We start from the raw sequence: 57,671 nt of genomic DNA, 5'->3' as shown, positions 1-57,671 counted from the left end.
ATGCCTCGCCCGTCCAGGCTCTCGGCGTCCTGCTCCAGATGGATCAGGGCGTTGTACTCGTCCGCGTCCGCGATCGGGTCCATCTGCAGCACCGCCGCTTTCGAGGCCGCCGAGAGATCGACGAACCGCGCGTGCAGTCGTTCCCCCTCCCCTGCCCCGGAACGGAACACGCGGATGTCCGATGCCGCGACTCTGGCCGCATCCGCCTCGTTCGCCGTGAGGCGCGTCTCCTGCAACCGGGTGAAGTCCCCGTTCGGGTCGAAGACGACCATCGGCAGCTCGGTCTCCAGAAGGAGCTGCTCGAGCACCACGCCGAGCGCGTAGGTCTTGCCGCTTCCGCTCTGACCGACCCAGAACGTGTGGCGGTTGAAACGCCTCGCGTCCAGCGCGACTTTGGCGTCGGGATCGCCGAGAGCAGTTCCGATCGTGAGGGTGGTCATCGTTCCGGTGGGCCTTTCGTTCGAGATGCTGTGGCGATCCGATCGGATGCGATCGCTTCACCGAGGCGGTGATCGACATCTTCCTTGATCGAGCGCCCGTTCACCAGTGCAGAGGTGCTCTCACGCCATCGCGAAGCCCGGCGCCCAGGCCACCACCGCGTATGACACGAACGGCGCGGACGCGAGGAGGACCACTCCGACGACGAGCACACCCCGCGCGCGACGGAACAGCGCCGGGAGGAGGGCGAGGAGGTAGACGGCGATGACGATCACGGTCATCACCAGCGCGCTCCCTTGACGGTGAGACAGGAAGCAGTTGCTCGTCGGCGGATCCACCGCAGCGCAGACGAGGGGCCCCACGGGCACGGCCACGAGCCAGATGAACGCGACGGTTCCGAGCGCGAGCACCGTCGCGAGAAGCATCAGCACCCACGGAAGCCGCTGGCGCACCGGGCGCTGCACAACGGAGGCGGAGGTCGTCATGAGCCCAGCGTACGGAAATCGCCGCGGTGCCGTGCAGCTCGCCGGGAGCTACAGGGATCGGAGGCCGCGGCGGATGATCCTCGCGGTGCTCGTCTCCACGCTCTCGGCCGTCCAGCGCTCTCCGAGGGCGGTCGCCCAGTCCGGTCGGGTCTTGGCGGCGTCGTTGATCCAGTTCGCGACCGAGTCCTGCACGTAGCGCGAGGGATCGGCTCGCAACGGTTCGAGAATCGCCTCTCCGAGTTGCGGATCGGCTTTCAACGCGGGGATGTGCTTCGCCCACACGCCTCGGGGCCGCAACGTCTCGCAGGCGAACCTCCGAACCCGCTCCGACGGATGGTCGGTGAGCGCCGCGAGTGCCGGGATACTCGCGGCGAGATCTGCCGCGAGCGGGACGCGTACCGTCATCCAGGCCCACTCGCGCACACCGAAATGCGGGTCGTCGGCGGCCGGCAGCACGAGTCCGATCAGGTCCGCCGGTGCCTGCGCGCTCGGTGCGGCGGTGAGCGCGAACCAGCCCCAGCCGCGCACGGTGTCAGAGACGTGCTCGGTCAGTGCGGTGCACGCCTCCGCGCCGAGCTGCACATGAAGGGCCACGCCGATGGCCTGCATCCGGGCGAGGATGCCGAGCGGTTGCGCCTCTCGCACCGCCGCGCGCAACGCCTCGGGCGCAGCGGGCAGCACATGATCGAGCAGCTCGCCGTGATCGAGGGCGAGGATCTCGGCGAGCGTGCGCGACTCCGCACGGCCGGACTGCACGGCGTGGGCGTTCGCGGCCCCGCGGCTGGCGACGGTCACGGGGTTTCGTCCAGGCGCCGCTGGATCGCGGCGAGAGCAGCCGACGTCGCACGCTCCTGATCCGCAGAGACATCCACCGCGATGACCGTCAGCCAGTCACGGTAGATCGGGCTGAGTTCGGCCACGAGCGCTTCGCCGGCCGAGGTGGTCCGGAGGCTGAGGGAGCGGCGGTCCCCGCTCACGGCCGACCGTTCCAGCAGGGCGGATTTCTCCAGGGCATCGGTGAGGCCGGTGACGGTGGCCCTGGTCACCCCCAGTTGTTCCGCCACCTGCCCGGGCGCGATGCCGGGAGTATCGCTCACTGCCAGGAGCACCGCGAGGCGCCCCTCCGACAGCCCGTACCGGGCAAGGATCTCCGCACAGGCGGCGTCGATCTTGCGTGCGGTGGTCAACAGCCCCAAGATGAGCTCCGCGCCAGGCCCGCTGCCCGCCCGTGATCGCAGAAGCTCGTGTTTCAGATCGAGAATCTCATTCATTAGCTGCCATATTATCAGGCGGCTACATCGTGACGGCCGGCCCCCACCGAACGAGGGCCGGCCGGGACCCGATCAGGCGCCGCGTGCGGGCTGCACGTCGATCACCCAGGTCACGCCGAAACGATCGGTGAGCATTCCGAAGCCCGGGCTCCACGGCGACGCGGCGAGGGGCTCGACGACGTCCGCGTCGGCTGCGAGCGCGTTCCAGATCGCGGTGACCTCGTCGAGCGTCTCGCCGCGCACAGACTGGAAGAACGTACGATCGGTCACCGTGACGCCGTTCTCACGACGTGTGCTCCCGGCGGTGCGCGACGTGTCGGTGGCGTCCTGCCCAGGGATGTCGTAGGCCATGACGCGGAATCCGTGGTCGTTCTCGACCTGGCCGAAGACGATCTTGTCCGCACCGGGGGCATCTGCCGGCATGCCGAGGTCACCGTAGGTCGCCGCGACGACGGTGCCCCCGAACACGGACTGATAGAAGTCGAGCGCCTGCCGCGCCGTACCGGGGAAGTTGAGGTGGGTGGTCGTGGTGATGCTCATCTGCGTGTCCTTCTTCTGCGTTGGTCACGGCGGGATGCCGTGACCCCACACTGCAAGACGTAGAGGACAGGATGAGTCCTCTACTTCGCGGATACTGGAATCATGTCGGGAACGTCTTCACGCATGCTCGCGCTGCTCTCGTTGCTGCAGTCGCGCCGGGACTGGCCGGGACACGTGCTCGCGGAGCGGCTGGAGGTGACGACGCGCACGGTCCGCCGAGACGTCGACCGGCTACGGGAACTCGGATATTCGATCGCCGCGATCAAGGGGCCTGACGGTGGCTACCGGCTCGCGGCAGGAGCAGAACTTCCACCGTTGCTGTTCGACGATGAGCAAGCGGTGGCGATCGCCGTGGCTCTGCAGAGCTCCCCGTCCACCGGAATCGATCTCGACGCGGCCGCGGCGCGGGCCCTGGCCACCGTGCGACAGGTGATGCCGTCGAGGTTGCGTCACCGGATCGACGGCATCCGCTTCACCGACACCGCAGCCGAGTCGCGGGTCGACCCGCAGGTGCTCGAAGCGGTCAGCGCTGCTGTCCAGGAGCAGAGGACTCTCCGCTTCGACTACGGTGAGTCGACCGATCGCCCGCCTCGTCGTGTGGAGCCTCACTCGGTCCTGGCGCGGAACGGTCGCTGGTATCTCATCGCCTGGGACCTCGATGTGTCCGACTGGCGCATCTTCCGGCTCGACAGGATGGTCCCGAAGTTCGCCGGAGGCACACCCTTCGCACCGCGCGCTCTGCCGACTGGAGACGCTCGCACCTTCCTCGCAGCGCGCTCCAAAGGCTCGGTCAGCGAGGACGTCTGGCCCTGCCAGGGAGAGTTCCTCCTGCACCTCCCCGCTGCCGACGTCGCGCCCTGGCTCGGCGACGCCGAGATGGAACAGGTCTCCTCCTCCGAGTGCCGTATCCGGGTCGGATCCTGGTCCTGGGCAGGACTGCTGTCGTGGATCCTGCGATTCGACGCCCCTTTCACCATCCTCGGACCCGACGAGTTCCTCGATGCCGCCGGCGGACTCGCCGCCCGCATCACCGGCTCGATACCGCCAGTGCGGCGCTGACCCTCAGTCGATGCCGAGGATCCCCGCGACCCGCGGGACTCCGCCCTCGAGGCGCACGGCCGAGCGCAAGCGCTACGAAGCCACGGCCTTCAGACTCATCGACACGTAGGCGGAGAACCCGGCACGTCCGGCGAACCGCACTCGACGGCTGCTCGACTCCGTGAAGCCGAACTTTCGATCGAGCCCGAGCGCGGGCGCATTCGTGTCTTTGATGTCGCGGAGCACGAACTCGTCGTAGGGCAACTGCAGCAGGTGCCTCATCAGGGCCGTGGCGACTCCCTTGCCCTGGTGCTGCGGCGCGGTGGTCACGAAGCCGATCTCCGCCAGGCCGGGGCGTGCCCCCTCGTACGCGCCGAGGAACTGGCTCCGGACGATGAAGGAGCACACGACGCCGCGCAGTCCACCGAGCGTGCGCTGGATCTCTCGACGGTCAGGGTCGAAGCACTCCTGCTGCCCCTCGGTGACCGAAGCGATCGCGGCGGGCTCTCCGTCGACCAGCGCCACTAAGAAGCGGTCGAGCAGGATCATGTGCGCGAACGCATCCGCGAGGACCCGTGGATCCTTCGAGAAGAACTCGAAGTCCTCGGCGAACCCCTGGACGAGGACCTCGGTGATGCGCGGGCGATACCCCTCCCCCAGTGTGTCACCGCGTTCGACTGTGATCGTCATGAAGCGTCCTTTCTCATCAGCAGGCGGAGCACCAGGTCGATGCCCGCCTCGGTCATCGCAGTCGGGATGACCGTTCGCATGCCGGCGATGCCCGAGAGCATCGCGAAGTAGTAGGCGGTCAGCTGCGCCGGATCGCCGTCATCGAACTGTCCAGCCGCCTGCCCCCGACGTACGACGGCTTCGAAGGCATCCCAGAGCGGCCGCTGGGTGCGTGCCAGTCGTTCCGCAGTACCGGCCGGGGTGTCGGAGATGAATCCCTGGTTGATGACCAGGAAGAACTCGGCCTCGCCGTTCCCGTTCATCAGATCGGTCACGAACACGCGGGTGAACTCACGTACCAGGACAACGGGGTCGGCCTCGGCGGAGAGCATCGCGGACGCTGCGACCAGACCGGATGACGCCTGCTCGAGCAAGGCGTCGAACAGCGCCTCTTTGCTGGCGTAGTGGCGATAGATCGAGCCGGCGCTGAGGCCGGCCTCGTCGGCGATGTCCTTGATACTCGATGCGGCGAACCCGCGCCTCGCGAAGACGCGCACGGCTGCGGTCTCAATCCGCTCGCGCGTGGCCACGCGCAGCGCGGCGTTCTGTTCCGGAGATCTCACCATGGTCACCCCTTTGAAATGAATTTATCTTCATTATATGGGATGCGGTAAGGAGATCACGCTCGATCCGGTATCGAGCGTGCCGCGACTGGCTCGGCGACGGAGATCTACCCCGGCCAGCGCCAGTCGGCGATCGCCGGCTCGTCCTCGCCGTGTTCGCGGGTGTAGGCGCGCGCCTCGATCCGCCGGTCATGCAGCTCCTGGCGGAGTGTCGCGTGGCGCTCGGCCGCGCCCGGCACCCGGTCGAGTACGTCGATCACCAGCTGGAAGCGATCGAGATCGTTGAGTAGCACCATGTCGAAAGGTGTCGTCGTGGTGCCCTTCTCCTTGTAGCCACGCACGTGAAGGTTCGCCTGGCTGTTCCGCTTGTAGGTCAGCCTGTGGATGAGCCACGGATAGCCGTGGAAGGCGAAGATGATCGGCCGGTCAGTCGTGAACAGCCCGTCGAAGTCGGCTTCCGAGAGCCCGTGCGGGTGAGCGTCCTCGGACTGCAGCCGCATCAGGTCGACGACGTTGATGACGCGGGTCGCGATCTCGGGCGCCCGCTCGCGCAGGATCGCCGTGGCGGCGAGCATCTCCTCGGTCGGCACGTCCCCCGCCGCCGCGAGGACGACGTCGGGCTCCTCACCGTCCGATTCGGTGCCTGCCCACGGGAGGGTGCCGAGTCCGCGGGAACAGTGCAGGATCGCTTCGTCCATCGTCATCCACTGCGGGCTGTCCTGCTTGCCTGCCACGACGACATTGACGTAGTCGACGCTGCGCAGACAGTGGTCGTAAGTGCTCAACAGGGTGTTCGCGTCGAAGGGAAGGTATACCCGGACGATGTCGGAACTCTTGTTGACGACGAGGTCCAGGAATCCGGGGTCCTGGTGCGTGAAGCCATTGTGGTCCTGTCGCCACACGTGGCTCGACAGCAGATAGTTGAGCGAGGCGATCGACGCGCGCCACGGCACCTGCGCCGACGCCTCGAGCCACTTCGCGTGTTGATTGAACATCGAGTCGATGATGTGGATGAACGCCTCATAGCTGTTGAACAGGCCGTGTCTTCCCGTGAGCAGGTAGCCCTCCAGCCAACCCTGGCACTGATGCTCGCTGAGCACCTCCATGACCCGGCCCGCACGCGCAAGGTGCTCGTCGAGGTCGAGGATCTGCGCGTTCCACTGCTTGTCGGTCGCTTCGTAGACCGCGGGTGCCAGCCGATTGGACGCGGTCTCGTCCGGACCGAACAGCCGGAACGTCAGCGGGTTGCGCCGGATCACCTCGGCCAGGTAGCGGCCGAGAACCGCGGTGGCCTGCGCGTCCGCTGCGCCGGGCGACTCGACCTCGACCGCGAACCCGCGGAAGTCTGGGAGGTCGAGGTCCTGCCGCAGCAGACCACCGTTCGCATGAGGGGTCGCTGACATCCGGCGGTCACCCGCCGGCGCGAGCGCGACGGTGTCGGGCAGCGGTGCACCCGAGTCGTCGAACAGCTCGTCGGGCCGATACGACCGCAGCCAATCCTCGAGTTGCCGCAGGTGCTCCTCGCTGTCCCGCGCGGAGGGTATCGGAACCTGGTGCGCACGCCACGTGCCCTCGACGGGCAGCCCGTCGACCTCCACCGGACCGGTCCACCCCTTGGGGGATCGCAGGACGAGCATCGGCCAGACGGGGCGGTCGGCCGTAGCCCCTTCGCGAGCTGTCCGTTGAATCGCGGCGATGCGATCCAACGCGGTCTCGAGTGCGTCGCCGAACCGACGGTGCACATCCTCTGCCGCATCCGTCGCCTCGAAGGACACGATGATCGGGTCATGGCCGTATCCGCGCATCAGATTGACGAGTTCCTCTTCGGGGATGCGCGCCAGCAGCGTGGGATTGGCGATCTTCCAACCGTTCAGGTGCAGGATCGGTAGCACCGCACCGTCCGAAACCGGGTTGAGGAATTTGTTCCCGTGCCACCCGGTGGCGAGCGGACCCGTCTCGGCTTCACCGTCGCCGACGACGCAGAACACCGTCAGGTCGGGGTTGTCGAAGGCAGCGCCGTACGCGTGGCTGAGCGAGTAGCCGAGCTCGCCGCCCTCATGGATCGACCCGGGCGTCTCGGGTGCCGCGTGGCTCGGGATGCCTCCGGGCGCGGAGAACTGGCGGAAGAGTCGGGTCATCCCGGTCAGGTCACGGGTCACGGCGGGATAGCGCTCGGTGTAGGTCCCGTCGAGCCAGGCGTTGGCGACCATCCCCGGGCCTCCGTGGCCCGGTCCTGCGATGTACAGGGCGGAGAGATCGCGTTCGCGGATCAGCCGATTCGCGTGGGCATAGATCAGATTGAGCCCGGGAACGGTCCCGAAATGGCCGAGCAGGCGCGGCTTGACATCGTCGACCGCAAGCTCGCGGCGGAGCAGCGGATTGTCACGAAGATAGATCTGTCCCACGCTGAGATAGTTGGCGGCGCGCCACCACGCGTCGAGCTGCCGGATCTGTTGTTCTCGCATACGGGCATCTTCCCTTCCTCGGGACTCGCGTCTGATCGGGTGCGGACGGGGACCTCCACCAGCAGTTTGTCGTCGACGAGCTCGCGAAGCGACCTCAGCACGAACTCAGGGGCGTGGGCAGAGCAGATTGTTCGGTTCGATCGCCGAAACGCCACGGTACGAGGCGTGCCCTCGCGCCACGAAGGGGGTTGACAGTGATCCCGCGGCGATGCCGAGACCCGTATCGGCCCGCCCGACCAACGGATGCGGTCTGACACGTCCGAAGAATGAGCGCAGAGAATCAGCTAGGCGGTACCCGATCGCTCGCGCTCCGCGAGATACGCCGCGGTGAGGTCGTCGAGCGCGCCAGCGGCACCGTCGGCGCGCGGGAGCCCCAGGTGCAGTTCACGGAGCTCATCCATGAACGTGTCCCAGAGCGCGGGACCCCCGTTCTCGAGCAGTTCTGCTCGGATGGCGAGCTCGGGAGAGGCAGGAAGGTGTCGTCGACCCCACGCGCCAAGGTGGGCGAACACCGGCACGAGCTGGATCGACGGCTCGGTCAGGCTGTAGAGGACCTTCTGCTTGTGGGACGGATCCGCGGCACGCGAGAGCATCCCCAGGTCGACGAGTCGAGCGAGCCGGTTCGCGAGGATGTTACTGGCGATGCGCTCTTCCGAGTTCGCCAGCAGTTCGCCGTAGTGGCGGCGATTGCCGAACATGACGTCGCGCAGCACGAGAAGCGACCACTTGTCGCCGAAGACCTCGAGCGAGAGGTTGATCGGGCATCCGGATCGGTGCGTGTCCACTTTGCGTCCCCTCACGAAACCACTTGCAATCTACCAGTGGTCATGCATACGCTCAAACCAATTGCGATACACAAGTGGTTGGAGCTCACATGACTTTCGTGCTCAGTGACATGGCGAATGCCGCCGACGGATTCGCACCGACGCATCTCGACGACCGGAACGGATGAAGCCATGGGCAAAGTCGCGTGGGGGTTCACCAGCTCGATCGACGGCTTCATCGCCGGTCCGGGGCACGACATGAGCTGGATGTCAGCCGCAGAGCCGGCCCCCGAGGGGATGACAGCGGGCATGGCCGGCGACGTCGGAGTGATCATCTCGGGGAGAGCCGGCTATGACGCCGCGAAGGCTCAGCGAGACGAGCGCGACGAAATGACCGCCGAAGCATACGGTGGCGCATGGTCAGGAACAGAATTCGTCCTCACGCACCGACCCGACGCGATCGCCGACGATCCGACGATCATCCCGCTCAACGTCGACTTCGTCGAGGCCGTCCGCCGCGCCAAAGTCATCGCCGATGGCAAGGACGTGCAGATCATCAGCGCGGACATCGCCCGCCAAGCGCTCGAGCACGACCTCATCGATGAGCTGCAGGTCTTCGTCGCCCCGGTGTTCCTCGGCGACGGCATCCGGATCTTCGACGTCCCCGGCGGCCGACGCTACGACTGGGAACTCGTCGAGACGTACGAGGGTGCCGAGCGGAGCTTCGGACGGAGATATCGACCCCGGCGCAACTAGGGCGTTTCTCGACGCCCCCTCCGTTCCCTCCGAATCGCCTCACGCTCGGAAGCGCGCGAACTTCGCGATCGCGTCGGGCGTCGCGGGCGTGAAGAGATTCACGAGGTTCCCGTCCGGGTCGCGCAACAGCAACGACCGGTTGCCCCACGGCATGAGCGTAGGCTCGTTGACCCACGAGTCCACGACCCCCTTCAATCGCGCGTAGTCGGCGTCCACGTCAAGGGTGAGGAACTCGATGATCGCCGAGCGAATCTGCGCTGGCTCCGCAGCACCCGGGGCGAAGGCGGGAACCGTGCGGGTATCGCCGATCGCGAGCGTCGCGAATGGCGTGGTCAGCTCGGCGAACACGTCGCCCGTGCGCACCGTGGTGCCGCCCGTGATCAGCTCGTAGAAGTCGGCGAGGCGAGCGACGTCGTTAGTGATGACGCGCACGGAGACGAAGTTCATGGGGTAGCCCCTCAGATCAGGTGTCGAGACCATCTCGACCTGACCAGCATGAGCGAGCCGCGCGACAGCGTCCTGTCGGTGTTTCTGGAGCTCTCAGAGACTCAGCGGCTCGAGTCTTCCGTAGACGATGTCGATGTCGTCGGCTGTCAGATTCCGCTGTTCCGGCGTCTCGGCGGTGACCGTAACGTCGAGGATGCGGTCGATCCGAAAGGCGCGGATGCCTCTTCGCAGCCGGCACCACGCGATCAGATACCAGATGCCGCTCGACTCGACGTAGCCGAGGGGCTCGATGTCGCGGTGGGTCTGCGCCCCCGCACGGTCGCTGTACACGACTCGCAGCACTCGCGGGTGTGCAAGGGCGTCCGCGATGAGGCGCGGAACCCGGTTCAGGACGAACTCGTCGCGCAGGAAGTGCACCCGTCCCGCCAGGTCGCGAGCCGCCTGCGTGTCATCGCTGCTCATCGCGAACACCAGCTTTCGCATCGCCGCCTCCGCAGCGGGACGAAACGGCGCGGCCCCCATCGTTTGCAGTGCGACGGCCATCGCCATCGCCTCCTCGGGTGTGAAGTTGACAGGCGGCAACGTGTGCTCACGAGCGATGCAGTACCCACCTGTGCGTCCTGCCTCGGCCCAGATCGGCACGCCGGACTGTTGCAGCGCGCTAATGTCGCGCTCCACCGTGCGAACGCTCACTTCGAACCGCTCGGCCAACCATCGCGCACTCCGCGGACGCGGCGCCACGACCCGTAGCTCCTCTACCAGGGCGTAGAGCCGATCAGTCCTGTTCACGATCCGACGATAGCCAATGTCGGGCGTCACGACATCAGTGATGAATCGAGCGGATCCCGGGGCGGGCCTCGCGGCGCACCGGCAGGAGCGCTCCGAAATCAGCAGCGGCAGCCAGCGCCTACCGAATGCCCGGTCGGACACGACGAAGCCCAGGTGAGAAACTACTCCCACCTGGGCTTTTCGGTCGATCTTATTTGCCTCTGTTCCACAAATTCAACAACAGGGGTGACGGCGGCAAGCCTACGCGCGATTTTCGCTGCGACCGGGGATTCTCAAACAACTCCAGTTGTCTCAGCCGGACGGAGAAAGTGGACTCGCTTGAGTGACGCCGCACGAACTGAAGTGGTCGCGCGTTACGAAGGTGGCGAGACCTCGACGGTCTTGGCCGACGAGTACGGCGTTGCGAAGTCCACGATCCTCGGGATTCTTCGAGCGAATGCGGTGGTTGTGCGGCGACAGCCACTGACATCGGAACAAACGAGTGAGGCCAGGCGACTCTACGAGTCCGGACTATCACTCTCGCAGGTAGCGGGACGACTAAACGTAAACCAGGAAACGATGCGGGTAGCGATCCTTGGAGAAGGGGTGAGACTCCGACCTCCAAGTGGGTTCTAGACTGCGGTGCTCGCGAAGTAGATGATTGCTGCACCACCGACAATCAAGAAGACTGTCTGTAACGTGAGGCACGCAAGCATGGCGCGAACGGTGTACCGAAGTTGTCGGTAGTGAAGCTCTGTCTTGATGCGCGCTGCGGCTAGCTGGAGCTCCTCCTCTATGTCCTCGGGCTCCGCCGGCAGAGGGGGTTGAGCATTTTCCCAAGCTTCATAGTGGCGCTGTCTATCGCTACCAGCAACGACGGCCATCATCAGCAAATGAGTTCCTAGCTGTGTGAGCGTGCTGGCGCCAAGCGCGATCCACGATACTTTGAGCCAGAACAGATCGGGAAAGTTGACTACGTCAAACAAGCCGATGAACGTCAATGAACCGGCGGCAAGTAGTCCGGTAATGGCCGCGGTTGTTCGCGAGAAGTCCTTTACGAGTGGAAGTGCCTTCTCGAAGCTATCCTTATCATGCAGGGCGAGGATCGGATCCGTTTGATAGCCCGACGCGCGTCTTATCCAAGTGAGTAACCTGTAGTCCTTGATACGTCGCAAAGGACTACGAAACGGTTCCTTCTCCTTCGGTTTCCGCAGTGGTTCGGATAGTGGCGCCCTCATATGCCGTTCAATATGAAGAAGTAGGCCCACGATGTCAACACTCAATTACTTCTTCAGCGTCTTGAGCAGCTCTCCGCCGCTCTTCTCGTCTTCACGTACGAGCGACACGATTAGCTGTGCGAGTCGCTTTGCGTCAGGCTCGGGCCGGGCGACCCCGCGCACCGTCACGACGCGTTGTGGGCGGGGCGAACCTTTCAGCCGCACGGTCTTGACCGGCGGGTTGGCGCGACGTTCCGCGTCTTCGGCAACGACGCGTTCGAAGTGCGCATACGCTCGGCCGGCTTGGTTGGGAAGACTCGGATGAAGCTTGGTCATCTCGCGCCGGTAGGCGAGGGTATCGTCGTCGTAGAGCTCCTTGCTCGGCGCAAAGAACCGATGTAGGTCGCGCTGCTCGAAGTATTCCAGTTCGGCGAACAGCCCCATACGAAACTCCCATGCCGTCATCAGGCGGTGACGTTGGGCTAGGTAAGTGGCATCAGTGAGTCGGGGCACGGTACGCATTCCTCCGTATTGAGTTATGCGCCGAGTATGCGCTTCTCCCCCGGAAAATGCATCCATAAGCACCATGTATGAAAGCGCGATATGAACGCCCCGGTACATCCGACAGAGGTCAGAAACTCCCGGGAAGTACGTACCGAGCCAAGACACCTTGCAGGACTCGAACCTTTCTACAGGGGTGATGTCTGCGAGCATCATTCGCCAAACATGTACCGGGACATGAAAAAAGACGCCTGAATCAGCGCCTTCTACCTCTGTTATTTTCTCACTTGAGAACGATAACCATAATCATTTTGGTCGACCTTATTAACCTCTGTTCCACAAATTCAGAAACCGGGGTAACGGTGGCCAGATTGCGAGCGATTTCAGCCATGACCGGAGATTCCGTGAGAAAGGAGTCAGCCTCCACTGGACGCCGGAAGTGGACTCGGTTGAGCGACGCCGATCGCGCAGCGGTCGTCACTCGCTATGAAGCGGGCGAGACCTCCACGGCTCTGGCGAGCGAGTATGGGGTTGCGAAGTCTACGATCCTCGGAATTCTTCGTGCGAACGCGGTGGTCGTGCGGCGCCAGCCACTGACACCGGAGCAGGTGAGCGAAGCCGCCCGGCTCTACGGGTCTGGACTTTCGCTATCACAAGTGGCTACGCAGCTCGACGTGAACCAGGAGACGACGCGAGTTGCGATCCTTGGGGCCGGTGTCACACTGCGTCCGCCGACGACAGCCAAGTCCGAATAAAGGAAGTCAGGGCGTCGCGGCCGGGGCTTTCGGTCTGATGCTTACATCCTTCGATAGATTCCAATCGTGTGAAAACCTTGGGACGCAAGCACGCTGAGTTGGCGGTGCCGCTCCCTGTCGTGAGGGAGCACGGCGGGCGTGTTTGCGGTCCCGTCAACTCGGCTTGCTCCCGCCGATAAGCTCAAGCCAACCAGAGGAGGTCGTTCAGAGTCATGGCGCGTTTTCATGTTGTGGACTCAGCTCGTGCACCTGAGGGGGCAGCCGCCGGTGACGTTGTTCTGACCAAGGTCATCTGGAACGACTGGTACCGTTGGCGGACCCTGTACATGCTGTACGTTGTCGACGCCGACAAGGATCTGACACGGGTCGGCCACGTCAAGATCGCCGATGTCACGTTCGAGAGCTATGCGAACGACGAGGAGTTCAGAACTCCACTCCAAGCGACGTTCTCACGTCTGGGCAAGTCCTACGCATCGCTCGGGCAGGACCAGAGCTACTACGAGAAGCTCCTTGCAGAATTGGGCGCGCAGCGCACGGGAGTAGTGCTTCGTGGTCTACAAGACCTCGCATACTCGCCAGAGCGGATCGATGGGTTGTGGGAACACGGCGTCATTCATGACTCTCTGTTCCGAGAGGTCGGCGCAGAGACCGCAAAGACCCAATTCCATCGCATTGCTCACGGTGGCAGCGATCTCGTGCCCTACAAATTCACGTTCGTGCAGCCACCAGAGGATGACCGCGATCCGACACTGCGGCTTCCGTTCTCGGTCGAACCCGACTCAGAGCCACCCACCAACGTCCACGTCCTAATCGGCCGGAATGGCTCCGGGAAGACACGCCTGCTTCATTCGATGGCGCGCGAGCTCCTTGGCGTCGACAGCGTGGAGGTTCCCTCCGGGAGCTTCGACTCCACCGAGGTGGGCGGACCGGGGTTCACGAACCTCGTCTTCGTCTCATTTAGCGCCTTTGATCAGTCGGACCTGCCACAGGAAGGTGCCGAAGGGCTTAACGTCACCTACTCCCGGATCGGGCTGCAGGAGGCAGACGGGACACTCAGCCCAGAAGAGCTTGCTAAAGCATTCGCGGGGAGCGCGCAACGCATCTTCCAGAGGGGCCTTAACTCGCTTTGGAAGGAGGCCCTCCGAACACTCGAGAGTGACAAGAACTTCCGGGACGCGGCGGTCGCGGACCTGGTCGAGGAACAGATGAACCTTGGCCCTGATGGACAGCCTCGCACCGAAGCGGAGGAGACCTTTAGGCGCCTGAGCTCGGGACACAAGATCGTCCTGCTCACAGTGACGCGCTTGGTTGAAACGGTCGTCTCACGTTCACTCGTGCTGCTCGACGAGCCGGAAGCGCATCTGCACCCGCCACTACTCAGCGCGTTTGTTCGCGCGCTGTCGAGCCTGATGCAAGAGCGGAACGGCGTCGCCATCGCCGCCACCCACTCTCCCGTGCTCCTGCAAGAGGTACCCCGAGAGTGCGTGCTCGTTGTCCGCCGCAGCGGAGGAACCAGCAAGGTGGACCGTCCGGTGCGCGAGACCTTCGGCGAGAACGTGGGCGTACTGACCCACGATGTCTTCTCCCTGGAGGTGACCCGCGCCGGCTTCTACAAGCTGCTTGAGGAGGCGGCCGAAGAAGCTGACAGCTACGAGGAAGTTCTCAAACGGTTCAGATACCAACTTGGCGGCGAGGCACGCGCACTTGTTCGCGCCTGGTTCGCCTCTCGGGGTAACCAGTGATCATCGTCGATCGGCCCGACTTCAACGTCGCCGACATCATCGCTACGTTCGGCGAGACCATGAATGAGAATCGCATCGTCCATCACGCAGAGGACTTGGAGCAGGCCGAGGCCAGCTTCCATCTGCTGGCGGATGACGAGCGGCTCTATGAGTTCCGAAGCCACAACGCCGCTGTCGAGATACCGTTGCGAACCGCCGTCAAATGGGCCTACAAGAACCGGCTACTAAGGGGATCGGCGCGTGGCTATTACAACCGGCTCCGCGAAGCATCACGGCTTGGTCGCTGTCCTCTGTGCCTCGTTCGAGAGGCCTCCGAACTAGACCATTACCTCCCGAAACGGAAGTTTCCCGAGTTGGCGATCGTTCCCATCAATCTCGTGCCGATCTGCGATGAGTGCAACGGGACAAAGCTGGAGTACGCAGGCGAGAACCCGGGCGACCAGATCCTTCACGGCTACTACGACGACTTCGCGACCCGCCCCTGGCTTACCTGCATCGTCGACGAATCACCAGGTGCGCCACTACACTTCAGCGTCGTACCCGAGACGAACTGGACAGCTCATCAAGCCGCGCGAGTCCAATTCCACTTCGAGAAGTTCGGTCTTGACACCCTCTACGCGGATCAGGCGGCCGTGGAGCTCACGGGCATTCGGGGCTATCTGGTGGGCCTCCTTGACACCGGAGGCCCGAGCGAAGTCTCGGCCTACCTGGCGGAAATGGCGCAGAGCCTCTCTGCGGAGCCGGCACTGGTCTGGAAAGAGGTCGCGTATCGCGGATGGAGCGAGAGCGAGTGGTTCTGTGCAGGGGGTGTGTCGGCGGTTGCCTAGGCGCATCTACCCAGTTCCGAACTGATCAGCCGCTACGGTTCCAGCCACGCAAATTCAGGAACCACGAAGCGCTGGTTGCCCAGGCACGCGGTGCAGAGAAAGGTCCGATGAGCCGGTGTCTTCGTAGACTTCGTTCTATGTCGCCAGCGCTCTATGAGGACACCTGCGGGCCCAGTAGCCCCGACCTCGTGGCTAATGTTGCCAACTTTCTCGAGCGAGCGGAACGCATCGCGCGCCATCCGCTCGCAGGGAAGGACGCACAGTTCAGCGTGCAAATGCGCCTCGATCTCAAGACCGGCGAACTCGGCGCAACAGGCTTCGATCCTCAAGTGCTCCCTGATGACGACTGGCTCGCGATGGCAGTAAGGATGCGCCCCATCGTCTTCCTTGAAGACGACCCTGTGAGCATCAATAGACTCACCGCGCAGATCGAACGAGAACATCCAGAACTGCGGGGTCGGCTGAAGCAGGCGCGACGCGGCCTGGGCGACTGGAAACGGAATGCCTTCGTGTACGCCGGCAATCTGGGCGGTTCGCCGGGACCGTTGAGACCAGGTGAAACCCACGATCAAGTCGTCAGAATCGGGCCTCCCGGCGTGTCCCCCTCAGGTGTGCCACTTGAAGGCCTTTCTACCGACTACCACTACGCAAACCTCTACCTGAACGCTATGGTCTGGCATTCCGACACCGACAAGGCGATCGAGTACCAGTCCGCACCGGAGCACATGAAGCTTCACTACCGAAAATGTGCAGAGATACGAGTGCTGAGTGCAGCGAAGGACATCATCCCGCCGCTTAGACAGTGGATCCTGGATGCCATCGAGGATGGTCACGACCTGGGAAGTGGTGACGGCTGCCGGCGAGACCGGGGCCATCCGCACCTCTAGTTGCGGTTGAGTCCGTGCTTACGGCTGTCGAGCGCGACCTTGAAGTGGCTCTCCGACGCATCGATCGCCGAGGTGGGTGTGGACGGATCGAACACGCGCAGCAGGGAATAGCGGAAGGTCGAAGGATCGAGACCACGGAGCTCCACGTTGCCTCCGTGGCCGTTGGTCGCGTAGGCGGTCCAGCGTTGACGGATATTTTCCTCACCGTCGGCCTTGCCGACGTACTGACGGCCGTCACGGGTGTCAGTGATCAAATAGATGCCAACAACTGAAGAAAGCGCAGTTCGCCAAGAGGCGTAGCGATGCTCGCGCATGACGGCCTGGAGTTGCGCGTAGTCAAGGACGAGCCTGTCAAAACCCGGGAATGGCACGGGCTCGGCATCGGCGATGCCCATCACCGGGTAGCTGGCTGCCGTACTGGCACGCATCCACCAGGTCCGCGGCGAACGCCACCCGATGACCAGCCGTCCGCGCAGGTCCGTCATGTGCTCGGACTCGACCATGTCAAACACCCGACGTACGCCATCGTTCGAGATCTCACCGCGGCTCTCGATCACGGCCCATAGCCGTGCTTGATCGCCACCCTCGCGGATAAAGACGACCCAATAGCGAGGTGGCACCCCGGGGAACCGCCTCGTGTTTGCAGACTGGTTGCGTGTGTATTCGAGGATCTCGGCGTCGGTCGAGTCCGCGTGGATTCCCGAGATGCCGCTGTCCTCGTGCTCCCGAACGTAGGCATGGCGAATCACTAACGCCTCAGAAGCATCAATGCCTGCGTCAAGCAAGATCGCTCCAAGGGCAAGCGTCACTTTGCGACCTGCTCGCGACTCACCAAGATGCTCGACAGAGCGGCGTCTACTTCTGCCCCTTCGCGGGCAATGCGGACATCAGCCACAAGGGTGGACTGGATCGTTCGCGTTGCCTCGTGATAGTGATCGTCAAAGTCGCCGTAGGACACACTCCACTCGCCATCGAGAACACTCGCGTCGCCTCGGTAGACCATGCCCTCGAGGGTGAGCGTCGCACCAACTCGAACGTCCCAAATTCCGACACCGTCGATCGTGTCGACAAGGGTCGCTTCGAGCGACTCTCGCGCGATGTCGACCGCCACAACCATTACAGTTTCGATGGAAGAGAACGTGAATGGGAAGCCCCCGAGGTCTTCCCACGCCTGGCCCGCTAGCCCCTCGAACACCGCGAGCCCGGCTGCACCCGCAGCACTCGGCGCTGCAGGCTCATCCTCGCTCGCAGGAGGATTCACACTGGGCGTTCGAATCTCGCGCACGCGCGCCACGATCGAACTCAGCTGATGCGTGAATTGCACCACAATGTCAGCTGGGACGTCCACCGCGAGGTCAGGGTGGAGTGCGCCCTCGAACGCGAAATCTCTTACGTTTCTGCTCACGAAGTAGATCTCGCTTGCGCCTACCGCAGCCAAGGACTGCCGCGCCCAGCAGACGAAGGTTTGCCAGATCAGGGCATCGCGGTAGCCCTTCCCGTCCTTGTCGAACGGCTTGCGGATAGCCAAGTCTCGACCAATGAGTTCGTCGTGGCTGACCTCGGGCAACGGCAGCACCTGAACCTTGCGCCGTGCAAGACGACCTCGAAGGGCGCCTTCGATGTCGTCGGCCAGCCGAGAGTTCAGTGTTGCCTCGATTGAGTGCGCGGCAAGTGCTGCGATCGACTTTTCGATGGCAGCACGCTCGTCGTCCGCCTTCTTCATGATTTGACGGGTGAGTTCGCGCACTGTCACTTCGGAGACAGCTACAACTACGAGTCCAGATGTGATCGCCGCCTGGAGAGAATCCCAGCCGGCAGATTCGAGCGAGGAGTTCGCGGAGAACTCAGTGGTGTCAAGAAAGACGGCGATCTGGCCGGCAGCAGCTACCACGAGACGTCAGCCTGCTTCGTTGTCCGACACGGCCGCTGGGGGTGCAAGCCGTTCCAGCGCTTCGACGAGGCTATTCACGTACTCAGGCGCGGCAGCGCGACTCTTCCGCGGGCGGACGAGCGTGTATCCGTCCGTGTCGGAGAGCTGGTGGAAGTCGTTGCTGACCTTGCCCTTGGTGAGGAGCGCGATCTTCGGTCGATCTATCGTGAGTAGCTTGCCGCGGACCTTCTCTTCGAGGATGTGCTTGCCTGTGGGGTCGATGGCGAAGCACTCTCCATCAACCCACCAGAGGAAGTCGGGATAGAAGGTGTTCGAGGAACCGACTTTGATCGGCAGCAAAACTCCGTACCCATCTCCTCGGGTGGGGTTGCGCATCCAGATGCCGCGGTTGAGGGAGTCGAGTGCTTTTGCGAACTCGAGTTCCTCACTATTGAACTGGTTCTGGGCGTACCGGGCATGCACGGCGTTGTTGAAAGAGTGGAACTTGTCGACCGTGGGCGAGTGCGCCGACGGGGACCACCTCTCCTCGCCATGGATCTCATTGGGGACGAGTTCGACCGTCGCCTCGAAGGCTTCCGCAATTGCGTTGGCGCGCTCTGACAGCATTGCCTGCGCTGTCGACCCCGAGCATGCCCATTGCTCGAACGCAGGTCCCGTGAAGAGTTCCGGCTCAAGCAGGTGAGCGCAGTGACGAGCGCGCAGCTGTACTCGACGACGTAGATACTCACCGTTCTTGCGCCGCATGCTCGCCGCGATCTGCTCATAACGGGTCGAGTCTTCTTCACCACGCAGCGAGATCTTCTGGATGGACTTGCGTCCCTTGGCGAGCAGATCCTCCGGCGCGAACGGCTGCCGAGACATAGCCTGCGCTTTCTTCTTCTCGTCCTCCAGTTCCGCCTCCCCCAGGACGTATTGCGGCAGCCAGACGTCGTCGGGGAGATCCGCTTTCGATGGAACGTCAGGAAGCGCGTCCTTACGAGTCTTCAGCCGGATGGAGGGGCTGGCCGATGGGTTCGTCTCATCGACCGCGTACAGCGCCAGCTCATCCTTCAGACCGTTGACGATCCCTTCAAAGGTCTGATTCGGGACGCGGACCAGGAGCGTCGAGGTGTTCAGCCGGTCATCCACGTAGTGGTGGGCACCGGGCTGGCGCAGCGCGCGGCCGATAACCTGGGCGATCCGAACGTAAGAGTTTGACTCGTCATCGAAGTACTCGATGTATGCCTCGGGATCGTCCCAGCCCTCCTGAAGCGCACGGTTACAGATGATGTGCGTGTGGTGGGGCTGGAGCTCAGAAAGCGACGAGACGCGAACAGCTTCGTCCGGAACGACCTTGGTCTGCGTGTAGATCGCGATCTCTTGCGCGGGCACCCCACGGGCGCGGAGATGCTCCCAGATCGCGACCGGACGCGAGATGATCTCATCCTTCCGAGGATTGGAACGCTCCACGATATACAACGCCTTCGGCGTAATCGTCGCACCTTCCGCCAAGGCTGCTTCGGAGAGCTCCCTGTGGAGACCAACCGCGGCGTCAAGAAGCTGGTCAGGGTCAGAATCGTAGTTCTCGACCATGATGGTGTGCTTCAGAAGCTCATTCTCGACGACGTCTTTCGTCTCCACCTTGTGACGGCCACGGGCAGCGATCTCCCGTGCGCGATCATCGCCGTCGACTACCTCAGCGAACCGATCAAACAGCCCGCCGCTCGGCGGGGTGGCAGAGGCCAACAGGAATCCCACGGGGCGAAGCCCAATCAGTTGCTCGAGCTGCGTTGTGGTCTGGTTGTGGCTCTCGTCGTAGACCACCCAGAGCGGACGCTGCAGCAACGAGCGAAGCTGATCCCAGGGCGACCTATCCCCACCCCAGTCCTTGTGGATGCGGTGCATGTTGAGGCGAGCCGACTCGCTGCCTTCGGAGTCCGCGAACTCCGCCTCGTTCCATGAACCGACGGTGGTGACCCAAATCGTCAGGCCGGTTGTCGACTCAATGAGCTCTTCCCACTCCGCCTTGCTCGGGCGCTCGCGAACGACGCGTGTCCCCGCCGGGAGCAGGTGAGCATACTTCCCGTTCAGGTTCCGATAGGTCTGATCCGCCACCGCACTCGATTTAGAGGTCCAGAGGACAATAGCTGGAGTGAGGTCGGACACAATCTTCGCAAGGATCGGAGTCTTACCGGCGCCCGTCACCGCCTTCAAGTGGCCAATGAACGGGATTGGCGTCTTGCCGAAGTAAAGTGCACCGTCCTCCGCGTAGTACTGCACCCACTCAGCTGCAGCTTCAGCGATCTGGTTCGCCGCGATCTCCTGAAACTCGAACAGGCGAAGCACGTTGCTCACGAATTTACCTCCGCCAACTCGGCCTCCACTTCCTCCGGCATCTGGTCCTCAATCTGCAGTGCCGCCAGAATCTCGTCAGGAATCTGGCAGAAGACAAACGACTTGGTCTCGCTGATCGTGCAGGTGGTGCCGTAGATGCGCATAGGGGTCTTCAGCCCGATTCCCTTCGCTTCCGCCAGCGCCTCGTTGATGACCGAGGCATTCACTTGGCTGTTCGTTGATCCGAACCAGACCAGCGCGAGCGCCTCACCACGCTGATTCGAGCCGATCACCCACTTCTTGCCACCGATCGGTTTGATTCCGGATCGCGTGCCGGATCGATCTGTCTGGCAAATGACGGCAGCGATCTTGTCCTTCTCAAGGCTCAGGATCGCTTCCCGGTCAAGCTGCGCCCCAGTCGTGAGGAACGCGAAGCCGGAGTCAAAGCCATCGTGTTCGATAGCAGAACGCAGTCGCGGCGCAACGAGTGTGCGGGCGTACGGATCATCCTCGTTGCCCTCTTCGATCAGAACGAAACGACGCCGTCCACCGTCACGAGCGTTAAGGCTCATGACAGCGTCGCCAGTCGTGCCGCTGCCCGCGAAGGCGTCGAGTACGAGGGCATCCTTGGAGCCGGCAGCGCCAACCAGGAGCTCAATCAGCTCCACCGGTTTGGCATAACGGAAGCCATCGAACTCTTCGCCGAAGAGTTGCTTCAGCCGATAGCTGCCCGCGCGTGCGTCGAGATCGATAACACTTCTCAGAGTGCCCCGGAAATCCTTCAGGTAGTCCTTCATCTGGACGATCTGCTCATGGCGACGGGGGAAGACGACCTTGCCCTCGTCGATGTATCGCTGCATCGTCTGCGGCGGGAAGCGATAGCCGTTTGCCGGCATCCGATAGGTCCCACGAGCCCTTGGGTTGTCAACGACTCCCGATTTCGTGACCCCGTACTCGTACCCGCCCTTCTTCGGGTTATGCACTCGATAGGCGACCTGGTACGGTCCGTTCTCATCGAGGTGCGTGTAGCGGGCGAGGCGCCCGAGCGAGTCTCTTCCGTTTGCGCGAACCAGCGAGCCCCATTCCTTCGCCAATGCCGCACCGTCAAGCCCTGACTGCACCAGTTCTTCGTACCGTTCAAGGAGCACATCGCGCATCTCGTCGGCGACCGAGCTCCACACCTTCGGGACGAAGTTGATGTCTTTCGCGTAGCAGACGATGTACTCGTGTTCCGTCTGGATACGCGACGGGTTGTTGTCGGCGGATCCTCGCCAGGTGATGACACCGATGCGGTTCTTCTCGTCGAAGATCTCGTCCATCAGCATCAGAAGTCTTCCGAGCTCGATGTCGTTGATCGATACGAAAATCACTCCACTATCCGCCATGAGGGTCTTCATCCCGACGAGCCTGGGCGCCATGTAGTTCAACCACTTGGTGTGGCGTCCACCATCGACGTTCGAAACGTACGTCGCATCGCTGGCATCTGCATCAGGGTCGTGGTAGCGGGCGTCGCTATACCGGAAGTCGTTGCCGCCCCGGTTATACGGAGGATCGATGTAGACCACGTCGATCGCATCGGCGTACTGCGTCCGCAGCGAGACCATCACCTGCAGGTTGTCGCCCTCGATCACCAAGTTGCGACCCTGCTCTGGCTGGAACGAGAGCTCGTCGTTCTGTTCGAGCACACGCGGGACGGGAACCAGCGACCTGTAGGACCGGCGTCCCTGCCAGTGAAGGTGCAGCCCCGCTTCCTCGCGCACACTTTCGAGGTCTGGCCAGTCGTTGTCCGTCATGCCGTCCAGTTTGGCAGGGGGTACCGACGTTGGGCGATTTGATGGTGCGAATCTAGCGTGGCGGTGTCGTGCAGCACACCGCTTTCTGGAGATGAACCCGTCGCCGGACGGCGGGGAGCAGGCGGGAGGCCGCTCACTGAACTGGCCGGGCCGGAGGCCTCCAGTATCGACGCAGGTCGCGTTCCATCTCGGACTTCAGCTCGTTGAGTGCTGCGAGCACTGCTTGATCACCCTCGCTGAGTGGAGACGTTGAACTGTAGCTCGCGAGGATTCGATCATTACGCGCTTTCAGAACGTGCAGGCAAATCTCGGATGCAGCCTCGAACCCCTCAACGTGTGCGGCCTCGACATGATCGCTGGCGGTGGCGCGCATGCGCTCCTTCAGCTCTGCAAGGAATTCTTCGATCACCGATACCTCCTGGACGCCCAACACCTGATCGGCACACGATATCGCGTCGGAACGCTACTCAACGCAGCTCCGCAGTCTGATCGTCGGACAACGCCAGGGTCTCCCAGTCGGAGTGGTCTTCAGCGCTGAGAACGAAGGGCCCTCGCCGCGCGGCCCAGCGCTTGAGTGTCGGGCCCTCGTTGCATCTTTCCCGGTGTACGACGGTTCGTCGGATGTACCCGCCGCCGGGCCTCTTTCGTCGCAGCCCAAAGCCCGCCGTGTCGCTTCCAGAACGGGTCGTTGTGAAGATCGTGAATGAAGGCGTGGCAATCAGGGCACACTGGCACGAGGTCCATGAGGCGTTCCGCACCGAGGTTCTTGTACGTCCGGTGGTGGAGGTGCATGCCGGCGACGCGAGGGCTGTCGCAGACGAAGCAGTTCTTCGGGAGCTTGGACGACCAATACCGCTCGCGGACAGTGCGCCATTCGGCCGACTGGATGTAGGCGCGGTACTGGTTGGGGCCGTACTTTGCGCGGCCAGGTGCGGACATGTCACTGATGATGCCGTATGCCGCCGACACTGGCATTCGGGCAGAGTGAGGCGCGATGCTGGTTCCATGTCTACGACGACAGCCGATGCCGAGCAGAAGGTCTACGAACACGAAGGAACGCTCTGGAGGCCGAAGTCCGGTTGCACGTCCACGTTCGATGACCTCCTGACGGCGCAGCGACGTTGGTTTGAGATTTTCCATGAGACGGACTGGAACCCGTGGCGAGAGAAGGAGCTCCAGCCCGAGGTGGAGTGGGCAGAGAAGGTGATGGGTGAGTGGGAACGCGCGGAGCCCGACCACCGCCCGATGACCAAGCGCCGTGTCGGCGCGATCAACGCCGCAATCACCCGCAGGGTCCGGGCTGCACGGCGGGCCGACGAAGCCCGCTGGGAGGAAGCTAAGGCCAGCTATGACCCAGAACGTGAGCGCGCTCGCTACGCGCTCCTTGAGCAGCAATGCATCGCCGTCTGCCAACGAAAGGAAACGGTGGAGCTCAAAGGTGGAACCCGTTTCCCCGGGATGGCTCCGGATCGTCGCGCCCAGCAGGTGGCGGAGCTCGAGGCGAAGGTCGCGAACCGCACCCGCGAGATCGCCCGGCTCGAGTGCATCGTCGGAGACCCAGAGACGGTCATTGACGAGGGCGGCAAACTCCCCCGTGACCGCCGTAAATGGAACATTATCTGCTACGGCATCCTCCGGCGCCGCTGGATCGAGGAGCGTCGCGAGACTGTGGCGGAGCTACGTCAGACCAGAGCCAGCACGAAGGACCGCAAGGAGAAAGCGAGCATCGATGCGCAGCTGTGGAGCGCGGAGCGGCGACTGAACGTGCTGCTGGCGGTTCCACGCCTCGAAACCGAGGACACGTGCGCGGACTGCTATACGCCGCAATATCAGCACGACTACGGCGACGTCTTCGAGACGAGTCCGTGTCCAGCGTGGCCATTGAATGCCGCCCGATGGGAACGGGTACGAGAAATCCTCCGCGGTGCGCAGGAGCGGATCGACGCAACGAAGCCCGAGCAGCCAAAACCTCAACCACTCGCTACGCTGCCTGGCAACCTCCCGATCGCCGAGGTCATCGAGCGGTTGTCGAAGCTCCAGCAAGAGCACCCGGACGCGGTCGTGAAACGCGGTCGCGCCAACCGTTGGGGGCTTTGGCCGAAGGAGCAGTAACGCACTCAATCGGCGCGTGAAGGCTCCCGTCCTAGTTCGGCCAGCACGAGCGCCAGAGCCAGATCGCCAGCCCTCCCCCGGTAGTCGGTGTCGTTGCCGATCGCCATGGCCTCGGCGACCACGATCGCGCCGTCGCTCTCGCCGACGCGAGCCGCGATGCGATCGAACAGTCGACCTGCATTGTAAGCGACGGACGGCACGCGTCCATGGGCGCAATTCGGAGCGCACGGTGCGTAGAACTCCCCGCCCACGCGCTCGAGCGCAGCCCTGAAACCACCCGCGGACCAACTTTGATCGGTGCGTAGCCATTCGATGAGCTCTGCGCGGTCCGGAATCCGGTCGTCGCAAGCACGACGGAGTTCCTCATCGGGCGAGCCGGTGAGCGCGTCACTGACGTCGAGCGGGGTCGCGCGCATCGGGTTGAGGCCGAGCACGACGCGGAATACGATGTCCGTCGCTGCGCTGAGCGGCAGATTGATCGTGTCTTCGTTGAAGGGGCCGCCGAGGTCGTCGGGTGCATCGAGCGCGCGTTGCACCCATTGCGCGAACTTGTTGACGGCGTGGGTCGAGGCCTTGTCTCTACTGAGACCAGCAATGCGCTCATAAGCGGAGATCGCATCGCGCGAGGATGACCACGCCATCCGGTACAACTGCCCCAGCGAGAAGTTCACCGCGGCCTTCGCGACATGCGTACGCAGGGCCTCCAGGTGGTGTTCTGCCGGATCCGGCAGATTGAGCGAGCCGAGGTAGTAGCGGAAGTACCGCACGGCTTCCTCCGCGACAAGCTCCTGCGAAAGCGCGATGAGATCGTGCCGATCCGTCGACCACAGCGCATCGATCTGGAGGGCTTCTCGAAGGTATCCCGTGAAGCTCTGGAGGCGGCGGGCCAGCGACCCCTCGCCCGGAACATGAAACCGAGCCAGATGCGCGTAGAACGAGGTCGTGAGCTCAAGCGGATCGTCGTCGCCCCAGACGAAGGCCTGCGGCGGCGAAGAAGGGTGGATCAGCAGGAGGTCCGCATGGAGCGCCGCGAGGAACAGATCGCGGGCCGTCTCCGAACTCGGAGCGAGCGACGTGTCGTACTGCACTGGATAGATAAGTCCGTCCGGAGTGCCTGCGGCGTGGATGACTGCGAGCGCAGCGATTTTCGCGCGCAACGATGCCTTATCCACCGCGTAGCCGCCGTCATTGTCCTCACTGGGATACGTCGCTTCAACGACCTGGCGGCGGGATGCTTCGAGTTCGCTCTCCCGGGCGCGCTGTTCCTCCTGCCGGGCGAACTGCTCGGCCCGCGCGGCAGCTTGGATGCGCTCCGTCTGAGCGCGTTTCTCACGCTTGGCCTGAGTCTTCGGGTCGAGTACCGTGGCGGCGCGCTCATCGACAAGCGTGTTGCAGGACCGACATTCGACGGCAAGACCTCGGCGGGCATCAGTGAGTGTCTGCCGGGAGCTTAGGGTCAGCACTCCTCCGCACGACGAGCACGAGAAGGTGGGCGAGGAAGCTGTCAGGGCGGCGCCCGCAGCGTAGTGGGCTGTCCCAGACCACGGCTTGAAGTCAATCTCGCCGGTCTTCCGCGCCCAGCGGATCTCGTTTGTCTCGGCATCGATCCCCATGTTTTCCCAGTACTGCTCACCGACGGCGTGAAGCTCGGCTGGCGCGTCCGAGTTGCGGTCAAGTATCAACTCGAAATCGACGGCATCGGCAGGATCTCGCATGGACCAATCGTATTCAGGCTGTCAGACGTCGGGCGGTCCATGGCCGCATGGACCGCATATTCGAGTGATCGGCGTCATCCGCGGTGGAACGGATTCCACTTGAGAAAAGGGGCGAGTTGCTCGGCTGTCGGCTCGTCGATTCTCGGCACGATCAGCCCCGGAGTCTTCAGCGGGTCGGCCTTGTCAATAGGGACGCGGCTATGTGCCTACCAGCCAGAGGTCATGAACATCGGATTGGGATCGTCCCAGCCCTCGTCGACTTGCTCGATCTCTTGCGCTCGAACGCTGCGGACAACCCTGTGCATGGTGATGTCATCCGCCGATAGCGTGAGCGTCGGATGCCGCTGATTCAGACGAGCCAGTTCGGCCGTAGTCGGCGGATCTGACTGAAAGTCTGTGCCGTGGCCATAGAACAGCGCGATGTTGCGGGGGCCTGTACTGTCGTCGTTGGCCTCCTCTTGGAGGATCGGTTTGCCTGGTCCGGCTTCGGCGTTGAGCTTGTCCGTGAGATGGGACGGCCACGCGATGCCGTCGATGTGATCGACCGGAACCCATCGCAGCCACTCCGCGACGACCTGAGTGGGCGTGTAGTCGAACGCTTCTCTTCCGTCGAGCACTACGGGGGCAGTGATCATGTCTGTGAAGTGCTTCTTGAAGCGCGCGAACATCCAGCGTCTCCGACTGTCGTCATCCGTTGCGAAGATGCTCGGCAACGTCGTCAGCGGCCGGCTGAAGTCGAGTATCCTCAGTGCCCTCGTTGTTCTGAACGCCCCCATGATGGCCTCGTCGTATTCGGAGTGCAGAGCAATCTCAGCGATTGCGACTTGCAGGTCGTCGGCTGAGTAGAAGAGGCTGATCCCAGGCGGCGAAAGGCGACCGTTCTTCGCGAGGTTAGATGGCGCGGACCCCAGCTGGGTACTTGGTTCAGCGCGCACTTCGTCGAGTAGACGGCGAGCGTCGTCGGTCATGCGTCCGCGGTACAGTCTCGATCCTGCCGACAGCTCCACCACTAAGTCGGACTCGACGTAGGCAAGCAGCGATTCGAGGAACCTTCCGATTCTGGCGGGGGGTTCTTCCTCGAAGCCAGGCCGATCAGATGCTCCGATGACGACGAACCGGCTCTCTGTTCGGACCGTTGCGGAGTAGGCGTCCCAGCCAAGCATCGACGGGTCGATGGAGTCACTCGGAATCCAGGAATCCGAGGAGCTGGTTGCTGCAATCAGGCATTCGACGACTTGCATGGCGTATGCAGGATCAATTGCTTCCTCGACGGTCTCGTAGACCACGTAGGTGTCGTCGTACTCCTCGTCGTACTGCCATGGGTCTCCGCCCCCATCCGTCCACTGGTACAGCCACGTGACCACGTCCCACACCCGAGTTCCGAGTTCGTCCATGGCGACGGCGAAGGGCTCCGTGGAGCGCTCGGACGTTCGCGGGCAGAACGAGCATTCAAACTTGTCAGCGACTTCGCCGAGAGCGTCGCGCAACACGTCGTCTGTGATGTGACTCAGGCAGACGGTCTCTTTCATTCCGCTGATGCCGTAGAAATCCGATTCCTCCACGCGCTGATGCTATCGGCACCCTCCTCCTCGCAGTCAGAGGGCGAGTGACCTTGCGCTGTAACCACGGCAAGGATCACGCTGATGGCTTCACGCGCCCCAAGCGTCGCGACGACCCTGTGACACTGCAAACTGTCGCCTCGAACGGCTGCGTTCTCGTCACTCTCGCTAGTACCGGATGATGACGCTACTTAGAAGGTGCTGCCGACAAGGTATCTCCGGATTCGGCGAGAACCCCGCGGGCAACAGCGCGGTCGACAGCTGCATTCACGCGCTGGTCGACGATGGCACCCGTCCGTGTCCAGCCGAACTGGCGCGCGATGGCGTTCACCACCTCTGAACGCGACGCTCCGCCGACATCTCGTACGAGCATCTCGGCGGCGAGCGCGAACTCATCGAGGTGGACCTGGTCTGGCTTGCGGTTGTGGTCGCGTGACCGCACCTTCGTTACGGTGCGGCCCTGCACATCGACGAAATCGCCATCTCGGGCGAGGCCCGCCTTCGTGATGGCGAGGTCTATGTTGTCTTTGAGTCGGGCGGTGACTCGGCCGACGGACCACCATTCTCGGATGCGTTCGCTGACGGTGTCGAGGTGAACAGGCCCTTCGACCTGGACGAGCGCTTTGAGGGGTTCGACCAGGTGGAGGTGGTTGCCGGGCTCTGCGGGCTGGACCCAGTAGGGCAACGCGACGGGTTCCGCTTCGATGTAGTCGACAGCCCAACTGAAGGGAACTTCGACCTCCGCTGCGCTCGTCTCGACCGTCGCGCGCGGAATTGTGAAGTTCCGCTGACGGGTCGCTGTTCCCGAGACCGCGGCTTCAATGGCCGCCCGAAGCCGATCTTCCTCCTGCTGACGATCTCGGTACCATCCGGTGCCCCAGATCCGGTGAAGGGTCCAACCGAGGCCTGACAGCACTTGGTCCCTGAGCCGATCCCGGTCGCGTGCGGCGGGTGCCGAGTGGTACTGGTAGCCGTCGCACTCGACGCCGAGGGCGAAGGAGCCGGGCTTGGCGGGGTGTCGCACACCGATGTCGATGCGGAAGCCGGCGGCTCCGACTTGGGGCTCAACGACGTAGCCCCAGGACTGTATCGCCCGTATCACGGACTCTTCGAACGGCGAGTCGGGCATGAGGCCAGTCACGGAGGCTTGCGTGCCGAGCGTGGAGATACCTCTGCGTGCGAAGTCGAGGTACGCGCGCAGGGCTTCGACGTTCTCGTTCAAGGAGGGCGGGATGTCGCCTGCGTCCATGGATGCGACGACCTCGATGCGTTGCCGCGCGCGGGTGACTCCCACGTTGAGGCGACGCCATCCCTTGTCCTTATTGAGGACACCGAAGTTGGTGGAGATCTTGCCCGCTTCATCTGGGCCGTACCCGATGGAGAAGACGATGACGTCGCGTTCGTCACCTTGAACCGACTCGAGAGACCTGACGAAGAATCCGTTCAGCCGGTCGCTCTTATCGAAGTGAGGATCGAGATCTCTGTGCTGCGTGCGAAGCTCGTCGACGGCTGCGACAACGGCGTCGGCCTGCGCGACGGAGAAGGTGACGACACCGAGGGAGAGACCGGGCCGTGTCCGGTAGTGCTGAATGACTCTCTCTGCGACGGCCTTGGCTTCCTTCGGGTTGTCTGCTCCCCCGCCTCGGCGATACATCCCTTCTACGTGGAAGAACTCGACTCCGACATCCGGTCCTTCGTCCTGCGCGGACGGGTAGGTGACGAGGTGCCCCTCGTAGAACCGGTAGTTCGAGAACGCGATGAGGGCTTCGTGACGCGACCTGTAGTGCCACCGGAGGCCCAGGTTTCGGAACGCGCCGGAGGACTTGGCGAGTTCGAGGATCGAGGTGAAGTCTTTGACGTCAGAGTCCTCCTCGTCGGAGTCGTCGGATTCCACCGCCCGTTCGAAGAACTGCGACGGTGGAAGCTGCTTGTCGTCCCCGGCGAGGATGAACGATCTGCCGCGGTAGATGCAGTTGATGGAGTCGCCCGGGGTGACCTGGGACGCCTCGTCGAAGATGACCACGTCGAACTTCAGATCGTGCGGAAGGTACTGCGAGACCGCCAGCGGAGACATCATGAAGACCGGCTTGATGGCTTGAATCGCCGTACGTGCCTGGGTGATGAGGTTGCGAACCGCCATGTGGCGTTTCTGCTTCATCCCCTCCCGCCGGATCAGGGCGGGCTCTCCCAGCGACGTGTTCGCTGGCCGCCGAGTGTTCGCGGACTGGATGATGTCGCTGGTGGCTGCCGCGACGATCTCTCGGTCGAGCTTCTGGAACTCGGCGACGAGAGCTTCTCGGTCGCTGGCGAGTAGTGGATGTAAACGGGTGTCAGTGCGAATGTGCTCGTCCGCCCATGCGCGCAGCAGCGCGCGCTCGATGACTTTCGGAACGGCCGAGGCCTGCAGGCGCTGCACGATGCAGAAGTTGACGGTCTCGTCGAGGTCGAGTTCGCGAAGCTCGGCACGGATTGCCTGGTAGTCGAACCACTCCTGTTGACCGATGGTGTCGGACTGCAAGTCCGTGAGCAGTTCGAAGGCAGTCGCGAAGTCGCCGAAGTCCTCCCGCAGTTCCTCCGTGCGCGACGAGTCGAACGCGTTGAGGATCTCGTCGCGCGCGCTTTCCCACTTCCGAAGGACAGGCTCAAGGCTACCGACGGATGAAGACTGACCCAGAGCAGATACTTGATGAGGCGAAAGCGCCCCGCCCGCCAGCTCGCGAACTCTTCCTGCCCATCCCAGGGCGACGTCGACGCCGGACAGGTCGGTGCGGAAGCCCTGGTAAAGCGGACCGAACCGGGCGTTCATGTCGGTGGTCGCCAAGTCCAGTTCTCGCGCACAAGCTCGCGCATCCTGGACTGCAGCGATGACCGCCTCAGCATCTCCAAGAGTGTGCTCTCTGCCGGTGTTTGCCGACACGGACTCGATCCGCTCAGCGGCGCTTCGCATCGGGGCGACATGCGCGGACAGCCAGGCGACCGAGGCTGCAGGTGGCTCCACGAGAAGTTCCGGTCGCCCGGCCAGAGCAGGAGGCGACGCAACACTTGCTCGCCAGTTGGCAAGCTCGAAACGCACAGAGTCCGCAACTGCCGCCTCCGCGGGATCAACCGTCGAGGAAGCCAGGTAGGTGACCGTCGAGCGGGAGACCGCGTGGCCGCTGAGCGTGATGACTTCCTCGGCCGCTCCGAGGTATCGGTCGACCGCTTCCCAGTCGGTAGAACGTCCCTGCCACCACCGCCCGAGTAGGTGTCCGGATGCGATGCCGGCGGCTTCGAACTTTCCGACGGCATCAGACCATGCGATGGCGTCCGACAGGTGAGCGATGCCGGACTTCACTTCCTTCGCGTCGGCAAGGAGCGCTCCGAGCGCTTTCTTGTCTGTCCGGTACGCGCCGGACAGCTTTCGGAGTCCGGTGTGGAGGTTGGCGAAGCGGTCCTGGAGATCCCGCAACGGTGCCGTGAGAGCGCTCGGAGTGAAGAGCCCGCTCGCTTGTGATTCACTGTGCTCGAGCGCGAGCGCTTCCAGGCGAAGGGTGCTTGTGGCTTCGCGGGCCGCGTGGAGACCGGGGGCTGTGAGCCAAGCGGCTTCGATGCCGGGGAACTCGCGATGTATATCGGTGATGCGCACGACACGGTCTGCATCAGCGAAGGATACCGGGGCGGCCACGCCGGTGAGGTGGGCGAGGTTAGCGACGGCGTTGGTGGCAGCGGTGAGCGATGCCGCCCTGGCCTCGAAGGAGGCTGCGGTGGCTCTCAGCGTCTGTGCGGTGAGCCCGGTGAGGTCGATTGCCCCAAGTACGGTTATGGCCTCGGGGCGCGAGGGGAAGTCGACGGGCAGCTGGTCGTAGGCGACACCGGCCTGCTCGATGACGAGGTCAGCGGCGCGGTGATACGTGGTGACGAGCTCGCCAAGTCTTTGACGGTCTGCGTGGGTTGCGGTCTGGTCGACTGCGGTCAGCCATTCGTCGTTGACGAATGCGGGTCGCTGAGCGTGTTGGAGATCCAGCAACTCCATCAAGGTCGTCGTTTGGCGGGGTGTGCGGAGGCCGAACGAATCGACGACATCTTCATTGAGGCGAATCGTGCCTTGAAGCTCGTCAAGGGCGCTCACCGCGGCGTAGAGGCGCGATTCGAGCGAGGAGGGATCCGTGACGGCACGCCAAAGGAAAGTCGAACCCTGGGCAGCAGGGCGCCATGTTCGTTCAAGGCGAGCGAGAGTGTCGCCGAGCGCCGCGCGGCCCTCTTCGGACAGTTGGAGAGGTGGGCGACTCGGAGCGGGAGCCACGGGCACGTGGACGAGTTCGGCGAGTTCACCGAGGACATCGTGAAGCGATGCCTGCAGTGGTGTGCGGCGCTCGTTCATCGCCAACGCGTACGAGTTGAGTCGGCGACGGCGGTCCTCAAGAGCTGAGCGAGAGGGGGCTGTCATCCCGAGGGGTGGCTGAGCGACATTGTCGAGGGTCCGGAGGAGTTCGGATGCGACATCCTTGCGGTTCGTCTTGTGGGAATGCAGCTCGAGAAGGTAACTCTCGAGGCCACTGTCCTTGAGCCGGTTCTTCACCACATCAAGTGCGGCGATCTTCTCCGAGACGAACAGTACCGACTTACCGGCGTGCATGAGCGCGCCAATCATGTTGGCGATGGTTTGAGACTTGCCCGTTCCTGGCGGTCCATCCATGACGAAGCTGCGCCCGGCCAGAGCGGCTACGACAGCGGCACGCTGGGAGGAGTCTGCGTCGAGCACGAGTGGTGTGCGTTCCGGCGGGGCGACCTCGTCGATGTCGGCGGGATCAACAGGGTCGAACTGGAACTCGTCGCTCTGAGACGTGGGGTCGCTGTTTGCCAGGGCCTGGACTACCGGGTGGTCGAGGATGCTCGCTTCGTTGTCAAGGAGGTCCTTGTACATGGCCTCTTTAGCGAAAGAGAACGTTGCGAGGTGAACCTCCGGCTCGAGTCTCCACTCCTTGAAGTCTTTCGCTTTGGTCAGTTCTGCGGTGAAACGGTTCAGGATCTCCGACACGGTCAGCCCCTCGACCTCCTCGTACGTCGGAAGAGTGATTCCGAACTCGTTGAGGCGAAGAGGGAGGGCGGGGTTCAGGACGGCGTCGTCCTGCCCGCCCTTGATCCTCGGCGTCGCCCGAGGCCCCTCCGGGACCAACTCAACGGGGAGAAGGTAGATCGGACTGGTCATGTCCGTCTTATCCACGTCCTGCCACTTGAGCATGCCGAAAGCGACGTAGAGCACGGAGAGGCCGCGGTCGAGGAACTCTTCGTTCGCGCGGCGCATCAGAGTGCGGACCACGGGACCGATCTCCGCGTCTGCGCGTGGAACGTGCAGAAACGCCCCGGGGCGGGCCGGGCGCGCTTCGCCGCTGTCCAGGTCTATGACGTCGCCTACGAAGCTCTGGAGCTTTCCGGAACGGAGCAGATCGAGGATGGCGTCCGCGGAGGGAGCATCGAAACTCAGCGAGGATGTCCTGGGAGCCCTGAAGCGGAGGAGACGGCTGCGTCGATCCAACCCGATGAGCCCCTCGCGCCATGTTTTCAACGCAGCACGAGTCTCAGTGGTAGTGCCCATATCGCCCCTCCAGGTGTGCCGTCGGCTAACGATGAACCCTCACCCGACGCGATGCTTCCCCACATCGTATCGACGCGGCTTGCTCGCCCGGAGAAGAAGCTGCTCCACTCAGTCCGTCGCGCAGCCGACGCTCACTGTGTGATGCCACATACCGCGCGGGGGCCTGATCTCACTACGGACAACGGTGCGACGGATAGACACGCGCACGAAGCAACGTCACCCGGAGTGGATCACACCGTATGTTGCACTGTGTATTGATGGAATGCAGCACTTGCTATAGATTCTGAACTATGAACAACCTCATCGCTATCGACGTACCGCGGGAGATCGCCGAGGAAGTGCGCAGGTTCGCGGCGTTTCTCATCGCCGACCAGACGAACCGTCTCTCACGCACGGCCATTGCTGACGACGGGATTCCGGATTACCCGCTATGGCCTGACCAACAAGTCGAGCGATTCGCATCAGCACCCACGACAACAGCACGGGTTTACGTCAGGATCATGGATGCCGTTGTAGAGCAGGGCGCGGCAGGTCAGTGGCTCAGCATCGCTGAGTTGGCTGAGTGGACCGGGCAGACGGCGTCGGTGATCTCTACTTTTCGCACACACCTTTATCGCTACATCAACGCACACCTGCCAGAGGGAACTCTCGCGCCGTTCACGAGGGCGACAGGTCAGGACCTCCGTCCGGCCCGAGGACGCGAGGTCTACTACCGCATCAGCTCCGCATGCGCTGAGCAGTGGACGAGATTGCGCGACGGAATCGAGAGAACGAGCATCTTCGATGGAAAGGAGTCCTGATGGTCCTTTTCAAAGACATGCTCATCGACACGCCCTACCCGATCCTGGAAATCGAGGACCGCGGCGATGACAAGGATCCTCTGACTAGCGAGTGCACCTACTGCCGCCGCGAAGAGTGGGGGCAGAAGCACAGCACGCAAGACATCGTCGTAGTCCGCCGCTGGCGTGAACACAGCGTTTGGGCTCCGAACCTCGATGGGCCAGAGAACGGCGGCTGGTTCGAATGGCGATGCCTTCAGCATCCGTATGGATGGGAGAGTTCGCCGTACGCCGCGAACGCCCCCGACCATCTTCGTCCAGCGCCAAGTGCAAGGTGTGGGCACGTCAGCCTCGGGAGCCGATGCCAGAAGCGCACAGGCGAGAACTTCGATGGCCAGTGGCTCTGCAGCGAGCACTCCGAATCGGTCGTTGCGCGCCTCCGCATTGAGGAGCGCATGCGCGAACTCGACGAAGCAATCGCCGACTCGGAACAGCGCGCGTGACGATTTGGCGTTGCCGTCCACGATTCAGCAGCACGCACGCCCCGACGGGTCGGCAGGCTCACCATCGACCTCATCGCATCGAGCGATCACCTCAAGGATCGGGTGGCACCCAGAGACCAATCCCGCCGGTGCACAACGGCGGATAGGCTCACGGCATGACGATGGTCGAACCGCCTCCGCTGGATCCGCTAACCGGTGACGAGCGGTTACTCGGAGTCGACGCATCGGTGTCTGACTTCTGGCGGTTCGCATTGCCCGATGTGACCACGAACAATGTTCGCGGGTGGCTGGCCGAGTACCTTGTGTGGCGTGCCACCGGGGCCGAGCGGCCGGTGCGCGTCGAATGGGACGCGTTCGACGTCCTGTGGGGCGGCATCCGCATCGAGGTGAAGTCCAGCGCACTTGTGCAGCGGTGGTCGCAGCGCCAACCGTCCACGCTCGCGTTCTCAGGCCTCCGCGGAAAGCTCCTTGACCCTCTGACGAACACATACGCCGCCGAGTCGACCTACAACGCCGATGTTTACGTTCTCGCCGTGAATCTCGCAGGGCGAGAGCAGTTCGACCAACTCGACATCGGGAACTGGCGATTCGCCGTGCTCTCGCGCGTTGCGCTCGAGGCAACCGGGCAGTCAACACTTACCTGGGTGCGAGCACAGCAGCTCGCCACAGCGGTCGTCGGCTACGACGAGCTCGCGGCGGCGATCCAGGAGGCTTCCAACGGGTAGCGTTGGTGTCCCGCGGGTCAGCGGAACGACTTGTCGAATTGTCCAGCGCAACAGTGGTTCGCTGGGACGGCGGGCCCCCACCCGCCGCCTTCCCAGCGAACCCGCGACGCGAGATCGACTCGGTCGCGCCCCGTCCGGACCTGTCCCCTACAGGTTCGGCAGGTCGTCGAGGTTGTTCCGGGTGGTGGAGTCCCGGTCGGTGCGCAGGTACTTGCCCGTGGCGCCCTGAACGACGCGAACCTCCGTCTAAGTCCCGCGAACTCCTGGATCTCCCGGAGGTGCCCACGGCATTCGCCCGCCACATCCCCACGACGAATCGCTGGTTCACGAACACCATCCGTGCATTCCACCGGATGAAGAGGCTGATGGACCCGTATCCGCAGGAGCTCTACACCGCTAAGACGTACACGCAGGTTCTGGAAATTCTCCAGAATCATGATGCGAAGCGCGCGGAGAAGTACAAGGCGCGACTCGACGAGTACACGCGCCTGTTCATCCGGATGACCTTCATGGCGCAGCCCCGGGCTGTGCGTCGGGCAACGAAGAAGCTGGACCTCTCGTTCGACCAGACCTACATCGGCACTCCCACGACCAAGGGATACAGCCGGAAGAACGTCGCGAGCAAGGCGAAGGCCGAGCGCGACGCGAACTTCGGCGAGCTTCCCCCTGGCCCCGTGGACGTTTTCGCGGGGTACCACGTGAAGAGCGGCAAGGGCGAGCGGGTCGACAACCAGAAGGGCGACATCGACCAGACTGCACCCGGCCGCGGAGAGTGGGCAGACTATGACTGGGGTTGGGTAGCGAACTTGGCCGTGCGTGTCGATTCCGAACAGCCCGGGTCCAAGCGTTTCCCCAGCCTCGTCGTCGCGGCATCTCTCAGCATCCCGAACATGGAAGTAGCCGAAGAGGCCGCGCTCCTGCTCGAGTCCGCAGCGACCCTCGGACTCGCTCCGGGTATCGCCGATGCCGACAAGCAGTATTGGGCCAACGCGAAGCCGTTCCGCCTCCTCCAGCCGGCGTTGAAAACCGGCTTCACCCCGTCCACGGACTACCGCTCCGACCGCGTGGGGATCAAGGGTGGCCAGCACGGCGCCCTCTTCGTCGAAGGCGACGTGTACTGCCCGAGCACGCCGAAGCCGCTCCTGAACGCAACATCAGATCGCCTCGGTGACGTGATCGACGTCAGAACGCACCGCGCCCGAATCGAAGAGCGCAAGGCATTCCAACTACATGTGAAAGAGAAGGCAAAGACGCCCGACGGAAAGGTCATGTTGCGGTGCCCCGCACTTGGCCCGAGCCCGACGGTAACCTGCCCTCTCCGCGAAATGATGCTGTCGGCCGCTAAGAAAGCACGCCCGGGGGTGGAGCCCGAAACGGTTGAGGAGGAGTTCCTCGACACCATCTGCAAAAAGCACTCGGCCTCATTCGATCTCACCGAGATGCAGGCACCGCAGCAGGCATTCGACTACGGCACCGAAGAGTGGGAGACGTTCCACGACCACGCCCGCAACACCGTCGAGTCCGAGAACCAGCAGCTCAAGGCATCCGGCGACGAAGACATCGCCACCGCCGGACGCCGCAAGGTTCGCGGAATCACCGCGGCGCAGATCATCGTCACGCTCCTCATCGTCAACCACAACCTCCGAAAGATCGCCGCCTTCCTCAGCGACCAGGAGATCGAACGAGCACGTACAACTCCACGCGTGGACACGCTCCGCCGCCGCGACCGCGTATGGGCCAACCGCTACACGAAGACCACGGGCAACGGCGACCTCACCATCCCTCGAGGCAGTCGAACATCGTCATCGACAACCACGCTGCCTGACCAACAGGGCAAGCTCGCGCTGACACCGATGCGCACCTGAGCGACTCCGCTCACCGACGACGCCCGCGGGCGGCACGCCCGGCACGCTCCCCGCTACACCAGGACAATCGAACGCGCCCGAAACCCGGGCGCGTTCGTCGTTTCGTCCCCAGAATCGTTCGGACTCAACTATCTGACCCCGAATCCGATCTCACAGACGCAGAAAAGGGAAGGGCACCTGCTCGAAGCAGGTGCCCTTCCCTTTTCTTTAGCTGTTCTGCAATCAGTATTGCCAACAGCCCCTCGGTCGGGCTGACAGGATTTGAACCTGCGACCCCTTGACCCCCAGTCAAGTGCGCTACCAAGCTGCGCCACAGCCCGTTGTTCTGCACTTTCGCGCAGGCAACTCCCCTATCTTAGCCGCATCTCGACCGCCTCCGCGAACCGAGGCGTTGCGGGTGTCGGAGGTCGCGCGTACCGTCACGTGCATGGCGACGATCACGACCGAGCTGGCGACCGCTCCCCGCTGGGACGATGTCCAGCACGCGCTCACGGGCGGCGGCGACGGGGCGAGCTGCCAGTGCATCTGGCCGGTGCTGACCAACAAGGAGTGGAACGCGACGACGACGCCGCAGCGCACCGAGATGTTCCGCGCCGAGATCGACGAGGGACCACCGCCGGGGATCGTCGCGTACGTCGACGGCGAGGCTGCCGGATGGATCCGAATCGGCCCCCGCACCCGCCAGGCACGAATCCCCCGCACCCGCATCATCGCCGCCGCGACGACGGAGCCCTTCGACGACGAGTCGGTCTGGGCGATCACGTGCTTCGTCGTCCGGCGAGAGCATCGCGGAGCCGGACTCAACCGCATCCTGCTGGCCGCCGCCGTCGAGTATGCGCGCGGATCCGGCGCCCGCGTGATCGAGGGCTACCCGGTCGACACCGGGGGCGAGAAGCAGCGCGCCAACGACCTGTTCCACGGCACGCTCGGCACATTCCTGGCCGCCGGCTTCACCGAGAGGGCGGAACTCAAGCCGGGGCGCATTCTCGTCGCGCTCGACCTCACCGCATGAGCGTGCAGCGGGCTCGCCAGCCACTAGCGTGAAAGCATGACCGATGCGCACCCGACCATCGACGACCCCGAGCTCGGCGCCTTCACCCGGGCAACGTCCGAGCTCACCGATGGCTCCGTACTCACCCATGACTGGTTCGTCGGCACGGTCTCGGTCGCAGGCACGGAGCTCGACCTCATGCTCGAAGGAACGACTGTCGATGAGGTGACGCCGCTCCTCCCCCGTCTGCGCGAGGTCATCGCGCGGCTCGACGTGTTGCGACGGCTCGCGACAGACGCCGTGGTCACGAACTTCAGCACCGGTGAGCCCGAGCCACACGAACTCGATGATGCCTTCGCCGACCTCGCACTCGAGACGATCGAGGCCTCCTCCGACGGAACCGTGGTCCTGCACCTGACGGACACCTGCGGCGAACACTTCCCCGAGGGCTACTGGCCCGCTGCACACCTGGGCGTCGACGACACCGTCGATCAGGTCACCGTCGAATCCTGAGTGTCCGCGTGAAGACCACGACCCCTGCGACCGCAACGCCGCGCCCCTACGATGGGGAGATGCAGCGGCGGACGCCTTCCTCGTCGATCATGTGGGCGTTCCTCCCGTACGCCGCGGTCTCGCTGTTGCATGTCGTGCTCCTTGCGGTGGACAGTCCGCTCGCCAGCCCGACCAAACTCCTCCTGATGCCGCTGCTGGCGGTTCCGGTGGTGCTTTCCGCGCGCTGGCTGAAGCCCCCGGCGACACTGATCCTGCTCCTCGCAGCGGTCCTGTTCTCCTGGCTCGGCGACGGTGCAGGAGCCCTCTTCCCCGGCGCACCGGAGCTGCCGCTGATGCTGCTCTTCTTCGGTATCGCGCACCTGGCATACATCCTGTTGTTCGCTCGCCACCTCGCACGCCGGCGGATGCCGTGGTGGGCGTTGGTCTACGTCGGCTGGTGGATCGCGATGATCGCGGTCGTGGGCCCGCACACGGGCGGGCTGCTGATCGCGGTCGCCGTCTACGGACTCGTGCTCGGCGGCACGGCGGCATTCGCGGCCCGCTGCCACCCGCTCATCGCGGTCGGTGGAGCGTTCTTCCTCGCCAGCGACACGCTCCTCGCATTCCGACTGTTCCTCCCCTCGGGGCTCCCGGCTTGGAGCAGCCCGGCGGTGATGCTCACCTACACCCTCGGCCAGGGCCTCATCGTCGCCGGCGCCCTGATCGCGTTGCGGAAGCGGACCAGGTGATGGACGCCGCACGCGTCGACAGCTGGCTCTGGGCGATCCGCGTCTACAAGACGCGGTCGGCGGCGACCACCGCATGCCGTGCGGGGCATGTACGAGTGAACGGCGACAAGGTGAAGGCGGCGCAACAGATCAGGGTGGGCGACGAACTGCGCATCCGCATCGCCGGATTCGACCGGATCCTCATCGTCCGCCAGCTCCTGGTCAAACGCGTCGGAGCTCCTCTCGCGGCGCTCGCCTACGAGGACAAGACACCCGAACGCGAGCCACAGGCTGCCCTCGGCCTTCGGGATCGCGGCGCGGGGCGCCCGACCAAACGCGAACGCCGCGACATCGACAAACTGCGCGGTCGCCACGATGACCGCCTGAACTGATATCCCGGCATGCGTCGCCTCCGACACCTCGACTCCTTCGAACATACGTTCTAAACTGGAGGCATGGCGAACACGACCGATCTCGACCTCGACGAAAGGCGTCGCATCGTGGATGCGTGGGTCGCGGCGAGACGTCGGATCGCGGCGCTCGAAGCCGAAGCAGCAGAGTTGCTCGTCGAGCAGATCGCCCTCCACCACGCCGATGTCGCCGCTAGTCCGTTCCATCGCGAAGCGATCTACCGCTCTATGGTCGCGGAGTTCTCCGCGGCCGGCCATCTCTCGAAGGGCTCGGTGGAATTCGCCTTTGCCGATGCGCAGGCATTGCAGGCCCATCTCCCCGCCGTCCGAGCCTCGTTCGCGAGTGGCGCCGTCAGCGTCCAACACGTACGCGAGATCGCGAGGGCGGGTGCCGTCGTCGCCGAAGCCATCCGCAACCGCAAGGTCGATGCCACCGTCATGGAGCTCTTCGAGGCCGCGGTGCTCGTTGTCGCCGAACAAGACACAGCTGCGCGCACGAAAGCGCATGCACGTCAGGTCGCTGCCGCCCTCGTCGGCGAGACGCTGGTTGAAAGACACCGACGCGCCGCCGAAGAACGATGCGTGACGGTGAAGTCGCTCGACGACGGGTTGGCGCTGCTCACCGCCGTACTCCCCGAGTGGATCGCCACCGCGATCGCCGACAGGCTGAACCGCATGACTCGCGCGGTCGTACGCGCCCGAGACAACCGCGAAGTCACGCCTCTCCCCTGGTGGTTCGACGACGACGGCGAAGGTATCGATCCCGGAGATCTCTCGCTCGACGACCCGGCGTTCGACCCGTACGACAGCAGGGTGATCCAGGGCGCCGACGGTGACACGTTCGCGACCGACCCCACGGTCGAGCATCTCCCTGTCGACACGCGGACGTGGGCGCAGACGGAAGCCGATCTCTTCACCGATCTTCTCCTGACCGCAGACCCCAGCGCCGCGAACGGAGACGGCCTCGACGGCATTCACGCTCGAGTGCAGGTCACGGTCTCGGCGACCACGCTCACCGGTGCGGACGACAACCCCGCTGAACTCGACGGCCACGGACCGCTGCATCCCGACATCGCCCGCGACCTCGCGGGTCGCAACACCGGCTGGACCCGGCTCTTCCTCGACCCGTCCGGCATGGTGGTCGAGACCGACACGTACACGCCCACCGAAGGGATGCGCCGGTTCCTCCGCGCGCGCGACCGTCATTGCCGGTTCCCGGGGTGCCGCATGCCAGCCCACCGGTGCGAGATCGACCACAACCATGATCACGCCAAGGGCGGAAAGACCAGGCTCGACAATCTCGGCCACTTCTGCCGCAGCCATCACACCCTCAAACATCCGGACATCCCCGACACGCATCGCTGGAACGCCCAGCAGGAGAAGGACGGCAGCGTCACCTGGCACAGTCCGCTGGGGCGTGACTACGCCGACCCGCCACCCCGACGCGTGATGTTCGTCTGAATGACGATGTCGGAGAAGCTGGAGCAGAAGTCAGCCGTGCGCCGCGAGGAGTTGGAGCAGCCACCCGGCAGATCGGACCTTCACGGCACCGGCACGCTCAGCTCGTTCGCTGAGCTCCCGGTCGCTGGTGACCACGACGACTGTGCGCACATCAGCGACGCGGCGCTCGACTTCGGCGACGATCGCGTCGTCACCCGCAGCCTCGGCTCGAACCACGGCGACCGTGCTCGCTTCGTCATCGATGTCCCGCGCCTGCCCCTCGACCACCATCGAGACCTCGGGGAACCACTCGTCTCCGCCGAGATCCAGATCCTCCGCGGGGACCACCAGCGCCTCCAGCCGGAGACGAAGGCGCGCCGCCGCTCCCGCCCGGTCCTTCCACCAGCCGTCGGGCACGGACCCCACGACATTCGCGGCGTCGACCACGACCACCGGCCGCACCTGGAGCAGCGCCCGCAGCATCGGCCATGCCGCGGCGAACCCGGGGTGCAATGGTCGCTCGTCGACCTCATCGATGGGCACCCACTCGAGGGCCACGCTCTCCGGGTCGCTGATCACCGGGTCAAAGGGCACCTGCACATCGGCAATGACCGTCGTGTACGACCAGATGCCCAGATCGAGCACGCTGGTGAACCGAGGACGGACCGCCCCATCAGGCACGCCCGCTTCCTCCTGCGCCTCACGGATCGCCCCGACGATCGCGCTCTCGCCCTCGTGCAGAGCCCCACCGGGCAGCCCCCAGGTGCCACCGAAGTGGCTCCAAGAGACGCGATGCTGCAGCAGGATGCCCCGGGCCGGGTCAAAGGCGAGAAGACCGGCAGCGCCGAAACGCCCCCAGTATTTCTCGCCCGACGCCGCGATCACCCAGGCATCACCCGGGTTCCGCGGCCCGTCCGGGCGACGCGGCTCACCAGAGGCAGGAGGTACGACCGTCACCCCTTCAGCCTTTCACAGCATCGGGGTCGTGGCGCCACGGCGCGACACGCGTCGGAACAGATCAGCGCTGACGCTTCTCGCGCACCCGCATGTTGATCACGATGGGCGTGCCCTCGAAGGAGTACAGCTCACGCAGGCGGCGCTGGATGAACCGGCGGTACCCCGGGTCGAGGAACCCGGTGGTGAACAGCACGAACGTCGGCGGGCGGGTCGATGCCTGCGTCCCGAACAGGATGCGCGGCTGCTTGCCACCGCGCAGCGGGTGCGGGTGCTCGGCGACGAGCTCGGCGAGGAACGCGTTGAACTTGCCGGTCGGGATGCGGCGGTCCCAGTTCTCCAGCGAGGTCTCCAGCGCGGGGACGAGCTTGTCGAGGTGACGCCCCGTCTTCGCCGAGATGTTCACGCGCGGCGCCCACGCGACGTGTGCGAGGTCCTGTTCGATCTCACGCTCCAGGTAGCGGCGGCGATCGGCGTTCTCGAGGTCATCGTCGTTCAGGCGATCCCACTTGTTGAACGCGAGGACGAGCGCACGGCCCGACTCGAGGACGAGGTCGATGATGCGCACGTCCTGCTCGCTGATCGTCTCCGAGACGTCGAGCACGACGACCGCGACCTCCGCCTTCTCCAGCGCGGCAGAGGTGCGCAGCGAGGCGTAGAAGTCCGCGCCCTGCGCCATGTGCACGCGGCGGCGGATGCCGGCTGTGTCGACCAGGCGCCACATCTTCCCGCCGAGTTCCACGACCTCATCCACCGGGTCGCGGGTGGTGCCGGCGAGGTCGTTGACGACGACGCGCTCTTCACCGGCGGCCTTGTTCAGCAGCGACGACTTCCCGACATTCGGACGGCCGAGGATGGCCACTCGACGCGGGCCGCCGATCTCCTGCTTCGCGACGGCCGAGACCTCGGGAAGCTTCTTCAGCACGGCATCCAGCAGGTCGGCGACACCACGCCCGTGGATGGCCGAGACGGGATACGGCTCGCCGAGCCCGAGGCTCCACAGCGGTGCCGTCTCCGGCTCCTGCCGGGCGTCATCGATCTTGTTGGCGACGAGGAACACCGGCTTGCCGCTCTTGCGCAGCAGCTTCACGACGTGCTCGTCGGTCGAGGTGGCTCCGACCATCGCGTCGACGACGAACAACACCATGTCGGCCAGGTCGATCGCGACCTCCGCCTGCATCGCGACCGAGCGGTCGATGCCACGCGCATCGGGCTCCCAGCCGCCGGTGTCGACGAGCGAGAAACGACGGTCGCCCCACTCGGCCTTGTAGGTCACGCGGTCACGGGTCACGCCAGGTGTGTCCTCCACGACGGCCTCACGGCGTCCGAGGATGCGGTTCACGAGCGCGGACTTGCCGACGTTCGGGCGTCCGACGATCGCCACCACGGGCAGAGCCGGGCTGTAGTGGATGCCGTCCTCGCCGAGCGTGACACCGGCGAGGAGCGCGGCGTCCTCGTCGTCCAGCTCGTAGTCGGAGAGGCCGGCGCGCAGGGTCTCCGCGCGCTGCTCGGCGAGATTCTCGTCGAGCTGGTCCATCTTCTCGGCGAGCTGGTCGGGGCCGCCTTCGTATTCGTCGTCAGCCACGGTGTGCTCCTTGGATTCGCTCGATCACCGTGAGCACGGCGTCGATGGTCTGGGGGAAATCGAGTTCCGTCGAGTCGACGACCTCGACGCCGTCCGCGGCGTTGAGGAAGTCGACGACGGCACTGTCTGAGGCATCGCGCTTGTGGAGCGCCGCGGCGACAGCAGCCGCGTTCTCGCCGGCGAGTTCGCCGGCGCGTCGAGCGGCACGCACTTCGGGTGCCGCGGTGAGCAGGATCCGCACGGGCGCATCCGGAGCGACGACGGTCGTGATGTCACGGCCTTCGACCACCACGGCGGGGTAGGCGGATTCAGCGACCAGTGCGCGGAACAGCTCGTTGACCTGCGCGCGCACCTCGGGCACGCGGGCCACGCCGCTCACCGCGGCGGAAACTCGCGAATCGCGGATGGCCTCGGTGATCTCGGTGTCGCCGACGCGAACCGTGCGGTCGTCGGGGTCGAGTCCCAGACGCACCGGGAAGTCGGATGCCGCCGCGCGAACCGCCTCGGGGTCCGAGGTGTCGGCGCCGCGATCGAGCACATGCCAGGCGAGTGCGCGGTAGGCGGAGCCGGTGTCGAGGTATCCGAAGCCGAGCGTGCGCGCGACGGCCTTCGACACGCTGGACTTGCCTGAACCGGCCGGTCCGTCGATCGCGATGAACTTCGTCGCATCGGCCACGTGTGCGGGCGCCGTGAATGCGTTCGAGGTGTCAGTCATTGGTGTTCCCTGCAATCCGCCAGCCGCGTTCCTGGAGTCCGGTGATCGCCCCGTGCAGCGCGGCCGGGTCGACGCTGATCTCGGCGAGGCCGAACTGGGCCCCTGGCGAGTGCTCGAGTCGGAGGTCTTCGACGTTGACGCCCAGTTCGCCGAGCTCGCCGAACAGGCGACCCAGCTGACCGGCGGTGTCGTCGACCATGACGACGAGCGACTCGAAGCGCTGGTTCTGTCCGTGCTTGCCGGGGAGGCGGTCGACGCCGTCGTTGCCCTGGCGAATCGTCTCGGCGACCACGCGTCGTGCTCCGGGCGCGCTCGGCTCCCGCAGTGCGTCCGCCACTTCTCCGAGGTCGGCGGCGAGAGCATCGAGGATCTCGACGACGGGGCCGGCGTTGGCGCCGAGGATCTGCACCCACAACTCGGGAGCCGAGGCCGCGATGCGCGTCGTGTCACGAACGCCCTGGCCTGCAAGACGGAGCGCACCCTCCTCCGCCTCCGCGAGGCGGGCGGCGAGCAGGCTCGCGACGACCTGAGGCACGTGCGACGTGAGCGCGACCGAACGGTCATGCTCCTCCGGCGTCATCTCGAGCGGCATCGCCCCGACGTCGAGCGCGAGCGCTTCGACCAGGGCGAGGTCCGTCGCCTTCGTGTCCTCGTCGCGGCACACGACCCACGGTCGCCCGACGAACAGATCGGCGCGGGCGGAGATGGCCCCACCGCGCTCACGGCCAGCAAGCGGATGCGATCCGATGTATCGGGTGAGGTCGACGCCCCGCGACTGCAGGGTGCGGAACGGCTCCAGCTTCACACTCGCCACGTCGGTCACCACGGCGTCAGGGAAGCGCTGGAGTTCGGCTTGGATGACGTCCGCGGTCACATCCGGCGGCACGGCGACCACGATCAGCGAGGGCGTGTCGTCCTCGGTGGCGAGGCGGCCGGCCCCGTAGTCGACGGCGAGGCGCAGCTGTGCGGGCGACGCATCCGTCAGAACGACGTCGATGCCCTTCGACCGGAGTGCGTGGCCGACGCTCGCCCCGAGCAGACCGGCGCCGACGACGCGGACGGTCCCGGAGAGACGAGGCGCGACGGCGCCTGCCCTCCGCGCCGTGGGCGCACTCGTCGTATCGGTCATTCGTTCTCCTGCTCGCCTGGCGCCTCGGCGACACCGGAATCACGGCGCGACAAGGTCAAAAGCGCGCCGAGTTCGATTTTAGTCAGTTCCCGCGTCTTCCCGGCCGGGAGGGTTCCCAGGTGGAGCGGCCCGAACTGCCGGCGCACGAGTTCCGTGACCGGATGACCGACCGCGGCGAGCATCCGACGGACGATCCGGTTGCGTCCGGAGTGCAGGGTCAGCTCGACCAGGCTCGACCCGCGCGAGGTGTCCAGCAGCCGCGCCTTGTCCGCAGCGATGGGGCCGTCTTCGAGCTCGATGCCCTTGGTGAGCTTCGAGATCGTCTGGGGCAGCACCGTCCCCTCGACCTTCGCGATGTACACCTTCGTCACGCCGAACGAGGGGTGAGCGAGCACGTGGGCGAGAGCGCCGTCATTCGTGAGGATCAAGAGACCGCTCGTCTCGGCGTCGAGGCGTCCGACGTTGTACAGGCGCTCCTCGAACTGCTCCGTGAAGCGACGAAGGTCGGGCCTGCCGTTTTCGTCCTTCATGCTGCTGACGACCCCGGTCGGCTTGTTCAGCATGACGTACCGCTTGGAGACGTCGAGCTGCACCGCGGTGCCGTCGACGTCCACGAGGTCGCGCTCGGGGTCGATCCGGCGTCCGAGCTCCGTGACGACGACGCCGTTGACGCGGATGCGCCCTTCCGTGATGTACTGCTCCACCACTCGGCGCGATGCCACACCCGCGCCGGCGAGGACCTTCTGGAGGCGCACACCCTCGGGCGCACCCTCGAATCCTGCGGATGCCTCGAAACCGGTCATCGGATGGTCCCTTCGTCGAAACCGTCTGCGCCGTCATCGAGCAGAGGGGAGATCGGGGGCAGCTCGTCGAGCGAGTTGATGCCCAGGTGCTGCAGGAGCGCGTCGGTCGTGCCGTAGTTGATCGCGCCGGTCTCGGAGTCGGCGAAGAGTTCGGTGATCAGGCCGCGGGCGAGCAGCGTGCGCACGACGGAATCGACGTTCACCGCACGGATGGAGGCGACCTGGCTGCGGGTGACGGGCTGCTTGTAGGCGATCACGGCCAGCGTCTCGAGCGCGGCCTGCGAAAGCCGCGCCGGCGCCTGTCCGCCGACGAACGCCGCCACGAGCGGGTCGAGCTCCTCGCGGACGTACAGTCGCCAGCCGCCGCCCACCTCGCGCAGCTCGAATCCGCGCCGCGGGCCCGTGCCGTTGCCGTCGTAGTCGTCGACGAGCGTCTCGAGCGTCTGCCGCACCGCCGGCACCGGCGAACCGACGGCGGCGGCGAGGGCGACCAGCCCCAGCGGTTCGTCGACGATCAACAGGATGGCCTCGATGCGCTCGGAGAGCGGGATCTCGGTGGACCCGCCGATCCCGTCGTCCCCTGTCTCGGTGTCGGTCGCGGTCAGGTCATCGGTCATAGTCGGCCCCCAGGCTCGCGAGTGTCTCGTCCGACCAGGAGTCGGCTGCCCAGCGCAGCGTGAGCTCGCCGAGCGGTTCCAGTTGTTCGAAGGTCAGCGCCGCGTGCCGGTACAGCTCCAACACCGAGATGAAACGCGCCACCACGATGCCCGGCTCGCTCACGCCCGCGACGAGTTCACGGAAGCTCAGCGACTCGGTGCCGCGCAGGAGGGTGACGACGATCGCCGCCTGCTCGCGGATGCTGACCAGTGGCGCGTGCAGATGGTCGAGTCCGACATGCGGGATCTCTTTGGGCGCGAAGGCCAGCAACGCCAGCGCCGCGAAGTCGTCCACGGTGAGCGACCACACGAGCTCGGGTGTCTGCGAGCGGTGCTTCTCATCGAGGCGTGCCGCGCGGACGTGCCGCTTGTCTTCGCGTTGCAGGCAACGGGAGAACCACGCCGACACCTCTTTGAAGGCCCGGTACTGCAGCAACCGGGCGAACAGCAGGTCGCGTGCCTCCAAGAGCGCGACGGCCTCAGCGTCCACGAGCTCGCCCTGCGGGAGGAGTCCGGCGACCTTCATGTCGAGCAGGGTCGCCGCGACCACGAGGAACTCGGAGGCCTGATCGAGTTCCTCATCGTTCTCGAGCTCGCCCAGGTAGGCGATGAACTCGTTCGTGACCGCGCTCAACGAGACCTCGGTGATGTCCATCTCATGCTTCGAGATGAGGTTCAGGAGCAGGTCGAACGGTCCATCGAAATTCGACAGGGAGACCCGGAAGCCCGGTTCGATCGCCGCGGATCCGACGGGCTCGTCCGATCCGCTGCTCACGTCTTCGGCGCGCTCGATGGCCGAAGGGTCGACGGACTCTCCGCTAGGCGACAGCGCCACGGGCGACCAGCTCCCGCGCCAGCCGCAGGTATGCCTGAGCGGCCGCGTGCTCGGGGGCGAACTCGGTGATGGGCACCCCCGACACCGAGGCATCGGGGAACTTCACGGTGCGGCCGATCACGGTCTCGAGCACGTCGTCTCCGAATGCTTCGACGACACGCTCGAGCACCTCGCGCGAGTGCAGGGTGCGCGGGTCGTACATCGTGGCCAGCAGGCCGTCCATCGTGATGGACGGATTCAACCTGTCGCGGACCTTGTCGATCGTCTCGATGAGCAGTGCCACGCCGCGCAGAGCGAAGAACTCGCACTCGAGCGGGATGATCACACCGTGCGCCGCCGTCAGCGCGTTGACCGTGAGGATCCCGAGGGAGGGCTGGCAGTCGACGAGGATGACGTCGTACTCCCCCGCGACCTGGCGCAGCACCCGGGCGAGGATCGTCTCCCGTGCAACCTCGTTGACCAGGTGCACCTCGGCGGCCGACAGATCGATGTTCGCCGGCATGACGTCGAGACCTTCGACGCTCGACTTCACGATCGCATCGTGGGCGTCGCGCTTGGTGTCGAGCAGGAGGTCGTAGATCGTCGGCACATCGTGGGTCGGGATGCCGAGCCCCGCGGACAAGGCGCCCTGCGGGTCGAAATCGACCGCGAGCACCTTGCGGCCGTACTCGGCGAGCGCCGCGGCCAGGTTGATGGACGTGGTCGTCTTGCCGACGCCACCCTTCTGGTTGCACAGCGCGATGATGCGCGCGGGCCCGTGGGACTTCAACGGTTCGGGGGTCGGGAACCCGTGATACGGACGGCCCGTGGGTCCCATGGGGGTCTCGTCGGCCTTCTGCGCCTTCGCCCTGGACTTCGCCACTTTCTCAGCCACCGATTCTCCTGCTCCGTTCGTGCTTGGTCGATTGTACCGGGCGGCCCGTTCCGCAGCCGCCTCGGCACGCGGCAGGGGGCTCTCCCGGATGGGCGGTGTCAGCGGGCGCGGGGATGCGAGGTCGCGTAGATGTCACGCAACGTATCGACAGAGACGTGGGTGTAGATCTGGGTCGTCGCGACCGAGGAATGTCCGAGCAGCTCCTGCACGACACGGACGTCGGCTCCCCCCTGCAGCAGGTGTGTGGCGAACGAGTGACGCAGGGTGTGCGGCGACACCTCCGACGTGATCTGCGCCTTCTCCGCCGCGGCACGGATCACCAGCCAGGCGCTCTGTCGTGACAGGGGCGCGCCCCGGGCGCCGAGGAACAGCCGCGCCGATGCCCGTCCTTTCGCCGCGAGCGCCGGCCGCACCCTCGTGAGATAGGCGTCGACCGCTTCTCGTGCATAGGAGCCGATCGGCACGATGCGCTCCTTCGAGCCCTTCCCGCGCAGCCGCAGCACATCGCCGTGGGCGAGGTCGTCGACGTCGAGCCCGGTCGCCTCCGAGACGCGGGCGCCGGTGGCATAGAGGAGCTCCAGGAGAGCGCGATCCCGCACCCCGATCGGGTCCTCGGGCGACGGGGCGGCGAGCAGTCTCTCGACCTGGTCGATCGTCAGCGCCTTGGGGAGCCGACGAGGAGCCTTGGGCGGACGCAGTCTCCCGCTCGGATCGTCGACCTCGATGCCCTCACGGGCCAGGAACCGGTGCCAGCCCCGCACGGACGACTGCAGGCGCGCCAGCGAGGTGGAGGCCGGGGCAGGGTCTGCCGACGCACGCTCCGTGATGAAGCGGTCGATCACGGCCGGCGTCACCTCCGACGTGTCGGCGATCCCCTCCCCGGCCAGCCACTCGCAGTACCCACCGAGGTCACGCCGGTAGGCCGCGATCGTGTGCTCGCTCAGACCGCGCTCGATCGTGACGTGACGCAGGTAGGCGTCGAGAGCGCGCTCCAGCAGCATGCGTCAGCCCCGGTCGCGCAGCCTCTGCGCCGCAGCCAGCACACCGATCGAGAGGATGCCGTTGTGCATCCGTCCGCCGAGGACGGCGTCCACCGCGTCCGCCAACGGCACCCACTCGACGCGGATGTCCGCCTCTTCGTCCTCCCGATCGTGTGCCGAAGGCGCCGCGGCGACTCCGGTGGCCAAGAAGATGTGGATCATCTCGTTGTTGCCACCCGGGGTGGTCCACGAGGAGACCAGCGGCTCCCAGTGCGCGGCGACGAGGTCAGCCTCCTCGGCGAGCTCGCGACGGGCGGCGTCGAGCGGCGCCTCTCCGTCCACGTCGAGCAGACCGGCGGGCAACTCCCAGTCGCGGTGACGGATCGGGTGGCGGTACTGCTGGATCAGCAGCACGCGGTCCTCGTCGTCGAGCGCGAGGATCGCCACGGCGCCGGTGTGCGCGACATACTCGCGCACGATCTCCCCGTCGCCGTAGCGCACCCGGTCGGAGCGCACGTCCCAGACCCAGCCCTTGTAGACGCGGTCGCTCTGGAGGACCTCCGGCTCGAAAGGCTCGTCGCGGAGGTGCTCCGCCGACTCAGTCATCGGCACTGACGTCGAACAGCTCGCTCGCGCGGTGACGCTCGATCGCGGCGCCGACGAGCCCGCGGAACAGCGGGTGCGGGGCGGTCGGACGCGAACGCAGCTCCGGGTGCGCCTGCGTGGCGATGTAGTACGGGTGCACGTCACGCGGCAGCTCGACGTACTCGACCAGGTCGAGTTCCGGGTTGAGCCCGGAGAACACCAGACCGGCGTCGGTGAGACGATCGCGGTAGGAGTTGTTGACCTCGTAGCGGTGACGGTGCCGTTCCGCGGCCTCCGGCGCCCCGTACAGCTCGCGCGCGAGGGATCCCTCGGCGAGTGCCGCCTGGTACAGGCCGAGACGCATGGTGCCGCCGAGGTCGCCGCCGTCGAGGATGTCCACCTGCTCCGCCATCGTCGCGATCACGGGCTCGGCGGTCTCCGGGTCGAACTCACTGGAAGACGCGCCCGCGATGCCGGCGACGTCCCGCGCGTACTCGATGACCATGCACTGCAGGCCCAAGCACAGCCCGAGGGTCGGGATGCCCTGCTCTCGTGCGAACTTGAGCGCACCGAGCTTGCCCTCGATGCCGCGGATGCCGAAGCCGCCGGGCACGCAGATGCCATCGAGCTCGGCCAGCTGCTCCTGGGCGCCCTCCGGCGTCTCGCACCGATCCGAGGGGATCCAGCGGATGTTCACCTTGGTCTCCTGTGCGAAGCCACCCGCCTTGAGCGCTTCGGTCACCGAGAGGTAGGCGTCGGGAAGATCGATGTATTTGCCGACCAGGCCGATCGTCACCTCGTGCTTGGGGTTGTGCACGGCGTGGAGCACCTTGTTCCAGCGGGTCCAGTCGACGTCGGCCGCCTTCTGGTCGAGACCGAGCCGACGCACGATGTACGAATCGAGGCCCTGCTCGTTCAGCGTGGAGGGGATGTCGTAGATGCTCGGCAGGTCGACCGTGTTGATGACGCCTTCCACGTCGACATCGCACATGAGGGCGATCTTGTTCCGGTTGCTCGCGCTCACCGGACGGTCGCTGCGGAGCACGAGCGCGTCGGGCTGGATACCCACCTGACGGAGAGCCGCGACGGAGTGCTGGGTGGGCTTGGTCTTCTGCTCCCCCGAGGCGCCCATGAACGGCACCAGCGAGACGTGGACGAAGAACACGCTGTCCCGTCCGAGCTCATGACGGAGCTGGCGCGCGGATTCGAGGAACGGCTGCGACTCGATGTCTCCGACCGTGCCACCGACCTCGGTGATGATCACGTCGGGGCGCGGGTCCTCGCTCGCCTGCAGACGCATGCGACGCTTGATCTCGTCGGTGATGTGCGGGATCACCTGCACGGTGTCGCCGAGGTACTCGCCGCGACGCTCGCGCGCGATCACCTGCGAGTAGATCTGGCCGGTCGTCACGTTGGCGGCCTCGGACAGATTGATGTCGAGGAAGCGCTCGTAGTGACCGATGTCGAGATCGGTCTCCGCGCCGTCGTCCGTGACGAAGACCTCACCGTGCTGGAACGGGTTCATCGTGCCGGGATCGACGTTCAGGTACGGATCGAGCTTCTGCATCACGACGCGCAGACCGCGGGCGGTGAGGAGGTTGCCGAGACTGGCCGCCGTCAGTCCCTTGCCCAAAGACGAAACGACACCACCAGTCACGAAGATGTGCTTGGTCGTGTCGTTCTTGGGTCCCGCGGAAGAAGAGTTCATCACGGGCTTCGATCCTATCAGGCGGCGGGGGCGCGGAGGCTGAGAAGTTCGCGCGCGTGGGTGAGAGCAGCGTCGGAATCGGCGAGTCCCGAGAGCAGTCGGGCCATCTCCGCTTCCCGCTCACCGCCTTCCAGACGCCGGACGCTGGAGGCGGTGACCGCGCCGTCATTGGCTTTGACGACGGAGAGGTGGTTGTTCGCGAAGGCCGCGACCTGCGCGAGGTGGGTGACGGCGATGACCTGCGACTTCTCGGCGAGTCGGGCGAGTCGCCGTCCGACCTCGATCGCGGCGGCGCCTCCGATGCCCGCATCGACCTCGTCGAAGACGAAGGTCGGCACGGGGTCGGTCGCGGCGATGACGACCTCGATGGCCAGCATGACCCGGGACAACTCGCCACCGGAGGCCCCCTTCGAGACCGATCGGGGCTCGGCGCCCGGATGCGGAGCGAGGAGGATCGCGACGTCATCGCGACCATGGGTGCTCTCCGCCCCCTCGGAGACCGCGACCTCGAGTCGCGCATCGGGCATCGCGAGGGCGTGGAGCTCTGCAGTCACCGCCTCGCCGAGGCGGACGGCGGCATCGGTACGTGTCGCCGTCAGCGTCGCCGCGTCGGCGTCCAGCTCGGCTCGTGCCGCATCCCGCTCGGCGATGAGCCGCTCGAGGCGGTCGCCGTCGTCATCGAGTTCCGCGAGCCGCGTGGAGCCCGTCTGCCAGAGCGCCAACGCCTCGTCGAGGGAGCCGTGAGCGCGCACGAGGGTACCCAGCGCCGCGCGACGTTCTTCCACGGCGGCGAGTTCATGAGGGCCGGACTCGTCGAGGTCCGCGAGGTAGGCGGACAGGAGTCCCGCAGCGTCCGCGATCCGGTAGCCGATGTCCGCGAGGCTCTCCCCGATCTCGGTCAGCTTGGCGTCGGACGCACGCTCGATCACGCGACGGGCCTCCGCGACGAGCGCGGAGGCGTCAGGTTCGCCGTCCTCGTTGGAGAGCGCTCCGTGCGCGAGGGATGCCGCGACACGAAGTTCTTCGGCATTCGCGAGACGCTCGGCCCGATCTGCGAGTTCCTGGTCCTCGCCCGGCTCCGGTGCGGTCGCCTCGATCAGTGCCAGGTCCTCCCGGAGGCGGGAGGCCTCCTCGGCACGACGGTCCCGGTTCTCGGTGATCTCGGAGATCTCGGCGTCCAGTGCCCGCCAGCGGGCGAAGGAGTCCGTGTACTTCGCGAGCGCGTCCGTGATCGGCGTCCCACCGAAGCGGTCGAGCGCGTCGCGCTGTGCCGCGGCGGAGCGCAGACGCAGCTGCTCGGACTGTCCGTGCACCACGACGAGCTCTTCCGCCAGCGACGACAGCACCCCTGCGGGCGCCGCCCGGCCTCCGACGCTCGCCCTGCTGCGTCCTTCGGCGCTGAGCGTGCGCGAGACGTACAACTCCGCGGTTCCCGCTCCTGCGGGCTCCAACTCGCCGCCGGCCTCCTCGACGATCTCGGCGACGTCTCCGCCCTCCGGAACGATCCAGACACCCGCCACCGACGCCTGTGCGGCACCGGCCCTGACGGCCCCCGAGTCGGCGCGCTGGCCCAGCAGCAGTCCCAGTCCGGTGACGACCATGGTCTTCCCCGCGCCCGTCTCTCCGGTGATCGCGGTGAACCCCGGGCCCAGAGGCAGCACCGCATCGGCGATGACGCCGAGCCCCTGCATGCGCATCTCCTCGATCATGACGGCGTCCCCAGGGTTTGGCCGCGCCATCCTTCGACGGGCAGCTGGAACTTGCGCACGAGCCTGTCGGTGAAGGCCGTGGGGTGCAGTCGCGCGAGCCGCACGGGGCGCGACGACCGGCGGACGACGACCCGAGCGCCGGGCGGGAGATCGTGGGAGCGACGCCCGTCGCACCAGAGGATCCCCGACCCGTCGGTGCGCTCGAGCATCTCGATCGCGACCGCGGCGCCGGGGCTGACGACGAGCGGTTTGGCGAACAGCGCGTGCGCCGACAGCGGCACCACCGCGATCGCCTCGACGCTGGGCCAGATGACCGGTCCCCCGGCCGAGAAGTTGTAGGCGGTCGAGCCGGTGGGAGTGGAGATGACCATGCCGTCGCATCCGAAGCTCGACAACGGCCTGCCGTCGATCTCCAGGACGACCTCGATCATCCGCTCCCGGCTGGCCTTCTCCACGGTGGCCTCGTTCAGGGCCCAGGTCTCGTACACGACCGTGCCGGCGGCGTCCTTCACGCGCACCGACAGGGCGAGTCGCTCCTCGACCTCGTAGTCGCGGTCGATCACCCGGCGCACGGCCTTGTCCATGTCGTCTCGATCGATCTCGGCGAGGAAGCCGACATGGCCCATGTTGATGCCGAGCACGGGCGCTCCCGTATCGCGGACCAGCTCGGCCGCGCGCAGGATCGTGCCGTCTCCGCCCAGCACGATCGCGAGCTCGAGGTCCGCCGGATCGACGGAGCGGCCCAGAACATCGGTGCCGGCGAAGAAGGCGTCCACCGCCGTGAGGGCCTCGTGGTCGTCGGCGGCCAGGACCGGCCGTGCTCCTGCTTCCCGCAGGGCATCGATCACGCGTCGCGCCGCGTCGACGGTGTCGACCCGGCCGGCATGGGCGACGACCAGGATGTTGCGCTCGTTCATCGTCCTCCTGCCAGTCGATTGATGGTGTCCAACCATTCTGTCGGATTGCTGCCGCGACCCGGCGCGAGGTGCACGAGATATTCCGCGTTGCCGTGCGTTCCCAGAAGTGGTGAGGGAAGGATGCCGAGCATCCCCATGCCGACGTCCCAGGCGCTCCACACCGTGCGCGCGACTGCATCGGCGCGGGTGGCGGGGTCGGTGACCAGTCCCCCGCGCACCGCCGTCCGTCCGACCTCGAACTGCGGTTTCACGAGCAGCAGGACGTCGGACTCCGCGGTCGCGACCGCCGCGACGGCCGGAAGAACGAGTTCGAGGGAGATGAAGGAGAGGTCGCCGACCACGAGGTCGGGGGGCTCCGTGACGCCGGTGGCCTCGGCGAGATTCTCGCGCGTCATGTGTCGGACGTTGAAGCCCTCCACGGTGATCACCCCGGGGTCGGCGGCGATGGACGGAGCCATCTGGCCGTGCCCGACGTCGACGGCGAGCACGGTTCGGGCGCCCCGCTCGCGCAGCACCTGCGTGAAACCTCCCGTGGACGCCCCCATGTCGAGCGCGAGTCGTCCCGCCACCGGGATGCCGAACCCGTCGAGTCCGGCGATGAGTTTGTGGGCCGCACGGCCGACGTAGTGGTCGGAGCCCGCGACCGTGATCTCGGCCTCATCGTCCACGGCGGTCGAGGCCTTCACGACCTGGCGGCCGGCGACGCTCACGAGGCCTTCGGCGATGAGAGTCGCCGCATGGCTGCGCGAACGGGCGAGTCCTCGGGCGGCGAGGGCAGCGTCGAGTCGCGTCATCGGGATCCCGAGGTCTCCCGAGGATCGAGCTTCGCGCCGCTCTCGAGGCGGCGGGAGAGCTCATCGTGCACGGCCGCGTAGGCGGCGGCGCGCACGGGAAGCGGCTGCCCCTCGATCAGGCGCAGACGGCTCCACAGGCCGTCGGTCGGCTCGCTCGTCGTCTCTTCACTCACGGTTCCACTGTACGCGGCCCCTCCGACGCGCGAAGGAGCCACGCGAGATCGCTCAGGGGCGGTGGAAGGGATCGTCGTAGAGGCGCTCGGGAACACGAAGGACGAACACCGGGGTACCGGACGCCCAGATGGCAGCGGCTCCGGCGCGCAGCAGATCGATCTGCGACCCGGACTCCGACACGATCTCGACGTCAGCCCCGGAGACACGCACGGCGGCACCGTTCACGGCAAAGACACCGTCTCGCTCCGTCACCTCGGGATAAGGCTCATGCAGTTCGCGGAGGTCGCCGAGGATGTACGTCGGACGCGAGCCTTCCGGCGCCGCGAGGACGTGCTTGGGGCGGTCGATCCCCGTCAGCACCAGCACCGAGTCGATGCCGACACGGCTCGCCCCCATGATGTCGGTGTCCAGGCGGTCGCCGATGAACAGCGCCTTCTCGGCACCGAAACGGGCGAGCGCCTCTTCGAAGATGGGCGCCTCCGGCTTGCCTGCGACGGTCGCCAGCCGACCGATGGCTGTGTGGACGGCAGAGACGAGGGTTCCGTTGCCCGGAGCCACTCCCCGTTCACGAGGAATCGTCCAGTCCGTGTTCGTCGCGATCCAGGGGATGCCGCCCTCTTCTTCGGGAAGCTTGAGTGCGAACGCCGCCTCCGCCAGATCGGTCCAGGCGACCTCCGGAGCGAATCCCTGCACCACAGCACTCGGCGCGTCGTCCGCGCTGCGCGTCACCGTGTAGCCGGCCTTCTGCACCTCATCGACGAGACCGTCACCCCCCACGACCAGGATCGTCGCCGGCGCCGGCACGATCGTCGCCATCAGACGCATCGCGGCCTGCGGGCTCGTCACGACCTCGGAGGCCTCGACCTGGAGCCCGAGACTGCTCAGATGCTCCGCGACGGAGACATCGGTCCGTGCCGCGTTGTTCGTGATGTAGCCGAGCCGTGCGGACTTCGCCGCCTGGTTGAGGCTGTCCACCGCGAACGGCAGCGCGCCGGGTCCGGCGTAGACCACGCCGTCCAGGTCAGCCAGCACGGTGTCGACCCCGTCGAGAGGAGTGCGGACCGCGCGCCGGCGAGAGAACAGCGCCACTACGCCTCCGGGTCCGTGTCGTCGGCCTCGTCTTCGCCCAGGAGCTCGCGCACCTCGTCCTCGACGGTGGGCTCCACAGCCTCGGGTTCGGCCGGCGCGGGCTCAGCCGGCGCGGGCTCGGCCGGTGCAGGCTCGGCCGGTGCATCGGTGTCGTCCTCGTCGAGGTCGATCTCGATCATGCTGTCTTCGATGAAGATCTCCTCGTCACCGGCCTCATCGACTCCCAGAGCTTCAGCGGCGACCTCGGCCCGGTGCGACCAGAACTCGGCTTCCTCGGTGCGGCCGAGGTCTTCGAGCACAGCAGCGCGCGCTGCGAACAGCGCGGGGCTCCACTCGAATGCACGATCCGGATCCAGCTCCGGGATCTCCAGCTCACCGAGGGCGAGTTCAAGGTCGCCCTGATCCAGGCGCGCGCCCGACATCGCGATCGCCAACGCGACGCGGACGGGCGTGTCCAGCGTCGAACGATCGACGGCCCTGCCGGTCTCGAGCGCACGATCGGACCGACCGATGCCACGCTCACTGTCGACCATCAGAGCGATCTGGTCGTCCTTCCCCGAGATCCGTCGGTAGGTCCGCAGCTCCCGCAGAGCGAGGGCGAAGTCCTCGGTGGCATAGGCGGTGATGCCGAGAGTCTCACGGACGATCGCGATACGACCGGCACGGCGTGATGCGGCCAGGGCATGCTGGTGGGCGAGCGCGGGGTCCTCATCGATGAGGCGGGAGGCCATCGCGAGGTGACGCGCGACGTGCTCGGCATTCTCCTTGCTCAGCGTCTTCAGCTCATTACGAGCCGCGCCGTTGAGATCACGAGCGGTGACGTCGTCCGGGATCTGCGGCTCATCGAACCGCGGACGCTCGTTCGCCGCCTGCGCGGGACGTTCGCGTCCGGCTCCCCCACGTTGCGGGTAGGAGCGCGAACGATCCCGGTCGCCACCTTCGCGGCGCGGGGCGGCGCCGTCGCGGTTGTACCCGCCCTCACGACGAGGGGCAGCACCGTCACGCTTGTACCCGCCCTCACGACGAGGAGCAGCGCCGTCTCGGCTGTACCCGCCACCCTCACGACGAGGAGCAGCGCCG

Annotated in this window: 53 protein-coding genes, 1 tRNA gene and 2 pseudogenes (1 of these 56 running past the window's edge); 16 read left to right on the top strand and 40 right to left on the bottom strand. The window is 65.4% G+C overall.

Annotated elements, in window-relative coordinates; translation table 11 throughout:
- The 5 genes from L978_RS07480 to L978_RS07460 all read right to left on the bottom strand — a co-directional run.
- Nucleotides 1-440 carry the start of an ATP-binding protein gene (locus tag L978_RS07480; RefSeq protein WP_047521891.1) on the bottom strand. 652 nt of this gene lie to the left of the window's left edge, so 440 of the gene's 1,092 nt are visible here — the first part of the coding sequence; it begins with the start codon at nt 438-440; its stop codon lies off the left edge, out of view.
- Between the two features lie 120 nt (nt 441-560).
- Complete coding sequence (locus L978_RS07475; RefSeq protein WP_047521889.1) at nt 561-923, bottom strand: hypothetical protein; 363 nt, start codon at nt 921-923, stop codon at nt 561-563.
- 48 nt (nt 924-971) lie between these two features.
- Entirely contained in the window at nt 972-1,718 is a 747-nt protein-coding gene (locus L978_RS07470; protein WP_047521887.1) for a DNA alkylation repair protein, read from the bottom strand.
- Nucleotides 1,715-2,110, bottom strand: coding sequence for a MarR family winged helix-turn-helix transcriptional regulator (locus L978_RS07465; RefSeq protein WP_165875379.1), 396 nt, complete (start codon nt 2,108-2,110; stop codon nt 1,715-1,717). Before L978_RS07465 ends, L978_RS07470 begins: the two co-directional genes overlap by 4 nt.
- 156 nt (nt 2,111-2,266) lie before the next feature.
- Nucleotides 2,267-2,734 carry a VOC family protein gene (locus L978_RS07460; protein WP_047521885.1) on the bottom strand — a complete coding sequence of 156 codons (468 nt, stop codon included), beginning with the start codon at nt 2,732-2,734 and terminating at the stop codon, nt 2,267-2,269.
- Nucleotides 2,735-2,836: 102 nt separating this feature from the next.
- Between L978_RS07460 and L978_RS07455 the strand changes: the two genes are divergently transcribed.
- Nucleotides 2,837-3,793, top strand: a complete 957-nt coding sequence (locus tag L978_RS07455) for a helix-turn-helix transcriptional regulator (protein WP_047521883.1) — start codon at nt 2,837-2,839, stop codon at nt 3,791-3,793.
- Between the two features lie 72 nt (nt 3,794-3,865).
- Here L978_RS07455 and L978_RS07450 read toward each other — a convergent pair whose 3' ends face one another.
- The 4 genes from L978_RS07450 to L978_RS07435 form a co-directional block, all read right to left on the bottom strand.
- Complete coding sequence (locus L978_RS07450; RefSeq protein ID WP_047521881.1) at nt 3,866-4,462, bottom strand: GNAT family N-acetyltransferase; 597 nt, start codon at nt 4,460-4,462, stop codon at nt 3,866-3,868.
- Nucleotides 4,459-5,067, bottom strand: a complete 609-nt coding sequence (locus L978_RS07445) for a TetR/AcrR family transcriptional regulator (RefSeq protein ID WP_047521879.1) — start codon at nt 5,065-5,067, stop codon at nt 4,459-4,461. Before L978_RS07445 ends, L978_RS07450 begins: the two co-directional genes overlap by 4 nt.
- Nucleotides 5,068-5,171: 104 nt before the next feature.
- Nucleotides 5,172-7,529, bottom strand: a complete 2,358-nt coding sequence (locus L978_RS07440; RefSeq protein WP_052193405.1) for a phosphoketolase family protein — start codon at nt 7,527-7,529, stop codon at nt 5,172-5,174.
- Nucleotides 7,530-7,813: 284 nt separating this feature from the next.
- Nucleotides 7,814-8,314 (bottom strand): winged helix-turn-helix transcriptional regulator, encoded by a 501-nt coding sequence (locus L978_RS07435; protein ID WP_047521877.1) that lies wholly within the window; start codon nt 8,312-8,314, stop codon nt 7,814-7,816.
- Nucleotides 8,315-8,485: 171 nt separating this feature from the next.
- Here L978_RS07435 and L978_RS07430 point away from each other — a divergent pair, with 171 nt between their 5' ends.
- Nucleotides 8,486-9,049 (top strand): dihydrofolate reductase family protein, encoded by a 564-nt coding sequence (locus L978_RS07430; RefSeq protein WP_047521967.1) that lies wholly within the window; start codon nt 8,486-8,488, stop codon nt 9,047-9,049.
- Between the two features lie 39 nt (nt 9,050-9,088).
- Here the strand turns inward: L978_RS07430 and L978_RS07425 are convergent, their stop codons facing one another.
- The 4 genes from L978_RS07425 to L978_RS07410 all read right to left on the bottom strand — a co-directional run bounded on the left by L978_RS07425 (nt 9,089) and on the right by L978_RS07410 (nt 11,925).
- On the bottom strand, nt 9,089-9,496 hold the full coding sequence (locus tag L978_RS07425) for a VOC family protein (protein ID WP_047521875.1): 408 nt from the start codon (nt 9,494-9,496) through the stop codon (nt 9,089-9,091).
- 93 nt (nt 9,497-9,589) lie between these two features.
- The gene (locus L978_RS07420) at nt 9,590-10,285 is read right to left on the bottom strand and encodes a helix-turn-helix transcriptional regulator (RefSeq protein WP_047521965.1); all 696 of its coding nucleotides are present in this window, start codon (nt 10,283-10,285) and stop codon (nt 9,590-9,592) included.
- Between the two features lie 611 nt (nt 10,286-10,896).
- Nucleotides 10,897-11,532 carry a hypothetical protein gene (locus tag L978_RS07415; RefSeq protein ID WP_197055627.1) on the bottom strand — a complete coding sequence of 212 codons (636 nt, stop codon included), beginning with the start codon at nt 11,530-11,532 and terminating at the stop codon, nt 10,897-10,899.
- Between the two features lie 15 nt (nt 11,533-11,547).
- On the bottom strand, nt 11,548-11,925 hold the full coding sequence (locus L978_RS07410; RefSeq protein WP_047521871.1) for a hypothetical protein: 378 nt from the start codon (nt 11,923-11,925) through the stop codon (nt 11,548-11,550).
- 446 nt (nt 11,926-12,371) lie between these two features.
- Between L978_RS07410 and L978_RS19285 the strand changes: the two genes are divergently transcribed.
- The 4 genes from L978_RS19285 to L978_RS18730 all read left to right on the top strand — a co-directional run bounded on the left by L978_RS19285 (nt 12,372) and on the right by L978_RS18730 (nt 16,193).
- Nucleotides 12,372-12,737 (top strand): helix-turn-helix domain-containing protein, encoded by a 366-nt coding sequence (locus L978_RS19285; protein WP_442921809.1) that lies wholly within the window; start codon nt 12,372-12,374, stop codon nt 12,735-12,737.
- Between the two features lie 326 nt (nt 12,738-13,063).
- The gene (locus L978_RS07400) at nt 13,064-14,479 is read left to right on the top strand and encodes an ATP-dependent nuclease (RefSeq protein WP_197055626.1); all 1,416 of its coding nucleotides are present in this window, start codon (nt 13,064-13,066) and stop codon (nt 14,477-14,479) included.
- A complete protein-coding gene (locus L978_RS18325; protein WP_052193403.1) occupies nt 14,476-15,306 on the top strand; it encodes a hypothetical protein in 831 nt (276 codons plus the stop codon). Before L978_RS07400 ends, L978_RS18325 begins: the two co-directional genes overlap by 4 nt.
- Nucleotides 15,307-15,443: 137 nt before the next feature.
- A complete protein-coding gene (locus tag L978_RS18730) occupies nt 15,444-16,193 on the top strand; it encodes a hypothetical protein (RefSeq protein WP_156118251.1) in 750 nt (249 codons plus the stop codon).
- On the opposite strand, the gene L978_RS07380 is transcribed toward L978_RS18730, so the two are convergent.
- The 5 genes from L978_RS07380 to L978_RS07360 all read right to left on the bottom strand — a co-directional run bounded on the left by L978_RS07380 (nt 16,190) and on the right by L978_RS07360 (nt 22,599).
- A complete protein-coding gene (locus tag L978_RS07380; RefSeq protein ID WP_047521864.1) occupies nt 16,190-17,002 on the bottom strand; it encodes a GIY-YIG nuclease family protein in 813 nt (270 codons plus the stop codon). The genes L978_RS18730 and L978_RS07380 overlap by 4 nt on opposite strands.
- Nucleotides 16,999-18,084, bottom strand: coding sequence for a PIN domain-containing protein (locus tag L978_RS07375; RefSeq protein WP_047521862.1), 1,086 nt, complete (start codon nt 18,082-18,084; stop codon nt 16,999-17,001). Before L978_RS07375 ends, L978_RS07380 begins: the two co-directional genes overlap by 4 nt.
- 6 nt (nt 18,085-18,090) lie before the next feature.
- A complete protein-coding gene (locus tag L978_RS07370; RefSeq protein WP_047521860.1) occupies nt 18,091-20,418 on the bottom strand; it encodes a hypothetical protein in 2,328 nt (775 codons plus the stop codon).
- Nucleotides 20,415-22,190 (bottom strand): site-specific DNA-methyltransferase, encoded by a 1,776-nt coding sequence (locus L978_RS07365; protein ID WP_052193402.1) that lies wholly within the window; start codon nt 22,188-22,190, stop codon nt 20,415-20,417. The genes L978_RS07370 and L978_RS07365 overlap by 4 nt, the downstream gene beginning before the upstream one ends.
- Before the next feature lie 133 nt (nt 22,191-22,323).
- The gene (locus L978_RS07360; RefSeq protein WP_156118250.1) at nt 22,324-22,599 is read right to left on the bottom strand and encodes a hypothetical protein; all 276 of its coding nucleotides are present in this window, start codon (nt 22,597-22,599) and stop codon (nt 22,324-22,326) included.
- A 596-nt stretch (nt 22,600-23,195) separates the two neighbouring features.
- Between L978_RS07360 and L978_RS07355 the strand changes: the two genes are divergently transcribed.
- Entirely contained in the window at nt 23,196-24,302 is a 1,107-nt protein-coding gene (locus L978_RS07355; RefSeq protein WP_047521856.1) for a hypothetical protein, read from the top strand.
- Between the two features lie 5 nt (nt 24,303-24,307).
- Here the strand turns inward: L978_RS07355 and L978_RS18725 are convergent, their stop codons facing one another.
- The 3 genes from L978_RS18725 to L978_RS07335 all read right to left on the bottom strand — a co-directional run bounded on the left by L978_RS18725 (nt 24,308) and on the right by L978_RS07335 (nt 33,151).
- Nucleotides 24,308-26,017, bottom strand: coding sequence for a hypothetical protein (locus tag L978_RS18725; RefSeq protein ID WP_156118249.1), 1,710 nt, complete (start codon nt 26,015-26,017; stop codon nt 24,308-24,310).
- Nucleotides 26,018-26,223: 206 nt separating this feature from the next.
- Complete coding sequence (locus L978_RS07340) at nt 26,224-27,579, bottom strand: RES family NAD+ phosphorylase (protein WP_047521850.1); 1,356 nt, start codon at nt 27,577-27,579, stop codon at nt 26,224-26,226.
- A 184-nt stretch (nt 27,580-27,763) separates the two neighbouring features.
- Nucleotides 27,764-33,151 (bottom strand): DUF3320 domain-containing protein, encoded by a 5,388-nt coding sequence (locus tag L978_RS07335; protein WP_081996955.1) that lies wholly within the window; start codon nt 33,149-33,151, stop codon nt 27,764-27,766.
- A gap of 290 nt (nt 33,152-33,441) precedes the next feature.
- On the opposite strand from L978_RS07335, the gene L978_RS07330 reads away from it, so the two are divergent.
- The 3 genes from L978_RS07330 to L978_RS18320 all read left to right on the top strand — a co-directional run bounded on the left by L978_RS07330 (nt 33,442) and on the right by L978_RS18320 (nt 35,158).
- Nucleotides 33,442-33,951, top strand: a complete 510-nt coding sequence (locus tag L978_RS07330) for a hypothetical protein (RefSeq protein WP_047521848.1) — start codon at nt 33,442-33,444, stop codon at nt 33,949-33,951.
- Nucleotides 33,951-34,433 (top strand): hypothetical protein, encoded by a 483-nt coding sequence (locus L978_RS07325; RefSeq protein ID WP_047521845.1) that lies wholly within the window; start codon nt 33,951-33,953, stop codon nt 34,431-34,433. Before L978_RS07330 ends, L978_RS07325 begins: the two co-directional genes overlap by 1 nt.
- A gap of 155 nt (nt 34,434-34,588) precedes the next feature.
- Nucleotides 34,589-35,158, top strand: a complete 570-nt coding sequence (locus L978_RS18320; RefSeq protein WP_052193400.1) for a hypothetical protein — start codon at nt 34,589-34,591, stop codon at nt 35,156-35,158.
- Between the two features lie 147 nt (nt 35,159-35,305).
- Here the strand turns inward: L978_RS18320 and L978_RS19130 are convergent.
- Nucleotides 35,306-35,386, bottom strand: a pseudogene (locus tag L978_RS19130) (DUF3892 domain-containing protein); the annotation flags it as partial.
- Between the two features lie 50 nt (nt 35,387-35,436).
- Here L978_RS19130 and L978_RS07315 point away from each other — a divergent pair.
- Nucleotides 35,437-37,023 (top strand): hypothetical protein, encoded by a 1,587-nt coding sequence (locus L978_RS07315; RefSeq protein WP_047521844.1) that lies wholly within the window; start codon nt 35,437-35,439, stop codon nt 37,021-37,023.
- 246 nt (nt 37,024-37,269) lie between these two features.
- Here the strand turns inward: L978_RS07315 and L978_RS07310 are convergent.
- A tRNA-Pro gene (locus tag L978_RS07310) sits at nt 37,270-37,343 on the bottom strand.
- 107 nt (nt 37,344-37,450) lie between these two features.
- Between L978_RS07310 and L978_RS07305 the strand changes: the two genes are divergently transcribed.
- The 5 genes from L978_RS07305 (at nt 37,451) to L978_RS07285 (ending at nt 41,105) form a co-directional block, all read left to right on the top strand.
- On the top strand, nt 37,451-38,035 hold the full coding sequence (locus tag L978_RS07305) for a GNAT family N-acetyltransferase (protein WP_047521951.1): 585 nt from the start codon (nt 37,451-37,453) through the stop codon (nt 38,033-38,035).
- Between the two features lie 36 nt (nt 38,036-38,071).
- Nucleotides 38,072-38,527 (top strand): hypothetical protein, encoded by a 456-nt coding sequence (locus tag L978_RS07300; protein WP_047521843.1) that lies wholly within the window; start codon nt 38,072-38,074, stop codon nt 38,525-38,527.
- 8 nt (nt 38,528-38,535) lie between these two features.
- Nucleotides 38,536-39,255: a lysoplasmalogenase gene (locus L978_RS07295; RefSeq protein ID WP_231555020.1), complete on the top strand. Its 720-nt coding sequence runs from the start codon at nt 38,536-38,538 to the stop codon at nt 39,253-39,255.
- The gene (locus L978_RS07290; protein WP_194239265.1) at nt 39,255-39,626 is read left to right on the top strand and encodes an RNA-binding S4 domain-containing protein; all 372 of its coding nucleotides are present in this window, start codon (nt 39,255-39,257) and stop codon (nt 39,624-39,626) included. Before L978_RS07295 ends, L978_RS07290 begins: the two co-directional genes overlap by 1 nt.
- Nucleotides 39,627-39,689: 63 nt before the next feature.
- A complete protein-coding gene (locus L978_RS07285) occupies nt 39,690-41,105 on the top strand; it encodes an HNH endonuclease signature motif containing protein (protein ID WP_047521837.1) in 1,416 nt (471 codons plus the stop codon).
- 30 nt (nt 41,106-41,135) lie between these two features.
- Here L978_RS07285 and L978_RS07280 read toward each other — a convergent pair whose 3' ends face one another.
- The 17 genes and pseudogenes from L978_RS07280 to L978_RS18910 all read right to left on the bottom strand — a co-directional run.
- Complete coding sequence (locus tag L978_RS07280; protein ID WP_047521835.1) at nt 41,136-42,041, bottom strand: NUDIX domain-containing protein; 906 nt, start codon at nt 42,039-42,041, stop codon at nt 41,136-41,138.
- 61 nt (nt 42,042-42,102) lie between these two features.
- Entirely contained in the window at nt 42,103-43,575 is a 1,473-nt protein-coding gene (gene der / locus L978_RS07275) for a ribosome biogenesis GTPase Der (RefSeq protein ID WP_231555022.1), read from the bottom strand.
- 40 nt (nt 43,576-43,615) lie between these two features.
- Entirely contained in the window at nt 43,616-44,338 is a 723-nt protein-coding gene (gene cmk / locus L978_RS07270; protein WP_052193399.1) for a (d)CMP kinase, read from the bottom strand.
- Complete coding sequence (locus L978_RS07265; protein ID WP_047521833.1) at nt 44,331-45,467, bottom strand: prephenate dehydrogenase; 1,137 nt, start codon at nt 45,465-45,467, stop codon at nt 44,331-44,333. The genes cmk and L978_RS07265 overlap by 8 nt, the downstream gene beginning before the upstream one ends.
- Nucleotides 45,464-46,270 carry a pseudouridine synthase gene (locus L978_RS07260; RefSeq protein WP_047521831.1) on the bottom strand — a complete coding sequence of 269 codons (807 nt, stop codon included), beginning with the start codon at nt 46,268-46,270 and terminating at the stop codon, nt 45,464-45,466. The genes L978_RS07265 and L978_RS07260 overlap by 4 nt, the downstream gene beginning before the upstream one ends.
- Nucleotides 46,267-46,887 carry an SMC-Scp complex subunit ScpB gene (scpB, locus tag L978_RS07255; protein WP_231555019.1) on the bottom strand — a complete coding sequence of 207 codons (621 nt, stop codon included), beginning with the start codon at nt 46,885-46,887 and terminating at the stop codon, nt 46,267-46,269. The genes L978_RS07260 and scpB overlap by 4 nt, the downstream gene beginning before the upstream one ends.
- Nucleotides 46,877-47,701 (bottom strand): segregation and condensation protein A, encoded by an 825-nt coding sequence (locus tag L978_RS07250; RefSeq protein WP_194239374.1) that lies wholly within the window; start codon nt 47,699-47,701, stop codon nt 46,877-46,879. The genes scpB and L978_RS07250 overlap by 11 nt, the downstream gene beginning before the upstream one ends.
- A 43-nt stretch (nt 47,702-47,744) precedes the next feature.
- Nucleotides 47,745-48,578 carry a ParA family protein gene (locus tag L978_RS07245; protein ID WP_194239375.1) on the bottom strand — a complete coding sequence of 278 codons (834 nt, stop codon included), beginning with the start codon at nt 48,576-48,578 and terminating at the stop codon, nt 47,745-47,747.
- A 155-nt stretch (nt 48,579-48,733) separates the two neighbouring features.
- Nucleotides 48,734-49,636, bottom strand: a complete 903-nt coding sequence (gene xerD / locus L978_RS07240; protein WP_047521825.1) for a site-specific tyrosine recombinase XerD — start codon at nt 49,634-49,636, stop codon at nt 48,734-48,736.
- Nucleotides 49,637-49,639: 3 nt separating this feature from the next.
- Nucleotides 49,640-50,221, bottom strand: a complete 582-nt coding sequence (locus tag L978_RS07235; RefSeq protein ID WP_047521939.1) for an NUDIX domain-containing protein — start codon at nt 50,219-50,221, stop codon at nt 49,640-49,642.
- Entirely contained in the window at nt 50,214-51,908 is a 1,695-nt protein-coding gene (locus tag L978_RS07230; RefSeq protein WP_047521824.1) for a CTP synthase, read from the bottom strand. The genes L978_RS07235 and L978_RS07230 overlap by 8 nt, the downstream gene beginning before the upstream one ends.
- Before the next feature lie 17 nt (nt 51,909-51,925).
- On the bottom strand, nt 51,926-53,617 hold the full coding sequence (gene recN, locus L978_RS07225; protein ID WP_047521822.1) for a DNA repair protein RecN: 1,692 nt from the start codon (nt 53,615-53,617) through the stop codon (nt 51,926-51,928).
- Nucleotides 53,614-54,534 (bottom strand): NAD kinase, encoded by a 921-nt coding sequence (locus L978_RS07220; protein WP_047521820.1) that lies wholly within the window; start codon nt 54,532-54,534, stop codon nt 53,614-53,616. Before L978_RS07220 ends, recN begins: the two co-directional genes overlap by 4 nt.
- The gene (locus tag L978_RS07215; RefSeq protein ID WP_047521819.1) at nt 54,531-55,328 is read right to left on the bottom strand and encodes a TlyA family RNA methyltransferase; all 798 of its coding nucleotides are present in this window, start codon (nt 55,326-55,328) and stop codon (nt 54,531-54,533) included. Before L978_RS07215 ends, L978_RS07220 begins: the two co-directional genes overlap by 4 nt.
- The gene (locus L978_RS18915; protein ID WP_165875382.1) at nt 55,325-55,501 is read right to left on the bottom strand and encodes a hypothetical protein; all 177 of its coding nucleotides are present in this window, start codon (nt 55,499-55,501) and stop codon (nt 55,325-55,327) included. The genes L978_RS07215 and L978_RS18915 overlap by 4 nt, the downstream gene beginning before the upstream one ends.
- A 52-nt stretch (nt 55,502-55,553) precedes the next feature.
- Nucleotides 55,554-56,591 (bottom strand): HAD-IIA family hydrolase, encoded by a 1,038-nt coding sequence (locus L978_RS07210; protein ID WP_047521817.1) that lies wholly within the window; start codon nt 56,589-56,591, stop codon nt 55,554-55,556.
- Nucleotides 56,591-57,671 (bottom strand): annotated as a pseudogene (locus L978_RS18910) (primosomal protein); the annotation flags it as partial. The pseudogene L978_RS18910 and the gene L978_RS07210, both read right to left, overlap by 1 nt.

The sequence above is a fragment of the Microbacterium sp. ZOR0019 genome (genome assembly GCF_000800925.1).
In the GTDB taxonomy this organism is placed as follows: domain Bacteria; phylum Actinomycetota; class Actinomycetes; order Actinomycetales; family Microbacteriaceae; genus Microbacterium; species Microbacterium aurugineum.
This window is presented reverse-complemented; position numbering and strand designations above follow the sequence as displayed.

Coding starts and splice junctions, on each gene's coding strand:
- L978_RS07335 (WP_081996955.1), bottom strand. CDS start 33,151: ATGGGCACTACCACTGAGACTCGTGCTGCGTTGAAAACATGGCGCGAG.
- L978_RS07425 (WP_047521875.1), bottom strand. CDS start 9,496: ATGAACTTCGTCTCCGTGCGCGTCATCACTAACGACGTCGCTCGCCTC.
- L978_RS07330 (WP_047521848.1), top strand. CDS start 33,442: ATGAACAACCTCATCGCTATCGACGTACCGCGGGAGATCGCCGAGGAA.
- L978_RS07355 (WP_047521856.1), top strand. CDS start 23,196: ATGTCTACGACGACAGCCGATGCCGAGCAGAAGGTCTACGAACACGAA.
- recN (WP_047521822.1), bottom strand. CDS start 53,617: ATGATCGAGGAGATGCGCATGCAGGGGCTCGGCGTCATCGCCGATGCG.
- L978_RS18320 (WP_052193400.1), top strand. CDS start 34,589: ATGACGATGGTCGAACCGCCTCCGCTGGATCCGCTAACCGGTGACGAG.
- L978_RS07235 (WP_047521939.1), bottom strand. CDS start 50,221: ATGACTGAGTCGGCGGAGCACCTCCGCGACGAGCCTTTCGAGCCGGAG.
- L978_RS07475 (WP_047521889.1), bottom strand. CDS start 923: ATGACGACCTCCGCCTCCGTTGTGCAGCGCCCGGTGCGCCAGCGGCTT.
- L978_RS07460 (WP_047521885.1), bottom strand. CDS start 2,734: ATGAGCATCACCACGACCACCCACCTCAACTTCCCCGGTACGGCGCGG.
- L978_RS07300 (WP_047521843.1), top strand. CDS start 38,072: ATGACCGATGCGCACCCGACCATCGACGACCCCGAGCTCGGCGCCTTC.
- L978_RS07410 (WP_047521871.1), bottom strand. CDS start 11,925: ATGGGGCTGTTCGCCGAACTGGAATACTTCGAGCAGCGCGACCTACAT.
- L978_RS07440 (WP_052193405.1), bottom strand. CDS start 7,529: ATGCGAGAACAACAGATCCGGCAGCTCGACGCGTGGTGGCGCGCCGCC.
- L978_RS07285 (WP_047521837.1), top strand. CDS start 39,690: ATGGCGAACACGACCGATCTCGACCTCGACGAAAGGCGTCGCATCGTG.
- L978_RS07260 (WP_047521831.1), bottom strand. CDS start 46,270: ATGACCGGTTTCGAGGCATCCGCAGGATTCGAGGGTGCGCCCGAGGGT.
- L978_RS07450 (WP_047521881.1), bottom strand. CDS start 4,462: ATGACGATCACAGTCGAACGCGGTGACACACTGGGGGAGGGGTATCGC.
- L978_RS07220 (WP_047521820.1), bottom strand. CDS start 54,534: ATGAACGAGCGCAACATCCTGGTCGTCGCCCATGCCGGCCGGGTCGAC.
- L978_RS18725 (WP_156118249.1), bottom strand. CDS start 26,017: ATGCGAGATCCTGCCGATGCCGTCGATTTCGAGTTGATACTTGACCGC.
- L978_RS07290 (WP_194239265.1), top strand. CDS start 39,255: ATGGACGCCGCACGCGTCGACAGCTGGCTCTGGGCGATCCGCGTCTAC.
- L978_RS07445 (WP_047521879.1), bottom strand. CDS start 5,067: ATGGTGAGATCTCCGGAACAGAACGCCGCGCTGCGCGTGGCCACGCGC.
- L978_RS07265 (WP_047521833.1), bottom strand. CDS start 45,467: ATGACCGATACGACGAGTGCGCCCACGGCGCGGAGGGCAGGCGCCGTC.
- L978_RS18730 (WP_156118251.1), top strand. CDS start 15,444: ATGTCGCCAGCGCTCTATGAGGACACCTGCGGGCCCAGTAGCCCCGAC.
- L978_RS07325 (WP_047521845.1), top strand. CDS start 33,951: ATGGTCCTTTTCAAAGACATGCTCATCGACACGCCCTACCCGATCCTG.
- L978_RS07430 (WP_047521967.1), top strand. CDS start 8,486: ATGGGCAAAGTCGCGTGGGGGTTCACCAGCTCGATCGACGGCTTCATC.
- L978_RS07365 (WP_052193402.1), bottom strand. CDS start 22,190: ATGACGGACAACGACTGGCCAGACCTCGAAAGTGTGCGCGAGGAAGCG.
- xerD (WP_047521825.1), bottom strand. CDS start 49,636: ATGCTGCTGGAGCGCGCTCTCGACGCCTACCTGCGTCACGTCACGATC.
- L978_RS07215 (WP_047521819.1), bottom strand. CDS start 55,328: ATGACGCGACTCGACGCTGCCCTCGCCGCCCGAGGACTCGCCCGTTCG.
- scpB (WP_231555019.1), bottom strand. CDS start 46,887: ATGACCGATGACCTGACCGCGACCGACACCGAGACAGGGGACGACGGG.
- L978_RS07245 (WP_194239375.1), bottom strand. CDS start 48,578: ATGGGACCCACGGGCCGTCCGTATCACGGGTTCCCGACCCCCGAACCG.
- der (WP_231555022.1), bottom strand. CDS start 43,575: ATGGACCAGCTCGACGAGAATCTCGCCGAGCAGCGCGCGGAGACCCTG.
- L978_RS07455 (WP_047521883.1), top strand. CDS start 2,837: ATGTCGGGAACGTCTTCACGCATGCTCGCGCTGCTCTCGTTGCTGCAG.
- cmk (WP_052193399.1), bottom strand. CDS start 44,338: ATGACTGACACCTCGAACGCATTCACGGCGCCCGCACACGTGGCCGAT.
- L978_RS19285 (WP_442921809.1), top strand. CDS start 12,372: ATGACCGGAGATTCCGTGAGAAAGGAGTCAGCCTCCACTGGACGCCGG.
- L978_RS07305 (WP_047521951.1), top strand. CDS start 37,451: ATGGCGACGATCACGACCGAGCTGGCGACCGCTCCCCGCTGGGACGAT.
- L978_RS07230 (WP_047521824.1), bottom strand. CDS start 51,908: ATGAACTCTTCTTCCGCGGGACCCAAGAACGACACGACCAAGCACATC.
- L978_RS07400 (WP_197055626.1), top strand. CDS start 13,064: ATGCTGTACGTTGTCGACGCCGACAAGGATCTGACACGGGTCGGCCAC.